Consider the following 57,671-nt stretch of genomic DNA (forward strand, 5'->3'; position numbering starts at 1 on the left):
GGTATACCCTAAATTCAAAGAGTCAATTTTGCCTTGTATCAAGGCCGGAAATGCTTCCGACTGGTCATCTAACCCTAATCCTGCTGTCAAACTATTGCCGAAAAACAGGATGCGCTTGCTGCTTTCTGTTTTGGTCGTATCGAGCGTTGTACTATCAGAAGATGATGGAGATTTCTGCTGTGGGTTGGAGTTATTGCAAGATGCAAGTAAAAAAACAACGGAAACGGCTGATATTATAGATTTGATGTGATTCATAAGGCTAATTTAATTAAAAATAATATATAAATTTATTAGATATGTCATCTACTATGATCCTACAAGTTCAGCATGTCTTCAAGAATTACCAAATTGGAGACCATAAAATCCCAGTCTTAAATGATATCAATTTTGAAATAGAAGAAGGTTCCACCGTTTCTATTGTGGGACCGTCAGGCAGCGGCAAGACCACCTTGTTAGGTTTGTGCGCGGGTCTGGACCAAAGTTCGGAAGGGGATATCCTCCTAAATGGAATAAAATTAACCGGGCTGAGCGAGGATAAATTGGCTCAGGTAAGAAATGAACATGTTGGTTTTGTATTCCAAAATTTCCAATTGTTGCCTACGCTTACAGCATTGGAAAATGTATTGGTTCCGATGGAATTGCGGGGAATGAAGAATAAACAAAAGGATGCTTTGGAACTGTTGGACAAGGTAGGTCTATCTTCTCGTGCAGACCATTACCCTTCCCAGCTATCGGGTGGTGAACAACAACGGGTTTCCTTGGCGCGGGCATTTGCCAATAAACCTAAGATATTATTTGCAGACGAACCCACTGGAAACCTGGATGCAGAAACCAGCGCGATCATTGAAGACATGTTGTTTCAATTGAATAAAGAATCTGGGACTACTTTGGTTATCGTGACCCATGATCTGGACCTAGCGGCCAAAACACAAAAGATAATTCCAATTAAGGGAGGAAGGATCCAATGAATTGGCGCTGGATACTCTTAATGGCATGGCGGGATAGCCGGAAAAATAGATCGCGGTTATTCCTCTTTATATCTTCCATTATATTGGGGATAGCGGCCTTGGTTGCAATGAATTCCTTTAATGAAAATCTGAGGAAGGACATTGATTCGCAAGCTGCGGAATTGATCGGTGCGGATCTGGAACTGGAAAGCCGCAGGGAGCCTTCTTCAGAAGCCATGAAATTTATTGATTCCCTTAAGGGTATGAGTGAGGATTTTGCCAAGGAAGAAAGATTTATGTCCATGATCCGTTTTCCAAAGGCGGAGGGCTCCAGATTGGTGCAAGTACGTGCCATTGAAGGTCATTATCCTTTTTATGGTGAAGTGGAAACTAATCCTTCCGATAGCTATCGGGATTTTGGTACCAAGGCCGGTGTATATGTGGAGAATTCACTTTTGTTGCAATTTAACGCTGTGGTAAATGATTCCGTCCAACTTGGGAACAACAGTTATCCAATCTTAGGGAATGTGCTTTCCCAGCCTGGACAGGCTGCCATAGCAGGAGCCATGGCACCTTCGGTTTTTGTACCGATTGCCCAATTGAAGAATTCGGGCCTGCAACAGCAGGGAAGTCGAATTGAATACCATTATTATTTTAAATTGCCTAAAGGATTTGCTGTTGATAAGGAGGTTGAAAAATTAGATAAAAAGATTGAGGAGCTGCAGTTGAGGGCATCAACCATACAGACTACAAAAGAAAATACCGGTAGGTCTTTTGCCGACATGGCTAGCTTTATGGAATTGGTAGGATTTGTGGCCCTGTTGCTGGGCTGTATTGGCGTATCAAGTTCCGTTCAGATCTATGTTCGCGAAAAACTGCTTTCTGTTGCTGTGTTGAGATGTTTGGGTACAACAGCGAAGCAGGCCTTTTATATCTTTTTGGTTCAATTTGCAGGTATAGGGCTAATCGGAGGTATCATTGGAGCAGTTTTAGGCTCCTTGATCCAATATTTAATTCCCGTGGTCATGCAAGATGTCATACCAGTGAGCTTGACGACTGGTGTGTCCTGGCTTGCCATCTTAGAAGGCATTGGTTTAGGTGTCGTTATAGCAGTTTTATTTGCGCTGTTGCCACTTCTGGCCGTACGAAATATTTCTCCGCTGAACTCTATTCGGATTTCAGATAAAGAGGAAAGCATGTTTAAGGATAAGATGAGCTGGTGGGTGTACCTTTTGATCTTGATCTTTATTACCGGATTTGCCAGGCTTCAAATGGCAGATTGGATACAGACTTTAGTTTTTGTTGCAGGAGTAGGCATTACCTTTTTATTGCTTTACGGTGTAGCAAAGGCTTTCACATATCTTATCAGGAAATTCTTTCCGAAGGGATGGCCTTATCTCTGGCGACAGGGCTTGTCCAATCTTTACCGCCCTAATAACCAAACGGTGATCTTGATGATATCCATCGGTCTGGGAACGGCTCTGATCTCGACCATGTTTTTGGTGCAGGATCTATTGATCAATCGGGTGAAAATCTCTTCAGAACAGAGTCAGGCCAATATGCTGATGTTTGATATTCAGCCTTCGCAGCATGAATCGCTTTCTAAAATGGCGAAAGAGGAGGGCTATCCCATATTAGAAGCAGTACCTGTTGTTACCATGCAATTGCAGAGTGTCAATGGCGTGACTTTAAAGGATGTGGTTGCAGATACCAGCAGTGAAGTTTCTTCAAGAGCGTTTCGCGGGGAAATCCGTGCGACCTATCGCGATTCTTTGACCAAAACGGAAAGCATTACTTCCGGTAAATGGGTAGGGGTTGTGGGAAATAAGGATACCGCCTCGGTTTCTTTGGACCAGAATTATGCCGATAACATCAAGGTAAAGGTTGGAGATAGGTTGTCTTTCAATGTTCAGGGATTGATCATTCCTGCAAAGGTCAGTAGCATCAGACAAGTAGATTGGAATCGCTTCCAATCTAATTTTAGGGTTGTCTTTGCCAAGGGAAGCATCGATCAAGCACCCCAGTTTTATCTGATGATGACTAAGGTGCCTACAGAAATAGAATCCAGTAAATTTCAACAGAAGATCGTCAATAATTTCCCGAATGTTTCCGTAATCGATATGAATGCTGTTTTAACGGTACTGCAGGAAATTCTAGATAAAATTGGGTTTATCATCCAATTTATGGGGGCTTTCAGTATCCTGACAGGAATCATCGTTTTGATATCTTCGGTGCGGATCAGCAAGTTTCAGCGGATTCGCGAAAATGTGCTTTTGCGTACATTAGGCGCAAGCAGAAAGCAGATCTATCTCATTACCATCAGTGAGTACCTGTTTTTAGGATTGCTTTCTGCCTTAACGGGTATAATAATTTCACTTCTAGCGAGTTATTTATTAGCTATTTTTGTTTTTGAAAGTGTATTTGTGCCATCTATTGGTATGATCGCTTTGTTGTTGGTGCTGATTGTGGGATTGACTGTTCTGATCGGATTGATCAACAGCTTGTCAGTCATCAATCGTTCTCCTTTAGAAGCTTTGCGAAAAGAATAAGGTATTTACCGAAAATATTGTAACAATATGTTAAATTTACACACTAACAAATTGAATTTAGATTATGAAAAAATTATTCACAATGCTGTTTGTACTTTTGGGTATGATAAGTACTAAAGCTCAGGTTGCTGGTGATTGGAAGGGAGAACTTGAGGTCCAAGGGGCCAAAATGGAGTTAATCTTTCACATCAGTGACAAAGACGGAAATTTAGCGGCAACCATGGATGTCCCTGCTCAAGGAGCATCAGGATTGCCCATGTCGACCGTAAAGTTCGAGAACAATAAGCTTAATCTGGCGATGGAGCAACCAGCTTTATCCTATGAAGGAGAACTTAAAGGGGAATATCTCGAAGGAATATTTAAGCAATCAGGAATGGAATTTCCATTGAAATTGGCTAAGACCAAGATCAGCAAACCCGGAGATCCAAGTTTAGTTTCAACAGACGCTGAATTGGCGAAATTGATAGAACTGGGGAATGGTAATTACAAGTACAAGGTAGAAGATTATTTTGCCAAACCAAAATCCTCTAGTTTTGCCTTGTCGCCGAATGGAAAATACATCTCTTATCGCGAAAAAGACGCCAACAACAAACGCCATGTAATGGTAAAGGAGGTCGCTACTGGTAAAGTGGTCAGAGCGATAGAAGAGAAAGATGAATTGATCCGTGGTATGGGCTGGGTGAATGATGAACGTTTGGTCTACATTATGGATCAAGGAGGAAATGAGAATTACCATCTGTATGCTGTCAATATTGATGGTACGAAGAATATTGACCTTACACCATTTGAAGGCGTTCAAGCAGGAATCCTGAATATGCTGAAGGAACAAAAGGATGTAATCATTATCCAAATGAACAAGGATAACAAGCAAGTTTTTGAACCGTACAAGGTCAATGTGCAGACCGGTGAAATGGAAAAGCTTTTTACCAATACGGATCCTGAGAATGCTATTGTAGGTTATGAATTTGATAAAGATGGAAACTTACGCGGCTATGCCAAGATGCAAAATGGAGTAAATACCCAATTTTTCTATAAACCTCAGGGAAAAACGGAGTTTGAATTGTTTGGCACAACGAAATGGTATGATACTTTTTCAGTATTGTCATTTAATTATGCCTCTAAAAATCCAGACGAGGCCTATGTGTTAACTAATTTGGATTCGGACAAGGCTAGGATCGTCCTGTATGATCTAGGTCAGAAAAAGTTGATCAAGGAAGTGTATTCCAATCCAGATTATGATGCTACCATACTAGGGCTATCCAGGAATAGAAATTGGGAGTTGGACTATGTGGGTTATGAGGGTGAGAAAGTGGAGATTGAACCCAAGAGTGAAACTTTCAAAGGGATCTATTCCCTGTTCCAGAAGGAATTCCCGAATTATGAATATTCCATAGTTGGGAAGACAGATAAGGAGGATCAATATTTAGTGGTTGTGCAGAGCGATAAGCTGTACGGAAAATACTACCATTTAGATGCTGGAACTAAAAAGATCACTTTACTTTATGATCTGATGCCGCAATTGAAGGAAGCAGATATGGCTGAGATGCGTCCGATTTCTTTTAAATCAAGGGATGGGCTGACATTGCACGGTTATCTAACCTTACCTAAAGAAGCCTTGGATGGAAAGAAAGTTCCATTGATCGTCAATCCACATGGAGGGCCACAAGGAGTTCGTGATAGTTGGGGGTTCAATCCTGAAGCACAATTATTTGCTGCTCATGGATTTGCGACATTGCAAGTCAACTTCCGGGTGTCAGGAGGCTACGGTAAGGATTTTTTAAAGGCCGGTTTCAAGGAAATTGGTAGAAAAGCTATGGATGATGTGGAAGATGGTATTAAATACGTCATTGATCAGGGCCAGATTGATAAGGATAATGTGGCTATCTATGGTGGTTCGCATGGAGGATATGCCGTATTAAGAGGACTGACCAAGACACCGGATCTATATAAAGCGGGAGTTGATTATGTCGGGGTGTCCAATATCTTTACCTTAATGAATTCCATTCCAGAATATTGGAAACCTTATAAAGAAATGCTCTATCAGGTTTGGTATGATCTTGATGATCCAAAAGAAGCGGAAATTGCTAAAGAAGTTTCTCCAATATTCCATGTAGATAAAATAAAGGCCCCATTATTTGTGGTTCAGGGAGCGAATGACCCGAGGGTGAAAATTGCGGAGGCGGATCAAATTGTAAAGGCTTTGCGTGAAAAGGGTGTTGATGTACCTTATATGGTGAAGTATGATGAAGGTCATGGGTTTGGAAAAGAGGAAAATCAGATAGAATTCTATAAAGCCATGATGGGCTTTTTCCACAAACATTTAAATTAATCTGTTGTTATATAAGCGTATAGCTCCTAAATTTAGGAGCTATACTTATTTTATTCGGTTATGAAAATCCTAAACGCTGATCAGTTGAAAATTGTAGACCAGGAAACCATCCAAAATGAAGGGATCAATTCTTGGGAACTCATGGAGCGTGCTTCTAGCATAGTCAGCACGGCAATCTTGGATGATTATTTTGATGTCATCAAGGAACTGCCCATTGCCATCGTTTGTGGAAAGGGCAATAATGGTGGTGATGGATTAGCTATTGCGAGGCAATTGATGGATTCAGGCTACGATGTAGAAGTTCGGTTATTGAAGTCGGATCATTATACGGCCGACAATCAGTTGAACCAAGATAAATTGGACAACATACAGTATTTCGATTTAGATGATGACCTCGATCTTCCCATAGAAGGATTTTTAATAGACTGTTTATTTGGGTATGGATTGAGTGCAACTCTTTCTGATGAATGGCGAGGAGTCATTGAACAGATGAATGATTTTCAAGGCAGGATAATATCGGTTGATATGCCCTCTGGCTTAATGCTGGATGCTGTTGGTCAATTTGAAGACCTTATTGTCCGTGCCAGCAAGGTCTACACCTTCCAGTTTCCTAAATTGGCACTGTTACTTCCTCAGAATTCCATTTTTGTAGGAGAATTCGAAGTCCTGGACATCGGCTTGGATGAGAATTCTATCCTGAAGCAAAGTACATCAAATCGCTATGTTGAAGCAGGAATGCTTGATATCTTATTGCGTTCCAGGTCAAGGTATTCGCATAAGGGTACCTTTGGACATGTAGCAATTGTTGGAGGAAGTTTGGGGAAAATGGGAGCAGTTTTAATGGCTACAAAGGCTGCCCTAAAATCTGGTTGTGGTCTGGTAACTGCTTATATCCCGAAATGTGGCTACAATGTTTTGCAGATCGGTTTTCCAGAAGCTATGGTCTTATTGGATTCATCGGAAGAAAAGTTAGTTGACTTCCAAGTTCAGGGTGAGTTTTCTGCATATGGGGTTGGTATTGGGATGGGAAAGGATGAAGAAACCGTTCGCGGTTTTGGAATATGGTTGCAATCTCTTGCTGAGGACAGTAAAATGGTTTTGGATGCGGATGCCCTAAACATCATCGCTGAAAATGAACATCTGTTGAAGCACCTACCTATTAATACTATTCTGACCCCGCACCCTAAGGAATTAAGACGCTTGATTGGAGAATGGGAGAATGATTTGGAGAAATTGGATAAAGTGAAAGCATTTTGCAGTGAAAACCAAGTGATTTTGGTCATCAAAGGAGCAAACACGGCTATTGTGAATCCTGCTGCTGAGGTTTATTTCAATTCTACCGGTAATCCTGGTATGGCAACTGGAGGAACTGGTGATGTATTGACCGGTATTATCAGTAGTTTGCTTGCCCAAGGTTATAATGCCTTAGATGCAGCTGTTCTCGGGGTTTATATTCATGGTTCTGCAGGTGATTTTGCGAAAGATTGGGTAGGTGAGACCAGTTTGATTGCATCTGATCTGATCGATCATTTGGCCTCTGCCTTTATGAATCTCTTGAATGAAAGTGAGTAAATATGAAATTCAAATGATAGCATTGGACTAGAGGCTAATTTAGGTCCGGTAAAATATCCTTATCTTTATCCAATGCAAGTTCACATCAAAAATATGGTATGTCCTCGCTGCGTTATGGCAGTTGAACAGATCTTGAAAAGGATGGATGTTCCATTTGGTGATGTGAGTATTGGTTCCATTAACTTAAGCAGACCCTTTACAGACGCAGAACGTATTCTATTTGATCAAGAGCTCAAGTTGATTGGATTTGAAGTATTAAAGGATAGGAAACAGATTTTAGTCGAAGAGATAAAAATAGCGCTCTCAGAGATGTTGAAGGCGGAGGAGTCAATGTCAATCAAAACGTCGAGTTATCTATCAGAAAGGTTCAATCTGGAATATTCCTATCTGAGTAGTGCGTTTTCCGAAGTCCAAGGGGAGAGTATCGAAAAATATTTAATCAACCTAAAGGTTGAAAAGGTTAAAGAGCTGTTGAGCTATGATGCCACTTTGGCGGAGATAGCGGCACAACTGCAATACAGCAGTATCGCTCATTTGAGCAACCAATTTAAAAAGACGACCGGGGTTAGCCCTTCTGTTTATAAGAAACAGTTGATCTAATCTTGAAATTTAAATAAAACAGAAAAGCCCGCAAATTGCGGGCTTTCTGTTTTTGTTCAATTGTTATTTAAGGTTATCACGGTAAACTGTAGCTTTTTTAACTTCAGTTTGGATGTCTTTACGAGAAGCATCGTAAGTCAATACTTTCTCATAGTCTGTAATAGCTTTGTTGTACGCGTCAGTAGCTGTTGCTTTATTGTAGTTAGCCGCACCTTTAGTACCTGTAAGGATTCCTAGATCGCGGTAAGCAATAGCACGGTTTTGATATAATTTTGCGTCATTTGCATTGATAGCGATTGCTTTAGTATAGTCAGCTGTAGCAGATTTCAATAAAGCTTCACGTTCTTGGTTGCTCAATTTCAATTCTTTGTTTACTGCCATGTTGTTGTTCGCTTTTGCTTTGTAGTAGTAAGCAGAAGTGTTTTTGGCATCCAAGGAGATTACTTTGTTGAAATTAGCGATAGCTTTTTTGTAATCACCATTTTGGAATTGAGAGTAACCTAATAAATACACAACTTCAGGTTCGTTTCCAGCATTAGGTAATGCCTTTTCGAATTGAGTTGCTGCAGTTTTAAAATCACCGTCCAATAATGCTTTTTCACCAGCACGTACATTTGGATCGCTGTGTTGTTTTTCTTGTGCTTGTGCACCCATTGTAGCTAATGCCAAAGCAACAGTAGCTAACCCAATCTTAATCGTCTTCATCTGTGTATTCAAGTTATTTAATTTCATGTCTGAATTTTTATGTTGTTTTCCCTGTAAATTTCTATACTCCTACTAATAGAGTAAAAATCTGTTAAATAGTTTAACGCCGCAATCAATAGTTATAAACATTTCCACATTTTGTAACTTGCTTCTAAATATTGCAGAAATCTATACACAAAGGTGACAAAGAATGTGCTGATTACTGACGATTTAACAGATACAAATCAATAATAGCATAAAATGTACCAAATTTCGGACTTGGCACTTTGCTTGCACTATATGAGTTCATTAATTTTAAAATAAAAAATAGCTGATCGTCTGACAAGATGTCGGCAAGCTGGACATGTACATATGAACAAATTTGATTCATTCAATTTTAATCAAACGTTACCTATCATAAACGAAGAAACTGAATTCTTTCCCTTATTGACTCAACAAGATGAGGATGAAATGAGGAATGCAGAAATTCCCGATCAACTCCCGATTCTACCCCTTAGGAACACGGTTCTTTTTCCGGGTGTGGTGATCCCTATTACGGTTGGTCGAGATAAGTCTATTAAATTGGTAAAGGATGCCTATAAGGGTGATCGCACTATTGCTGTGGTATCGCAGAAAGATATGACGGTTGAGGATCCTACTTTTGAACAATTGAACAAAGTAGGGACTGTAGCCCATATCATCAAGATCCTTCAGATGCCTGATGGTAACACAACGGTGATCATTCAGGGTAAGCAGCGTGTGAAACTAAAGGAATTGGTTCAGACTGAGCCTTACCTGATCGCTCGTGTAGAGAAATTTCCGGAGGATAAACCAAAAACGAGCAGTAAAGAATTCAAGGCTTTGATCTCTTCTGTGAAGGAAATGGCTTTGCAGATTATTCAACTTTCGCCAAACCTACCAAGTGAAGCAGGAATTGCTATCAAGAATATCGAAAGTCCTACTTTCCTGGTGAACTTTATCTCTTCAAATCTTTCATTGGAGCTGGAGCAGAAACAAGACTTATTGGAAATCAAGGATTTTGTGAAGCGTGCTAAACAATTGTTGGAGCATTTGACGACTGAAATCCAGATGTTGGAGCTGAAGAATCAAATCCAAAATAAGGTGAGGATTGATTTAGACAAGCAGCAACGCGATTATTTCTTGAGCCAACAACTGAAGACCATTCAGGAGGAATTGGGAGGGAATACCCCGGACCTTGAAATCGAAGAACTGAAGAAAAGGGCAAAAGCGAAAAAATGGAGAGAGGATGTGGGCAAACATTTCCAAAAGGAATTGGAGAAATTGGCCCGTATCAATCCCGCTGCTGCTGATTATTCGGTGCAGTTGAACTATTTGGAATTGTTGTTGGATTTGCCATGGGGTGAATTTACCAAGGACAATTTCGATTTGGCTCGAGCAGAAAAGGTTTTGAACAAAGACCATTATGGTCTGGAAAAAGTGAAGCAACGTATCATTGAATATTTGGCTGTCTTGAAGCTGAAAAATGATATGAAAGCTCCAATCTTATGTTTGGTAGGGCCTCCAGGAGTTGGTAAGACTTCGTTGGGGAAATCTATTGCTAAAGCTTTAGGAAGAAAATATACCCGTATGGCCTTGGGAGGTATCCGTGATGAAGCGGAAATCAGGGGGCATCGAAAAACTTATATCGGCGCCATGCCTGGGCGTATCATTCAATCCTTGAAAAAAGCAGGTGCTTCAAACCCTGTGTTTGTTTTGGATGAGATTGATAAAATAGGTTCTGATTTTAAAGGTGATCCTTCTTCAGCTTTGTTGGAGGTTTTGGATCCTGAACAAAATACCCACTTCTACGATCATTATGTGGAAATGGAATATGATCTATCCAAAGTGATGTTCATTGCCACTGCCAATTCATTGAGCGGTGTGCAGCCTGCACTCTTGGACCGTATGGAGATTATTGAAGTCAATGGTTACACCATTGAGGAGAAGATTGAGATCGCCAAGAAACACTTGTTGCCTAAGCAGCGTGAAATGCACGGTATCCAAGCAAAAGACATTGCTCTGAAACCTAAGATGATTGAGAAAATCATTGAAGAATATACCCGTGAATCTGGTGTCCGTGGTCTGGAAAAGAAAATCGGTTCGATCGTACGCGGTATTGCAACGAGGATCGTGATGGAAAAACCGTATGATCATAACCTTTCGGCAGAGGATGTGGAGGAAATCTTAGGTCCACCAATCTTTGACAAGGACCTGTATGAGAACAATGATATCGCTGGGGTTGTAACTGGTTTAGCCTGGACTTCGGTTGGCGGTGATATCCTATTTATTGAATCTAGCTTGAGCCCGGGAAAAGGGAAGCTGAGCTTGACGGGTAACTTAGGTGACGTGATGAAAGAATCTGCTGCCATTGCAATGGCCTACCTACGCTCTCATGCTGATGAGTTTGGAATTGATTTTAAAGTCTTTGATCAATGGGATGTGAATATTCACGTGCCTGCCGGTGCTACACCTAAAGATGGACCATCTGCCGGCATCACCATGTTGACTGCCTTGGCATCCTTGTTTACCCAACATAAGGTAAAACCTAAATTGGCCATGACCGGTGAGATCACTCTTCGTGGCAAGGTATTGCCAGTAGGAGGGATCAAGGAGAAAATATTAGCGGCTAAGCGCGCAAACATCAAGGATATCATCTTGAGTAAGTCCAACCAAAAGGATATTTTGGAGATCAAGGAAGATTATATCAAAGACTTGAATTTCCATTATGTAAGCGAGATGCGTGAAGTGGTTAAATTGGCGCTACTGGATGAAAAAGTTAAGAACGCAAAACAATTAAATCGAGAGAATTACTAATTTATATTGCATAATATCTAAGGCACAATTAATTCAAAATTGTGCCTTTTTTATTGTGTACAACATCTAAAGTTTTCTTGTTAATGACTGATTTCCAAAACGGTTTGTCAGGGTCATTCAATCTTATGAGGTTAATTTTAATTATAATTTAATAAACAGTATTTTTGCGGCAATGAATCTCAACAGTAATACAGCGAGGTTTGTCAAGCGGGTCATTACCTCACCTCTATTAATTTATATCATCCGGTGTCTGATTGGTTTTGTTATTGGATACTTATTGTATCTAAGGTTTAAACAGTTTGAGGTCTTCTGGGCATTATTATCCATTATTTTAGTTATTTCTCCTGAGGAAAAGGATTCGAAAAGGCTTTCAATTGAGCGATTCAAGTCGAATTTTGTAGGGTCGGTCGTAGCCATGGGCTGTGTTTGGCTGTTGCCAAAGTCGGTATATTCTATTATGACAGGTATCGTGCTGACCATTTTCCTATGTTGGGGATTCAAGATCCTGAACATGGCAAGGGTAGCAATCGTGGCCTTATTGATCATAATGATAGAACCTCACCATACACAGATTGCCTATACGCCAATCTATCGTGCACTATCGACGGGTATTGGCTGTATTATAGGGTTGACGATCGTGATTGTATCTTCAGGAGTGATTCAATTCATGCGGGAAAAATACAAGATATTTACGGAGCCTGCCTAACAGCGAGTTACAATATAAATCCATCACTTACAATTAAATCGTTATTTTTACGGCAATGATTGAATTATATACTGACGGCGCATCCAGCGGAAATCCTGGTCCTGGTGGTTATGGAACTATCTTAAGGGCAATTTATCAAGGGGCAAATCCTGAATTTCAAGGTAAACTAATCGAAAAGGAATTTTCTGGAGGCTTTAGGAAAACGACCAATAACCGAATGGAATTATTGGCAGTTATCATTGGTCTAGAAGCCTTGAAGAACCTCAATCAGCAAGTGACCGTATTTTCGGATTCGAAATATGTCATCGATGCCATAGATAAAAAATGGGTATATGGCTGGATTCAGAAAGGATTTCAAGGAAAGAAGAATAAAGACCTTTGGATGCGGTTGATGAATGTGTATAAACTGCATAAGGTCAAGTTGGTATGGGTAAAAGGCCATGCTGGGCATCCGTTAAATGAGCGATGTGACCAATTGGCTGTTAAGGCATCAAAAGATAAGTCCACATGGAAAATAGATTCTGTATTTGAAGCAGAATTGCAAAAAGGCTTAGATATTTAATCTAAGCCTTTTTCATTTATGTTCGAGATGGATTAGATCAATCCAGCACGTTTCAATAGAGGGTCAACGGAAGGTTCTTTTCCACGGAACTGTTTATAGAGTTTCATTGGATGTTCCGTACCGCCTTTTGAAAGAATATTGTCCTTGAATTTTTTTGCAACCTCCCGATTGAAGATACCTTCCTGTTGGAAATAATCGAAAGCATCTGCATCCAGGACCTCTGCCCATTTATAGGAGTAATATCCTGAAGAGTAACCGCCATCAAAGATATGGGAGAAAGATGTTGACATGACATTCTCCTTGACATCGGGATAGATCGCTGTTTCCGCGAACTGTTGAGTTTCAAAATCTTTCACCTTGCTGATAGCACTTGGGTCCTGTCCATGCCAACCCATATCTAAAAGGCCGAAGCTCAACTGTCTGACCGTTGCCAGCCCTTCCAAGAAGGAAGCAGAATCTTTGATTTTTTGGATGTATTCCATGGGAATGGTTTCGCCAGTTTCATAATGCTTGGCAAAAAGTTTTAAAGCTTCCTCTTCATAGCACCAGTTTTCCATAATTTGACTTGGAAGTTCGACGAAGTCCCAAAAAACGGAAGTTCCAGAAAGGGTAGGATAGGTCGTGTCTGCCAACATGCCATGTAAGGCATGGCCAAATTCATGGAACAGGGTGGTAACCTCGTTGAATGTTAATAAAGAGGGCTTACTTGAAGTAGGTCGAGTAAAGTTGCAGACGATCGAAACATGAGGTCTCTCATTGTGATCATCTTTAATATATTGCGATTTGTAGGAGGTCATCCATGCGCCATTCCTCTTGCCCTTACGGGGGAAGAAGTCTGCATAGAAAACCGCGACTAAATCACCCTCATCTGTACTTACCTCATAGGTCTGTACTTCTGGATGATATTTGTCTATATTCTGGATTTCCTTAAAATTCAAGCCATAGAGACGGTGGGCAATTTCAAATACACCATTTAAGACATTGTCTAATTTGAAATATGGCCTTAACTTTTCATCATGCAGATTGAAACGTTCTTGTTTCAGTTTTTCTGAATAATAACTGCCATCCCATTTTTCTAAATGGTCTAAACCATCCTTTTCTTTTGCATATTGGCTCAATTCGGCAAATTCTTTTAATGCTGCTGGTTTGCCTTTTGCAAGGAGGTCATTCAAAAATGAAGTAACGGTATTGGGGTTTTGAGCCATACGTTCTTCTAATTTGAAGTGTGCGTGGGAATCATAACCTAATAATTTAGCCCGTTGATGTCTCAGTTTGGCAATTTTTAGGATTATTTCTTCATTGTTGTTTGCATTGTCCTGAAAGCCTTTTTTACCAGCAGCGATTGCCAATTCTTTTCGCAATTCGCGGTTGTTGGCATAGGTCATAAATGGGATGTAGCTAGGATAGTCTAAGGTGAAAATCCAGCCTTCTTTGCCTTCTTCTTTTGCGAGTTCATGTGCTGCCTCGATCACAGAATCAGGAAGGCCATGAAGCTCCTCTTTTTTCAAGATATGTAATTGATAGGCATTGGTATCCGCCAATACATGTTCTGCGAAGTTTAATTTCAATACCGACATTTCCTGGTCGATTTCCCTGAGTTCTTTTTTCTTTTCGTCCGCTAGCAAGGCGCCATTGCGAACGAAATCTCTATAGTTTTTGGTCAATAAAGTTTCTTGTTCAGGGCTAAGATTTAGGTTGTCTTTTTGATCATATACCTCCTTGATCTTTAGGAATAACTCATAGTTCAAGGTGATGTCGGAGCTTAATTCTGCCAACATGGGAGCTACCTGTACAGCAATCTTTTCTAATTCATCATTCGTTTCTGCAGAATGGAGATTGAAAAATATATTGGAAATCCGATCTAATTGCATTCCAGAGAAGGATAGTGCCTCGATCGTATTTTCAAAGGTTGCTGCTTGAGAGTTTGTTGCAATCTGTTCAATTTCCCCTTTAGTTTCAGCTATTGCTTCCTGAAAGGCTGGAACGTAATCTTCGTTTTTGATTTGGGAAAAGGGAGCTGTATTATAATTCGTCTCGAAAGACTTTGTAAGAATATTCATAGTATATAAAGTTACAAATATAAATCTACTGGAAATGGGTCTGGAATATAGATTTATCAAGATTTTACGGAAACATTACGTATCATTATACGTTATAACAATAAAAAAAGATAAACATGAGAAATATTGCTAAGTCATTATTTGTTGTCCCGGTTTTGGTATTAAGTATGAGTGCTTGTAATAATTCTGGACAGGAGGCTAAAGACAACAAAGAAAATGATGCTGTGGCAGATGAATGGACCGCTTCAGAATTGGCCGGAAAATATGTGTTTGATGAAAATGGAGATACGATTTTATTGGATCTAAAAAGTCAAAACGACTCCCTTATTGGCCCATTAAGCTATAATTTTCAAGAAAAAGACAAGAACCATGGAGAATTCCGAGGAGTAATCAAGGATTCTTTATTGGTGGGTGAATATAGTTTTATGTCAGAAGGGGTAAACTCTGTTAGGGAGACAGTTTTTGGAATTGTTCCAGAAGGGTTGATTGAAGGCTTTGGCGATGTGGAAGAGATCGATTCGAAGTTTGTTTTCAAAAATATGGACAGTTTGAGGTTTGATCATGGGATGATTTTACATAAAAAATAAGCTTCCATTGGGTGTTTAGTTCATTTTCTTTAAAAAGTTTGATCATTTGATTAAAATATTTGTTTAATTCTCTTAAATGTTCTTACCTTTGGGCAATCTCAAGTGAAAAGCCAAAAGATGAATAAGAAGGAAGAGAAGGAATTAGATACATCAACCGAAGACAAAATAAAAGAAGCAGCGCGCATTGTATTTCATAAGAAAGGATATGCAGCGACTAGGACCAGAGATATTGCTGATGAAGCAGGAATCAACCTATCCCTTTTAAATTATTATTTCAGAAGTAAGGAAAAGCTTTTCGAACTCATTATGCTGGAAACACTAGGTGAGTTTATGAAAGGCTTGGTCTTGGTATTAAATGACCATGAGTCTACCTTATTGGAGAAAGTCAGTGCCATTGCTGAGCATTATATCGATTCGATAAAGGATAAACCCGAGATTCCTGGATTTATTGTGAGTGAGATCCGATCCAATGTCAATAATATTCTCGAGAAAATTCCTGTCCGTGAAATCTTAGGAGAATCATTCTTTGTCCAACAATTGGATGAGGAAATAAAGAATGGAACCCTGAAGGAGGTTAGTCCTATTCAATTTATTATGAACGTTTTGGGTATGGTCCTGTTTCCTTTTATTGCTCAACCTATGATCATGAACGGAACGGGGCTCAACAACAATGAATTTTTTGCCTTGATGGAAGAACGTAAGAAGTTGATTCCCATTTGGGTGCAGGCTATGTTTAAAGCATAGTCTATTTTTTTGTCTTTAAATTGGTCAATTGTTTAAATCAATATATTAAAATATATGATTAAGGTAAATATCTTTACGAAAGTTTTAAGTTTTATTCTTTTTATGGGAATAGGGAATAGCTTCGCTATTGCGCAAAGTGAGATAGGGAAACTGAGTTTGGAGGATTGCTACACTTTAGCTCGCTCCAATTACCCACTAATCAAGCAACAAGGTCTCATATCAAGGACGAATGAGTTTTCCTTGGATAATGCTCAAAAGGCTGTCATGCCACAGTTGTCTGTGGCCGGTCAGGCAACACATCAATCTGATGTGACATCGATGCCTATTAAGCTTCCCAATATGGATATCCCAAGCATAAGCAAGAGTCAATATAAGGTTTATGCTGAGCTGACTCAATCCTTGACTGGTCTTTTGAATCTCAAGGACCAAAAGGAAAACCTAAATGCCAGTTCTGCCATCGAAAACCAAAAAGTTGAGGTGGAAATGTACAAGCTGAAAGAAAGGATCAATAACCTTTATTTTGCCGTATTGCTTTTGGATAGACAAAAAGAACAGATTAATCTGAGTGTCCAAGACCTACAGAGCGGCATTGAAAAAATGGAAACTGCGGTTGCCAATGGTGTTGCGCTTAGGAGTTCTGCTAGTAATCTGAAGGCGGAAAAATTGAAAGCTGAGCAAAGAATTACAGAATTGGATTTCAACAAGAAAGCTTATCTGGAAGTTCTAGGTGTAATGATTGGAGAAAAGCTAGGTCCTGACACCAAATTACAGACTCCAGCTGCCTTGCAATGGAATAATGAAATCCATAGGCCGGAACAGACCTTATTTTCTTTACAAAGGAAATCTCTTGATGTTCAGAATAAATTGATTGATAATAAGTCTTTGCCACAATTTAGCCTATTTGTTCAAGGTGGTGTTGGGCAGCCGGCATTGAATATGCTGAATCCCGAAACGCAAGGCTTTTATATTGCCGGATTGCGTTTGGCTTGGAACCTGAACAGTTTCTATACCCAGAAAAATGAAAAGAATATCATAAAGAACAACCAACGGATATTGGAGGTGCAAGAGGAAACTTTCCTATTCAATACAAAAATGAGCCTTTCGCAACAGCAAACAGAACTGTCTAAGTTTCAAGAATTGCTGAAAACCGATCAAGAGATAATCGACCTTCGGGAGCAAGTAAAGAATTCTACATTGAACCAGTTGAATTATGGCACTGCCAGCAGCAACGATTACCTTATTTCGGTGAATGTGGTGGAACAGGCAAAACAGAACCTCGCCTTGCATGAAGTTCAACTCTTAATGGCTCAATATAACTTACAAACAACATCTGGAAAAGCAGAAAACTAATCATAATGAAAAGACTGAAAATATATTTGTTCCTAAGTACTGGAATACTGGCTTTGGGATCCTGTAAAAATGATAAAGATACCTTCGATGCCTCAGGGAGTTTTGAGGCAATAGAGACCATAATTTCTGCTGAGGCGAATGGGACCATCAAAGAGTTTAATCTAGAAGAAGGGGACCAGTTAGCTGTGGGGCAACAAATTGGCTATATAGATACGGTGCAGACCTATCTAAAGAAACGCCAATTAGAGGCTCAGGTTGGTGCTGGATTAAGTAGGAAACCGAATATACCTGTCCAGCTATCTGCCATTAAAGAACAAATCCAGCACTTAGAAAGGGAGAGAATTAGGACCCAAAACCTGATCGCTGGTGACGCAGCGACCCCTAAGCAGTTAGATGATATCAATGCGCAGATAAAATTGCTCAATAGACAGTTAGAAGCCCAACAATCCAGCCTTTCGATTTCAAATCAAAGTATAGGGAAGGAAGTCGTGCCTTTGGAAGTGCAGATCTATCAATTGGAAGATCAATTAAAGAAATCTAAAATCGTAAATCCTGTCCAGGGGACGGTCTTGACTAAATATGCCGAAGTGAACGAATCTGCAGGCATGGGAAAACCACTCTATAAGATTGCCGACCTGTCCAGCATGATATTGAGGGCATATATTACCGGCAATCAGCTTCCAAATGTCAAGTTGAACCAAAAGGTTCAGGTGTTGACTGATGATGGAAACGGTGGATACCATACTTCTGAGGGGATCATCACTTGGATTAACAGTAAAGCAGAGTTTACTCCGAAGACTATACAGACCAAAGACGAAAGGGCTAATCAGGTCTATGCGATCAAAGTCAAGGTAAAGAATGATGGAAGGTATAAGATTGGCATGTATGCTGAAATAAAGTTTATCTGATATGGATATGGTGCAAGTAGTTGATCTGGTAAAAACCTACAATAAAGGTGCACTCACCGCTGTGGATCATGTGGATATTTCTGTGAAAAAGGGTGAGCTATTTGGTCTAATTGGTCCGGACGGAGCAGGAAAGACAAGTATTTTCAGGATTTTGACTACCCTTCTGTTGCCTACAGTAGGTACTGCAAGTGTAGCAGGTTTAGATGTTGTCAAAGACTATAAACAGATCAGGAAGCTAGTTGGCTATATGCCCGGTAAATTTTCACTGTACCAAGACCTAACCATTGAGGAGAACCTTAATTTCTTCGCGTCAGTTTTTGGAACTACGGTTGAAGAAAACTATGATCTGATCAAGGATATTTATGTGCAGATCGAACCATTCAAGGATAGACGGGCAGGCAAATTGTCCGGGGGAATGAAACAAAAACTAGCCTTGTGCTGCGCCCTGATCCATAAGCCCGAGGTTTTATTCTTAGATGAACCGACAACAGGAGTTGATGTGGTGTCGAGGAAAGAGTTTTGGGACATGTTGGCTAGACTAAAAGATCAAGGGATTACGATCTTGGTTTCAACCCCATACATGGACGAGGCTACCCTTTGCGAGCGTATTGCCTTGATACAAAATGGCAAGATTCTAAGCGTTGAGTCTCCAGATGAAATCATAAAGCAGTATCCAGATCCTTTGTATGCCATCAAAGCTAATAATATGGGCAAACTATTGGTTGATCTCAGAAATAATCCCAATATCAAAACCTGCAATGCCTTTGGTGAGTACCATCATATCAGTTTTAAAGAAGATAGCGATCATGCAGAAGAAATGCTGCTGAAATCACTTGGAAACCAAAACCATCTGGGATTGGATATCAAGATAATCAAACCCAATATTGAGGATTGTTTCATTAACCTAATGAACTAACATGACAGACGAAGTTGTAATAAAGACTGATAAGCTCACTAAGAAATTTGGCGATTTCATTGCGACCAACTCCATCAGTTTTGAGGTCTATAAAGGTGAAATCTTTGGTTTCTTGGGTGCCAACGGTGCAGGCAAAACCACCGCCATGAAAATGCTCTGCGGTCTTTCAAAACCAAGTTCTGGAAATGCCAATATTGCTGGTTTCGATATCTATAAACAGACGGAGGAAATCAAGAAAAATATAGGCTACATGAGCCAGAAGTTTTCGCTCTATGAGGACTTGACGGTTAATGAAAACATTGATTTTTTCGGAGGTATCTATGGCCTCAATTACAAGCAGCTGAAAGATAAACGGACCGAACTGTTAAGGACCTTAGGTCTGGAAAATGAAGCCAAGAAATTGGTAGCCTCCTTGCCCTTAGGATGGAAGCAAAAGTTGGCCTTCTCCGTTGCTGTCATCCACGATCCAAAGATTGTTTTCTTGGATGAACCGACCGGGGGAGTGGATCCCGTTACCCGAAGGCAGTTTTGGGACCTGATATATGCTGCTGCAGCACGTGGGATAACCATTTTTGTCACTACCCACTATATGGACGAAGCGGAATACTGTAACCGGATTTCGATGATGGTGGATGGAGAGATAAAAGCTTTGGATAGCCCCCTAAACCTTAAAAGAACATATAAAGCGGAAACCATGGATGACGTGTTTTATGAACTGGCTCGCGCCGCTAAAAGGAAGGGAGATTAGATGAAACAGTTTATGTCCTTTGTTCGTAAGGAATTCTACCATGTGTTCAGGGATAGAAAGACTTTACTGATGTTGTTTGGATTACCGATCGTGCAGATCGTATTGTTCGGATTCGCCCTGACCAACGAGGTTAAGAATGCAAAAATCGTGATCTGTGACTATTCCCAAGATATAGCCACTCAGGAAATAACGAGAAAGTTTGAAGCCAATCGGAATTTCCAAGTCACGAAATCCTTGATGAGCTATAAAGATATTGAGGACTCCTTTCAAAAGGAAAATATTAAGCTTGCTGTGGTGTTCCCAGCAAAGTTTAATGAGGATTTAATGCACCTGAAAAAAGCCCAAATCCAGGTGATCTCGGATGGTTCTGACCCGAATACGGCCAGTACCCTTCAGAACTATGCAAATGCTGTCATCATGGATTATCAGATGGATCTGATGCAGGGACAGGAAATGCCTTATTCCATCAACATCGAATTGAGGATGCTCTACAATCCCGAGCTAAAAGGAGCGATGAACTTTGTTCCGGGTATTATGGCATTGGTGCTTATGTTGATCTGTGTGCTGATGACAGCTGTTTCTATCGTGAAGGAAAAAGAAATGGGCAATATGGAGATCTTGCTGGTTTCGCCTTTTAATCCATTTCTGGTAATAGTTTCTAAGGCACTGCCATATTTTATGTTGTCATTGATCAACTTGGCAGTTATCCTGATCATGGCCGTGACGCTCATGGGCATGCCAATTCATGGAAGTCTTATTTTGTTGGTCGCTGAGAGTGCGCTGTTGATCATCTGTGCCTTGTCAGTAGGGCTTTTGATTTCCAATTTGACGAACTCCCAACAGGCAGCAATGCTGATCTCCATGATGGGGATGATGCTGCCGATCCTGTTGTTTACCGGTTTTATGTTTCCTATCGAAAACATGCCCATGCCATTGCAGCTGATATCCAATTTGGTTCCATCAAAGTGGTATTATATCATCGTAAAATCCATTATGCTGAAAGGTCTTGGGATTGCTGCCATATGGAAGGAAACCTTGATTTTGATAGGGATGACAGTTATCCTTTTGGTATTAAGTTTGAAAAATTTTAAAACAAGGTTAGAATGAGATCATTGTTGTTTTTGTTGAGAAAAGAGTTTAAGCAGATCTTTAGAAATAAAGCGTTGCTCCCTTTGATATTTGTTGCACCTATCATGCAATTGATCATTCTACCTTTTGCAGCGGATTACGAGGTGAAAAACATCAATGTTTCTATCGTAGACCATGACCATTCTCCGGCTTCACAGCAATTGATTGCTAAGATGACAGCCTCTGGATATTTTAGGTTGACCGATTATGGGCAATCCTTTAAAGAATCGCTGAAGCAGATCGAAAGTGAAAAGGCGGATTTAATACTTGAAATTCCGACAAACTTTGAAAAAGATCTGATAAAAGAGAAGTCTGCAGAGCTGTTTATTGCCGCTAATGCCATCAACGGAGTAAAAGCTGGATTGGGATCAAGCTATCTCAGTAGGATCATAATGGATTTCAATGAAGATATCCGGACCAAATGGGTCAATCAAAATGGAGTTTCTGCCAATTCACTGATAGATGTCACCTCTTCCAATTGGTTCAATCCCTATCTGATTTACAATAAGTTTATGGTACCAGGGATTCTGGTCGCTTTAGTGACCATGGTCTGTTCGTATATGTGCGCCCTGAATATCGTAAAGGAAAAAGAAGTTGGAACCATTGAACAGATCAATGTAACCCCAATCAAGAAATATCAATTCATCCTCGGTAAGCTGATTCCATTTTGGATCATCGGAATGTTTGTCTTTACGGTTGGGTTATTTGTGGTCGGCAGATTTATATATGGATTAGTGCCAGTAGGCAATATGTTTTGGTTGTATGGATACCTGTCCATTTACCTTATTGCGATTTTAGGTTTAGGATTGTTGATTTCTACGATCTCCGAAACCCAGCAACAGGCGATGTCGGTCGCATTCTTTTTCATCATGATTTTTATGATGATGAGCGGCCTGTTCACTTCCATTGACAGCATGCCTCAATGGGCTTATGTGGTGACGAAAATGATCCCTGTAACATACTTCATTGAAGTGGTCCGTATGATTGTATTAAAGGGAAGTGACTTTCAGGATATCCAGCATCATTTCTTGATCATTATAGGATTTGCCATTTTGCTGAATGGCCTTGCCATTTGGAACTATAGAAAAACATCATAGGGGTTTATTCAACCCCTATCCACCATTCTTTGGTGTCATTATCTTTATCTAAGTAAATAAGCTGTCCCATTTTTGGAGTCCAAATGGGAACATTTTTATTTTTAGCTTCTTTGCTAATTCGGATCATAGGATCATCCCAAGCATGGTTGGCAAGTGGGAATTTAGAATTATGAACAGGAATGATTCTTTTCGCCAGTAAATCCTGGGCAGCTGTAACAGCTTCCTCAGGCATTAGGTGGATGTATTTCCATAATTCATTGTATTGTCCATTTTCAAGGATTGCAACATCAAAAGGACCATATTGCTCACCAATTTCCTTAAAATGTTTGCCATAGCCAGAATCTCCACCTACAAATATCTTCAACGAATCGGATTGAACGACAAAAGAAGACCATAAGCTGGTATTTCTCTTTAACCAACGGCCTGAAAAGTGTCTTGCTGGCGCAGCAGTGAATTGCAAGCTGTCTAGTGTTAACTTTTCACCCCAATATAACTCATGGATCCGTTCAGTAGGATAGCCCCATTTTTCAAAATGGGCTCCAACACCTAAACTTGTCACGACATCCTTGACCTTGCTTTTCAGTTGCAATATGGAAGGATAATCCAAATGGTCGTAGTGATCATGGGTAAGGATAAGGATATCGATTTCAGGAAAATCCTCCGCCTTGTATTTATGGGTCATTTTGAATGCTTTCACGCTGCATGGAATCGGTGAAGCATTCCCATTCAATACGGGATCCACTAATATTCTTTTTCCATCCAATTGCATGTAATAGGAGGAATGACCAAACCACACGTAGACATTCTGGTCCAAGGGGATATTTTTTAAATCAGTAATCTCTACCGGTAATGGTTTTGAAGGAATATTCCTTTTATCCTTTTCAAAGAAAAAAGACTTGAATACAGCGACTTGGCTTACACCTTCCTTGATTGCTGGTGTTTTTTCTAGATTGTCATATACCCCATCTTTAAAGGTGGCGGTATGCTCCATTCTTTTCAATCGATCCGCAGAAGCCAAAGCGCCCATTTGATCCGACCGGCTCAATAAATATACTGCCACAGCGATGATCAAGACTAAGGCAAGAATGATATACATAAGTATCTTAAATATTTTTTTCATGTTAATGCGGCACAATTTACAGTATTATCTGTAATCTGATTGCAATAAATGAATTAGTTAAAGTATCCTAGTCTTAATATCAATAATTATGTAAAAGTTAATCAATAAATAATAAAATATTTAACGAATAGTTAAATATCATTTATAATTTTACATTATTTCTTTAACATAAACAGTAAGTCATGTATTTAATTGAAGATTCTTCGATCCAGTCGTTTTTTAAAACAATTAATGATTTGGACAAGAAGTATCAAGAGTACCTCGCTAATGATGGAAAGTGGTTAGGCGGGGGATTTCAAAATTTGTTTTGGGTCTTACCAATTGCAGGCTCAAAAAACCTAAAACTAAATTTAAAACCTGAGGTATTTATGCAATTGCCTCGACCGTTACGAAAAGAGATCAGTGGGCTAATGTTGCTGGATGGATGAAAGGGAGCATGTTTTAGCGATAAAACAAAAAAGCAAGTTAATGTATGTTAACTTGCTTTTTTTATTTCAAAGTCTTCTTGCTTATTGGTAACCCAATAATTTCATGACTTGTTTTGAGTTTTGCTCTTCGCCAAACACCTCATAGTTAAATGTCTCATCTCTATTTCTGCGGATTAAAACATGCTTTGGTGATGGCAGTAAACAGTGGTGGATACCTCCGTAACCGCTCAATACTTCTTGATAAGCTCCCGTATGGAAGAATCCAAGGTATTGTACTTTTCTTGTTTTCGGCATAAATACGGAGTTCATATGTGCTTCCTGGTTATAGTAATCTTGGCCATCACAGGTGATACCACCAAGGTTAACACGCTCATATTCTGAATCCCAATTGTTGATCGGTAACAAAATATACTTCTGGTTCAAAGCCCAAACATCAGGAAGATTGGTGATAAACGAACCATCCAACATCAACCATTTCTCACGGTCGTTCTGTTGTTTTCTGCCCAATACCTTATAAAGGATACCTGAAGCCTCCGCAACGGTGTATTTACCAAATTCTGTAATGATATCTGGTTCTACCACCTCATGGTGCGCACAGATCTGCTTGATGCGGTTTACAATTTCATTGACCATGTATTCATAATCGAAATCATGAACCAATGAGTCTTTAAATGGCATACCTCCACCAATATCCAAGGTATCCAGATCAGGATTGATCTTTTTGAACTTACAGTAAAGGGTCACATATTTCTCCAACTCATTCCAGTAATATGGTGTGTCAGAAATACCCGAATTGATAAAGAAGTGTAATAACTTCACTTTAAAGTGCGGGTTATCTACGATCTTGCTGTTGTAGAAGTCGATAACGTCTTCCATACGGATCCCTAATCTGGAAGTATAGAATTGTGAATCTGGCTGTTCTTCCGCTGCAATACGGATACCTAAGTTGCAAGGTTCAGAAAGCTCAACTTCATCATCATACATGTTGAATTCCTCTTTATTGTCCAAAACTGGAATGATATTGTGGTATCCATCATGCAACATATCGACGATATATTGTTTGTACTGGTAGGTTTTAAAACCATTACAAATTACTGTAATGTCCTTGGTGACTTTTCCTTGTCTCTCCAGCGCATCAATCATTGGCATATCAAAAGCCGAAGAGGTCTCCAAATGGATGTCATTCTTCAATGCCTCTTCAACGATGTGTTTGAAATGCGATGATTTAGTACAATAACAGTATTTATATGATCCGCGATAATTATATTTCAACATGGCTGTTTGAAATAAGATCTTCGCTTGTTGTATCTTTTTGCTGATAATGGGTAAATAGGTAAAACGTAGGGGAGTACCGTACGTTTCTATCATTTCCATCAAATTCAAATCGTGGAAGTACAATTCGTCATCGATGATATCGAATCCGTCTTGCGGAAAACCAACACTTAAGTCAAGAAATTCCTGATAGCTCTGCATTTTTTATTATTTTTGGCAAAGATATGCTTTCACGATGAATACCTAAATAATCAATGCGTTATTTTTTAAATTCATTATCAGAAAGTTACGAATATTACGAAATATTTACATGGCAAAATCAATCCAAGAGCTGCTTATTGAGAAGACAGTTGAAGCGGTAAATGCATTGTATGGAGCGGAAATCCCTGCTTCTCAACTCGCATTACAAGAGACTAGAAAAGAGTTTGAAGGTCAAATCACTTTAGTTGTATTTCCGGTTACCCGATTTTCTAAAAAATCTCCGGAAGTTACTGGAAATGAAATAGGTACTTATCTAAAAGAAAACATTCAAGAGATCAGCGACTTCAATGTGATCAAAGGTTTCTTGAACCTCAGTTTCTCTGATGAATACTGGATAGAACTGTTGAACAAAACCATCCTCCCTGATTCATTCGGAAAATACCCTCAAAACGGTAAAAAACTGATGGTGGAATATTCTTCCCCAAATACCAACAAACCTTTGCACCTAGGTCACATTCGTAACAACTTATTGGGCTATTCCGTGGCTGAAATCCTTAAAGCTTACGGTTATGAGGTGATAAAAGCCAACTTAGTCAATGACCGAGGGATACATATCTGTAAATCCATGCTTGCTTGGCAAAAGTTCGGTAACGGTGAAACACCTGAATCCGCTGGTTTAAAGGGCGACCATTTAGTGGGTAAATATTATGTGGTATTCGATAAAGAATACAAAAAGGAAATTGACCAGCTGAAACAAGATGGCCAAACCGAAGATGAAGCTAAAAAGAATGCTCCATTGATGAAAGAAGCACAAGTGATGCTCCAAAAATGGGAGGCAAACGATGCAGAGGTCATCAACCTTTGGAAAACCATGAATGGCTGGGTATATGCTGGATTTGATAAAACCTACAAACAGCTGGGTGTAGATTTCGATAAATTCTATTATGAATCTGAAACTTACCTGTTAGGTAAAGACATCATACAAGAAGGTCTTGAAAAAGGTGTTTTCTTCAAAAAAGAAGACAACTCTGTTTGGATCGATCTAACCGATGAAGGCCTTGACCAAAAGCTGGTGCTTAGAGGTGATGGTACTTCGGTATATATCACTCAGGACTTAGGTACTGCGCAATTGAAATATGATGAATTCAACATGGATGAATCCATCTATGTTGTAGGAAATGAGCAAGATTACCATTTCAAGGTGTTGTTCGCCATCTTGAAAAAACTAGGCAAGGAATGGGCAAATGGCCTTTACCATTTATCCTATGGCATGGTGGACCTTCCTTCCGGCAAGATGAAATCCAGAGAAGGAACAGTCGTAGATGCCGATGATCTAATGGCTGAAATGATAGAAACGGCCAAGGAAAGAACAGAGGAATTAGGTAAGACCGAAGGCTTTAATGAAGAAGAAAAAACTTCGCTTTACCAAACCATCGGTATGGGGGCCCTTAAATATTTCTTGTTAAAGGTAGACCCTAAAAAACGCTTGCTTTTTGATCCAAATGAATCCGTGGATTTCCAAGGTCATACCGGCCCATTTGTACAATATACCCATGCAAGGATTAAATCAGTGCTTCGCAAAGCGGAATATACTGGCACCGATGTGAAAACACCTGCATCCATTTCAACTTATGAGCGCGACTTGATCCAGGCATTGGCAAATTATCCTGCTATCATCGAAGCTTCTGCGCAAGAATTCAGTCCTGCGCAATTGGCTAACTATGCTTATGATCTAGCAAAACTTTATAATAAATTTTATCACGAGGAAACGATCCTTAAAGCTGAAGACGAAAATGTCAAAGGTTTCCGTCTGCAAATGTCTGCTTCGGCAGCAAGGATTATTGCGGAAAGCATGAACATGCTAGGGATCCAAGTACCGGAAAGAATGTAACTATGAAAAATCTTAAAGTCGGATTAATCGGATTTTCAATAGGGGGGCATGTTTTTCATGCCCCATTTATTGATGGCAACCCTGATCTAGAATTATACAAAGTCACCGCACGCAAACCGGAACAACAGAAAATGTTGGCCGAGCGCTATCCCAATGCTATCGGAGTATTGTCGGCAGATGATATCATCAATGATCCTGAAGTGGATATCGTTGCGATCGCTACATCCAATGATGTGCATTACAGTTTAGCGAAAGCTGCTCTTGAAGCAGGTAAGCATGTGATCGTTGAAAAACCATTTACTAATTATAGTTCTGAAGCTGATGAATTGATTGCATTGGCAAAAGAAAAGGGACTTCTACTTTCCGTACATCACAATGCACGTTATCATTCAGACTTCAAAACCGTTAAAAAAGTAATTGAATCTGGAAGATTGGGTCGGGTAGTGAATTATGAAGCGCGTTACGACCGTTTCAGGAACTTCTTGAGAGCTGGAGCTTGGCGTGAGGAGAACCTTCCGGGGTCAGGAATACACTATGACCTAGGTGCTCATTTGATCGATCAAGCATTGCAGGTCTTTGGAAAACCAGAATCCATTTTCGCTGACCTCCGTGTTCAGCGCGATGGGGCCAAGGCTATTGATGATTTCGAATTTATCCTGTCATTTCCAGGAATTAAGGTGTCCCTTAAAGGACAGATGCTAGCTAAGATCTCTACTGCCAGATATGCGGTCTATGGTATGAACGGCTGTTTTGTGAAATGGGGCGTAGATGCTCAGGAAGCTTTATTGCGTGATGGAGCGGTTCCCGCAAAAATCCAAGACTGGGGTATGGAAGATCCAGCTTTTCAGGGTACCCTTTCCATTCTGGAAAATGGAAAAGATGTGGAAGAGAAAATTGAAAGCGAATATGGGTCAGGACAAGATTTCTATAAGAATATTGTCGCTACCATCAAAGGTGAGGAAGACTTGTTTATCAAACCTGAGCAAGCGCGCGATGTCATTCGCATATTGGAGCTCGCAGAAAAATCTTGGGCGGAACAAAGAACCATTTCTTTGGAAGGAGAGCTGATTTCCTAATGAAAGATTATGACGCGATAATCATTGGAGCTGGTGCCTGCGGACTGATGTGCGCAGTACAGGCAGGATTGCTGGGAAAAAGGACTTTGTTGATTGAACGCAATGAAAAACCTGGTGCCAAGATCCTGATCTCTGGTGGTGGTCGATGTAACTTTACAAACCTATATACCTCAACAGATAATTTCGTTTCAGAAAATCCGAAATTCCTTAATGCTGTGTTTTCCCAATGGACGGTGGAAGATACCATTACCTTCTTTGAACAATTTGGGAATATTGAAGGCCATGAAAAGACCTTAGGTCAATTATTTCCAGTCTCGAATAAAGCCAAGGATATTGTCGCTGTATTTACCAAGTTGATGTATGATACAGGGCAGGATATCTGGTTAGATACCTTAGTGACTGATGTGCAGAAAACAGATGCCGGATTCGAAATCAGCTATGAGAAAAACGGTAAAAAAGCTAAAATATCTGCACCTAAAGTCGTTTTAACTACCGGAGGTTTACCTGTTGCCAAATTAGGGGCATCCGATTTTGCCATCAAGCTGGCGCGTAAGTTTGACCATAGGATAGTAGAGACTGCACCTGCTTTGGTCCCTTTGACGATTACTGGTAAAGATGCAAATTGGTATGCCTCGCTTGCGGGAAATTCCGTGTTCTCCAGAGTCTATAACGATAAAATCTCCTTTGAAGAAAATATACTCTTTACCCATTGGGGACTAAGTGGTCCAGCAATCCTACAGATTTCTTCCTATTGGAAACCTGGAGAACAGTTTACCATTGATCTCTTGCCGAAATTCAATTTGGAAAACCTGATCAAGGAAGAAAGAAACAATGCTGGAAAAAGGACTATTGGGCAGTTATTGAACGACCATTTTACTAAAAAGATGGTAGATGCCTTAGGGGAGTTCCTGCCTATTCAGCTAAAAATAGCCTCCCTGAGTAAGGCTGATGCCAAATTGGTATCAGAGAGCATCCATAAGTTTAAAGTTAAACCTGCCGGAGATAAGGGTTATGATAAGGCTGAGGTTATGCGAGGAGGGATAGCCACTGATGAATTGAGCCCAAGAACCTTGGAAAGTAAAAAGCAGGAAGGGCTTTATTTTGGAGGGGAAGCAGTGGATGTCACCGGTTGGTTAGGTGGTTACAATTTCCAATGGGCATGGGCCGCTGGCTTTGCTATCGCACAAGATATTTAAGAGAAACTTGCTGACAATAAAAAAGGCTGTAACTTTTAGGTACAGCCTTGGTAATTATTTTGGAAAAAGTAGTTTCTTGTTCTTGGGTTTATATGATTAAAACTTGTGCTCTAAAAGACCTTCTTTTTTAATGTCAGTAATGTTAGCCTCTATTTTTTTTACTGATTTGTTGTCAACCAAAATTTCTAGGTTCACTTTTCCTGGTTTGTCTACTGTAGTTTTGATTTTCAATGCAGCGTTCTTAGCTGGAGCCGGTCTTCTCAATCTGATTTCTCTTGGAAGTTTGTCTGTGTCTTTAACTGCGATAGTTGAATCTTGACCTTTGTATCCAGTTACCACTAAAGATTTTAACTTCAAATCTTTTACCTGAGAGTTAATTCTGTAGACCACATTTACTATCTTGGTCTTTTTCTTTGTTGGTTTTGGATCCTCCTTTTTCGTGCAAGAAATAGTTGTCAATGCGCCTGCCATTGCTGTAACAGCTAATAATGTCCTTAAAAATGTAGTAGTTTTCATGTTAAGTTATAAATAATGTTTAATAAATAATTAAAAAGAACATCTTGTCGACTTATGTTTTATCATATAACGACAATAAAATTTAGCTCGCTACAGGCGAAATGAAAAATATTTACTTTTCTTGTTAATTATTTTTCAATTCTATCAAAAATGTATGTTTAGCCTTATTCCATTGAATTTTTCGTAGTTTTGCACATTGAAGCAAACTGGTTCTATCGCTGCATGTTACATGGAGAGGAAAGTCCGGGCAACATAGGGCGATACGCTTCCTAACGGGAAGGCTGATTTTTTATCAGACAGCAAGTGCCACAGAAAATATACCGCCCCTCGGGGTAAGGGTGAAAACGTGAGGTAAGAGCTCACGGATTTGTATGGCGACATACATCTCGGTAAACCTCGTATGTTGAAAGACCAAATAGGTTGCAAGATCAGGAAGCGGCTCGTTTTCTGCCTTCGGGCACTTGCAATGGGTAGGTTGATGGAGTCTGTGTGTGAATGCAGACCTAGATAAATGATAGAAATTCTTATTTTAGAATACAGAACCCGGCTTACAAGGTTTGCTTCTTTTTTTTAATTATTGTACATTTTCTATTGCCTATAAACAAGTGTGTTAAGTTATGACAACAATTTTAATTATAGATGATGAGCGCCCAATCCGTAGCTCGTTACGTGATATCTTGGAATATGAAGACTACAAAGTCCTCGATGTCGACAACGGTGAGGACGGTCTGAAGATCTTGCAGAAAGAAAAAATCGACTTGGTATTATGTGATATCAAGATGAACAAAATGGACGGTATGGAAGTACTGACCGCTGCTAAAGAATTTTCCGACATCCCGTTCATCATGATCTCAGGTCATGGTACCATCGAAACAGCTGTTGAAGCTGCTCGTAAAGGTGCTTTCGACTTCCTGGAAAAACCTCTTGACCTCAACAGGTTATTGATAACCGTAAGGAATGCCCTGGAAAAAGGCTCCTTGGTCAAGGAAACAAAAGTCCTTAAGCGTAAAATCTCCAAAACTAAAGAAATCCTTGGTGACTCCTCGGGTATCAATTTGATCAAAGATACCATTGACAAAGTTGCCCCAACAGAAGCCCGCGTATTGATCACTGGGGCCAATGGTGCCGGAAAAGAATTGGTCGCGCGTTGGCTGCACGAGAAATCCTCTCGCTCTAGCTCAACCTTGGTCGAAGTTAACTGTGCCGCAATCCCTTCTGAATTGATCGAATCTGAATTGTTCGGCCATGAAAAAGGATCCTTTACCTCAGCGGTAAAACAGCGAATCGGAAAATTCGAACAAGCTAACAATGGTACCCTTTTCTTGGATGAGATCGGTGATATGAGCCTTTCTGCTCAAGCAAAGGTATTGAGGGCATTACAGGAAAATAAAATTACTAGGGTAGGTGGCGAAAAAGAAATCGATGTCAACGTGCGTGTGATTGCTGCAACCAACAAAGATCTTTTGAAAGAGATTGAAGAGGGCAACTTCCGTATGGACTTGTACCACCGTCTTAGTGTTATCTTGATCCATGTGCCTTCTTTGGCCGAACGTAAGGATGATATCCCAACTTTAGCCAATGCCTTCTGCGAAGAAGTGTGTGCAGAGTATAGCATGCCTGTCAAAGCTTTTACACCAGATGCCATGAAAGCCCTTCAATCTTTGCCTTGGAGCGGTAACATCCGTGAGCTAAGGAACATGATCGAACGCTTGATCATCTTGTGTGATAAGAAAATCACCGAAGAAGATGTATTGAAATTTGCCAACCCAGGCGGTCCGATCACTGCAAATAGCCTTGCCGGAAACCATACGAGCAATGGATTTGATATGGAGCAATTTACCTCTTTCCAAGACTTTAAAGACTTCTCTGAATGCGAATTCATTAAATACAAATTGGAAAGAAACAATTGGAATGTCTCCAAGACAGCTGATGACCTTGATATACAAAGAAGTCACCTGTACAGTAAGATCGAAAAATTCGGACTGAAAAGAGACTAAGCTTAATATCTTGAAATATTATACAAACACAATACAACGAAAAAGGCCTGATCTAATCAGGCCTTTTTTTATTATACGTATATTTTAATACGTTGTTAATCGTTGAATTTCCGTTTTTGTCGACTATATAACATATATATAGCAACGGTCAAAACTATAATTCCGATTATTAAATACGGTAATGCAGATCCCTCACTCGTGCTAGCGTTGGTGTTGTCCTGTGCAAACAAACCAATAGATACTGCATTTAGTAGTACTAACACATTCCACTTTCTCATGATCAATTTGTTTTTTTAAGTTTATATAATAATATACGAATAATATAACGCAAAAACCATGACAAAGCAAATGTATTAACAATTATTTAACCTATTAAATGCCAAAATCCGCCATTGTAATGATAATGTTACCCTGAAAACGTTATTGTCATCCATTTAGTTGTTTTTTTATTTCAAAAAACAAAAATTTTCAAATGAAATAGAAGGATATCTGATTGTATTTCAACCTCTTTATGGCCTAAATAGAAATCGTTCTAAAACAAAAAAAGTGTTAATCCTTTTCAGGAAAAACACTTTCTATCTTAATTTAAAATGGAATTAAATGATTTCAGCTAAAAAATTACCCTGCTGATGGATAATTTCGCGCTTGGCGATAATTTCTTGAAGATTAATGGTTCCAATCACATATTTATGATCATCGCTAAAGAACCGCTCAGAAATACTGATAAAATCAATGTTTTCCAAAACATCCTCATCTTCATATCGGAAATAAACTTTTAGAGCATAGTCAGTTGAATATTCCACCTGTTGTGCCTCTAAATGTTTTTTGTACTCGTATTTGTAATCATATCTTAATGCAGCAATATCTGAAAGTACTGCAGAACCTGTAGGGTGGCCACCGGCTCCTTTGCCATAGAAAAATTGCTCATCGGCAAACGCAGCTTTAACCAATACCCCATTGTATTCGTTTTCTACATTCTGCAAGATATTGCCTTTGGAGATAAATTTAGGGAGAACATAAAGAACGACCTTGTTATTTGTTATCTCCTTGGCCAAAGGGATCAATTTAATTTTATAGTTTTTCTCTCTGGCATATCTGATATCGGCATTGCCCAATGTGTCGATCCCTAAATTCAGGATTTCGTCCGGGTTGATGTAGATGCCATAGGCATGAGATGCTACAATGGCCAATTTGTATTTGGGATCATATCCACCAACATCCAATGTCGGATCAGTTTCTGCAAATCCTAATTCCTGGGCTCTTTTCAATGCCTCATCATAGCTTTGGTTATCATTGAAGATCTTGGAAAGGATGTAGTTGGAAGAACCATTGAAGATACCGCTTACAGAGTGTAAAAGCTCGTTGTCATAGTATTCTTCTAGGTTTCTGATGATAGGGATACTACCGCAGACTGCTCCTTCATATAATAGGGAAGTACCATGTTGATTTTGGATCTCGGTCAATTCCTCTAGATGGGTAGCGATCATTTTTTTATTGGCAGAAACAACGTTCTTTCCAGTTGTCAATGCTCTTTTTGTAATCTCAAAAGCAGCTTCGGCATCATCGATCAATTCAACAACGGTATTGATCTCTGGGTCTTCCAGAATAGCATTGGCATCTGTGGTAAACAATTCCTCAGGCAAGGTCCTTTTTTTATCCGCGTTCTTGATAACAAATTTCTTGATCTCTAAGTTTAGGTTCTTTGTTTTTATGATATCGTATAAACCTTGTCCCACCACACCAAATCCAAACATCCCGATGGTAAGTTTCTTACTCATTATTCTTTAATTAAATTTAAGTGATTTTCTGCTTTTGTATTATGTTTCTCAAGAAAGTTGCCTATGACTTGAGTCAGGGTTTTTGTTTCAATCAAGAAGCCATCATGTCCAAAAAAGGAATGCAGCTCATAGTATTCCGCATTTGGAATATGTTTCGCGATGAATTCCTGTTCTTGTGGAGGGAATAGCACATCCGAAGGAATACCTATGATCAGGGCATTGACGCCCTCAATTGAGCTTAATACTTGCTCCACCTGTCCACGTCCTCTGCCTAGATGATGGCTATCCATGGCTTTGGTCAAATACCAATAGGAAAATGCATTGAATCTCTTGACTAATTTATCCCCTTGATAGGCTTGGTAGGAGGATGCTTTGTAAGCGTCTGTTTTGTCATGGTCCGATTCCACTTGGGTCGTTCCATAGGCATTGTATGTCCTATACGACAATAATGCCATGCTGCGGGCCGCCTTTAATCCGTTCAATCCAGCATCATCCCTTTGCTCTTTAAAGCTGGAATCTGCTTCGATCGCAAGCCTTTGGCTTTCATTGAATGCGATTCCCCACGGTGAGAAAAACGCATTTGTTCCGATAGCAATCAGATTATGGATCTTTATGGTTTTGGATACCGTCCATTCCAAAGCTTGTTGACCGCCTAGAGATCCTCCAATCAAGGTGTTGATTTCTTGGATCCCTAGATGATCAGCTAATAGTCCATGTGCTTTAACAATATCTCTGATCGTGAACTGAGGAAAGTCCGAATAATAGGGTAGGTTGGTGTCAGGGTCAATGGATAGGGGATTCGTCGTCCCATAATGTGAGCCCAGTACATTGGCACAGATAATGAAATAATCCTTATCGTTGAATAACTCATTTTCGCCAAATAATCCTGGCCACCAGTCAAAAACATCTGAATTTGCAGTCAATGCATGACATACCCAAATTACATTGGATTTATCCTCATTTAGCTTTCCATAGCTATGGTAGGCTATCTGTAGGTTTGCCAGTTTTTTACCACTCTCTAATTCGAAGTCTTGGCTATATCCGAAAGTCTTTACACTCATTCTCTTTAATTATCTTCCTCCTAAAAAATCAGTTAAGCCCCCACTTACTTGATTTTGTCAAATGCTTGTGTTAAGTCTGCTTTAATATCGTCGATGTGCTCGATACCCACCGAAAGTCTCAATTGACCTGGAGCAACTCCAGCTGCTTTCTGCGCCTCTGCACTCAATTGTTGGTGTGTCGTTGCAGCAGGATGGATAATCAGGGATTTCGCATCTCCTACGTTCGCCAAATGGCTGATCAATTCCAAAGAGTCAATGAACTCATTCGCCTTATCAACTCCACCTTTGATGGTAAAGGATAATACCGCACCATATCCGTTTTTCAGATATTTTTGTGCATTCTGATGGTATGGGTGGTTTTTCAATCCTGGGTAGCTTACTTGCTCTACTTGTGGATGTGCTTCCAACCATTGTGCGATTTCCAAGGTATTGTCAACATGGCGTTGAACACGAAGAGACAAGGTCTCCAGACCTTGTACCAAAAGCCATGAATTGAATGGAGATAGGGCAGGGCCGAAATCTCTTAATCCTTCAACGCGAGCGCGGATAGCAAATTGAATGTTCCCAAACGGTCCGCCTTCACCGAATACATCCGAGAATACTAAACCATGGTAACCTTCAGAAGGCTCTGAGAATTGTTTGAATTTACCATTTCCCCAGTTGTAGTTACCGCCATCGATAATCACACCACCAATACTCGTTCCGTGACCACCGATCCATTTTGTTGCCGATTCTACAACCACATTGGCGCCATGCTCCAATGGTTTGAACAGATAACCGCCAGCACCAAAAGTGTTGTCCACGATCAATGGTAGGTCATGTTTCTTGGCAACCGATGCGATACGCTCGAAATCAGGAATATTGTAACTCGGATTCCCAATCGTTTCTACATAGATCGCTTTAGTTTTATCGTCGATCAAGGCTTCAATTTTATCTGCATCCGAATCTTCAGCAAATCTTGCCTCAATGCCTAATCGCTTAAAAGAAACCTTGAACTGGTTATAGGTACCTCCGTAAAGATTTGATCCTGAAACAAAGTTTTCACCTGCCTCGAGGATATTGGTCAAGGCCAAGAATTGTGCTGCCTGACCAGAAGACACAGCTACAGCTGCCACACCACCTTCTAATGCCGCGATACGTTTTTCAAAAACATCCGTAGTTGGATTCATGATCCGCGTATAGATATTTCCAAATTGCTTAAGGGCAAATAAATTCGCGCCATGTTCCGCATTTTCGAAAACATAGGAGGTAGTCTGATATATAGGTAATGCTCTGGATCCAGTTGTAGGGTCTACATCTTGACCTGCGTGCACTTGTAGTGTTTCAAATTTAAGATTTTTGTTGTCTGCCATTTTTATGTTGATTATTGATGTTAGTAAATTGAATATATGATTTCCTTTCTTGCTATGCTATTGGTCGTCTGTACTCTATTATTTTTGCACTTTTTCCTCGTGCTCAAACATAGTGACGACTATCGCATTCGGGTAATGCAAATAATACAGCTGGAAATAAATTGAATGTTGAGATCTGTTGCTGGTTTTCCAACAAGATACACTAATTCCGATTTTGAAAATTTTGAAGTCATAGTCTATTTCATTTATATGCTCCTGGGCTTTATTGCCTCGGACAGGAATTGGCACCTTTTCAATCCTTATTGAAGGTTGCCAGTGGGTCATTGAGCCAGTCTCTCGCCACTTCTTTATAAATCAAGACCATCTTTTTAGAGAGGTAATGATTAGCGTACCACTATCGAAGTACTCCGCAAATATAGTTCACGAAATTTAATTTTGCAATCTTTTTCTGAAAAGTTTATTCTTTGGCAGATCCCATTACCACTTTTCCCTATAAAGACCAGGGCTTCAACCTTTGTTAGTCCCTTCTCTAACGTCGGTTGAAGCCCCAATATTTTTCTGATATATATTTCCGATCAACTAAAAGGTAGTTGTCTTCGCATCACGCATTTGAATGATTTTGTCTACCACGTAGCGTGTATTCCCACGCCATGGTAATACGCCATGATATTCCTTATAATGAAGGTCAAAGGCTTTCCCGCTATTTAGTTCCAAGATATGGAAAACTGAGTCGTTTTCAATGGAGAATTCAAATTCATTGCTCGAAAGACCGGTCCCGGTCTTTTGCGAACGGATCCCCTCTTGGATCAGCTTTCCTTCGTAGGTCTTAAATAAATTTCCCTTTTTTACCGCATAATTCAAAACGCCAGATTTAACGCCTTCTCCAAATACAAAATAATATTTGAAATAAACAAATCCAGCAAAAGCCAGAAATAGAATAAGTAAAAACCAGCTGATGAATTTCTTGAACTTTGAACCTTTAGTGCTAGGTTGTGGGTTAGTTGTTTCCATTTTTTTTGATTCAGTTTCTATTTGGTAACAAAAAGAATACCTAAAAATAAAAAAGGTTGGCGAATTTCCATTGCCAACCTTATATTTTTTTTAACCTAGTAGCTGCATCTCTGCATCGATTGCTTCCTTGGTCTTGTCACTTACCGGAACCAATGGAAGCCTAACATGGTCTTTGCCAATCCCTTTCTTTTCTAGGATATATTTGACACCAGCAGGATTTCCCTCAATAAAACAAAGGTCAATGATCTTCAATAATTCCAAGTGAATGGCCCTTGCTTCCACATAGTTTCCTTCGCGACATAGATGTGCCAAGGCTGAAACTTTGGTAGGGTAGGCATTGCCGACAACCGAAATGATTCCGGCCGCACCCATCGCCATCATAGGCAATGTAACGGGGTCATCCCCAGAAATCAGGAGAAAGTCCTTTGGTTTATCTCGAAGGATCTCACTGAACTGTGCAAAATTCCCCGATGCTTCCTTGGTCGCTACAATATTTTTAAAATCCTTGGCCAAACGAACGGTAGTCGCTGGACTTATATTGCTGCCCGTCCTTCCTGGTACATTATAAAGGATAATAGGAAGTTTAGATGCCTCCGCGATTGCTTTGTAATGCTGATAGATGCCTTCTTGTGTTGGTTTGTTATAGTATGGAGAAACCGAAAGGATCGCAGCATAGTCAAGGATCTCAAAGTTCTTGATCTGTTCCACGATTTCATAGCTGTTGTTTCCACCAATTCCAGCTACCAATGGAATACGCTTATTAACGTGCTTCGAAGTAAATTGCCACAGCTTCTTTCGTTCATCTTGGGTTAGGGTAGCTGTTTCTCCAGTGGTACCCAATGAAACCAAATAATCAATGCCACCTTCAATCTGAAAATCTATCAGATTGCCGAGGCTTTCGTAATCTACTGTGCCGTCTGCGTGAAATGGAGTGACTAATGCCACTCCCGCACCTTGAAGCTCGTTCATCGTTTATGTATATTTATTTATTTTATTCTTATTTATTGATCATCGCCAGCAGCTGAACATCCGAGATCATCGGAACCTGAAGTTTTTCTGCCTTCGCTAATTTCGATGGTCCCATTTTGTCTCCTGCCACCAGATAGTTCAGTTTTGAAGAAATACTGCTCAACATCTTTCCGCCATGCGACTCAATCAGTTCTGTCAATTCTTCCCGCGAATGGTCCGCAAATACGCCCGATATCAAAAAGGTTTTGCCCAAGAGACTATCGCTAGCTAATAACACTTCCTTTTCTTCAATCTCAAACTGTAAACCCATGGCCTTTAGTTTTTCGATCTCTTCCCAATGCTCTGGATTAACCAGATAGGCATTGATGCTTTCGGCTATGCGCAAGCCTATATCCTGAACAGAAAGAATTTCATCTACGGTAGCAGCACGGATCGCATCGATGTTTTTGAAATGCTGCGCCAATTTCTTGGCTACGGTCTCACCGATATGTCGGATGCCCAAACCAAATAATACTTTCTCAAAGGGCTTATTCTTCGATTGCTCGATACCTTTCAGCATATTGTCTATGGACTTTTGCCCGAATCTTTCTATGCCGACCAGTTCAGGCTCCCTATCTTTTAGGGTATAGATGTCCGAAATTTTTCGGATCAATCCTAGCTTGAAGAACGTTTCGATGGTTTCATCGCCTAAGCCTTGTATATCCATCATCTTTCTGCCGATGAAATGTTGCAGCTTTCCTACAATCTGCGGTTTACAGCCATCCTCATTCGGGCAATAATGAACTGCTTCGCCTTCTTCCCTGATCAAGGTTGTGCCACATTCTGGACATTGAGTAGGGTATTCAAATGGTTTAGCTCCGTCGTGACGCTTTTCAACGTTTGCTGAAATAATCTTTGGAATGATCTCGCCGCCCTTTTCTACAAAGACCGTATCATGCTCGTGCAAGCCCAGTCGCTCGATTTCATTGGCATTGTGCAGTGAAGCCCGCTTTACTGTTGTTCCAGCCAACAGGACTGGTTTCAGGTTCGCTACGGGAGTCACCGCCCCTGTACGCCCAACTTGATAGCTAATGCTGTTCAAGATCGTTTCAACCCGCTCCGCTTTAAATTTATAGGAAATTGCCCAACGCGGAGATTTTGCCGTAAAGCCCAATTCTTCCTGTTGTGCAAAGTCATTTACTTTGATCACGATTCCGTCGATCTCATAGGAAAGTTGGTGTCTGGCTTCATCCCAATGATGGATAAATTCCAGTACTTCCTCGATGGAATTGCACAGTCTACTATGTTCGCAAACTGGAAATCCCCATGATTTCACTTCCTCAATGCTATGCCAGTGGTCGTGGAATAATTTGTTTCTGTTATCACAGTACAGAAAATAAAGGAAACAGTCCAATGGTCTTTTTGCAACCTCCGAGGAGTCCTGTAACTTGATGGTTCCAGAAGCAAAGTTCCTTGGATTGGCATAGGTCTGCTCTCCATTTTCTTCCCTTTCTTTGTTCAACCTCAAAAAGGCCGATTTATGCATAAAGATCTCCCCACGGATATCGAAGCTTTCAGGATAGTCGCCTTTCCTCAGTTGATGCGGTATGCTGCGGATGGTCTTCACATTGTTGGTCACATCATCACCTTGGGTTCCATCCCCGCGGGTGACAGCCTGGACCAATTTTCCATTTTCATATGAAATAGAAATGGAAAGACCATCAAATTTCAATTCAGCAACGTATTGAACCTGATCACCAACTACCTTCCTGACCCTGTTGTCAAAGTCTTTTAACTCCTGTTCGTTATAGGTATTGCCCAATGACATCATTGGCCATTTATGACGAACCGTTTGGAATCTTTGTGTGATATCTCCGCCAACTTTTAGGGTAGGGGAGTTCGGATCTCTGAATTCAGGATATTGGAGTTCCAACGCTTCCAGTTCCTTTAATTTATGGTCAAAATCGTAATCGGAAATGGAGGGTTGCGCTAAAACATAATATTGATAATTATATTCGTTCAGCTCACGTGTAAGTTCTGTTATCTTCGCTTGAATATCAATTGACATAGACCACGAAAATACAAAATATATTAAGGGTAAAATAATTTAAAACAAAATTTGGCTACTCCCGTAATGTGTTGCTAAACAATGAAAATTATATGGGAAAAGATAATTCAGGACTTTCGCGATTAATGGAAATTATTTTCATGAAGGTCGCTGTATTTATGGATTTTATTCATGTAATAATCCCAAATAATGGAGTTCTTATATTGTCCTTTTTTGTTCTCTTTTTGTGCATATTTCTTTCTTTTCTTTGCTGTTTTGAAGAAATTCTTGAAAAAATACTGATGACCACGGCTGACAGCCCAAGCATCCGCCGTTTTTCCATCAAAAAGAAACTTGATTAAAGCAAAAAGATCCCACCATAATCGCAAGGATATTTTCCAAATCCCAGCAGCAACCGATAGGTTCTTTTGCATCATGACCAAATTGTTCCGGAAGTTGAGATAGGTCTTCTGCGGATTGCTGGTTTTTAAGGTTCCTCCGCCCACATGGTAGACAATGGAATCTGGACAATAGCCCACCTTGTAGCCCATTCGCTTTAATCTCCAGCAAAGATCGATTTCTTCAAAATGTGCAAAGAAATCAGCATCAAATCCTTCTGCTTCTTTCCAAGCCTTGGATTTAATGAACAGTGCGGCACCTGTCGCCCAGAACACCTCTTGGGCATCATTATATTGGCCTTGGTCTTTTTCAACTTTATCCAAGATCCGCCCTCGACAGAATGGAAATCCAAAATAATCAATATAGCCTCCGGCAGCGCCTGCATGCTCAAATTCCCCCTTGCTATGATATGCCTGAATCTTAGGTTGACAGGCTACCAATAATGGGTCTTGCTCCATATATGCGATGACTGGTTCAACCCAGTTCTCTGAAACCTCTACATCTGAATTCAATAGGATGTAATAATCCGCTTCCACTTGCTTCAAGATTTCATTGTATCCGCCAGCAAAACCTAAGTTCTCGCTGTTGCGAATGATCTTGAACATGGGGAAGTTCTCCTCCACATAACTAATGGAATCATCGGTCGATCCATTGTCGCCGATAATAAACTCTATATTTGGGTATGTACTATTAAATACCGAAGGAAGGAATTTCTCCAAGAAATACTTCCCGTTCCAATTTAATATGACAACGGCAACTTTCGGGTAATTTGACATTTAATTTCTTCTTTTACGCTTCCATCTACGATGGGACCATAACCAATAGGCAGGTTCGGAACGGATGATTTCTTCCGTAAACCTATTATGGATATGGGTAATCTCATGTTCTGGATAGGCATCTGGATTTTCCACCAAGGTGGTAAACTTACAGCTGTAATATCCTCTTTTCTTCTTTCTCCTGACCTCACAGAAAACCACCGGAAACTTCGTCAATCGTGAAATACGCTCGGCACCTGTATAAACCAAGGTGTCTTGGTTCAAAAATTCCATGAAATAATCAGAATCCTGATAGGTAGGTGTCTGGTCCGCTACAAACATACTAATATGCGGAACATTTTTCAACTTTATAATATGTCTTAAGATCTGTTTCATGGGAACCATTTCTGCTCCAAACCGTGAACGGATCTGATTATGAATCTTATTGAAGACTTTATTGTTTAAAGGTTTGTAGACAATCAGCTCGGGTACATCCATCATCAACGACAAACGGTGGATCGATAACTCCCAGTTCCCATAATGTGAGGTCACCCCGATCACCCCTTTCCCTTGGTCCGTATATTGATATACCTCCTCAGGATTCAATAATTCGATGCGCTTGATGACTTCTTCGGGCCTGATGGTCGCCATTTTTACCGATTCCACCAATAGATCGGGAAAATAACGGTAAAATTTATAGGCTATTTGTTTGATCTCTTCCTCGGGTTTCTCTGGAAATGCATTCCTCAGGTTCTCAAAGACCACTTTCTTACGATAGCCAAATACATAGTAAATCAGGACGAAAAGGAAGTCGGAGATCAGGTAAAGGCACCAAAAGGGCAGAAGTGATAGCAAATACAATGTCCCGTAAATCAGTTTTTCCTTCATGCCAATTTTAAAGTACTTTACAAATATCCCCAAATAAAGTTATTTTTGCGGACAAATTGAAGTGAATATTCGTTTATGTCAACAGGAATTCTTTTACCGGCACTCTACCTGCCTAATATCAGTTATTTACAAACCATAAAAAATAACGATGGTCCCATTATCGTGGAACAGTTTGAAAACTTTCCCAAACAGACCTTCCGTACCCGAACCCAAATTGCTACAGCAAATGGGGTGTTGGATTTGTTAGTGCCTATACAGCACGGTAAAAAACAGAGACAGGTCATGAAGGATGTTTTGATCAATTACGACCATCCTTGGCAAAGGCTGCATTGGTTAAGTATTCAGACAGCTTACCGTAGCTCGGCCTATTTTGAATACTATGAGGACGATTTCCGTGAATTTTACGAAAAGGAATATAGCCATCTCCTGGAGTTTAATGTGGATCAATTGAAGCTGATCCTTAAATTACTAAAGATCAACCGTGAAATTGTGCTCAGTGAAAAATATGAGGCAGAATCGCCTAACGAAATAGATTTTCGGAAAGCAATCCATCCTAAATTGCCTTCCCTAATACAGCAACAAAAGCCATATTATCAGTTGTTTGAAGATAAGAATGGGTTTCTCCCTAATTTGAGTAGCATAGACCTTTTGTTCAGTCAAGGACCCCAGTCGAAAAACTATTTCTAATCAGTTTTTATTTTCTTCTTGAAACAATTTCTTTATGTTTAGCGTTCTGTTTTTAAACCGTCTATTTCATGAAGAAAATTGTATTGATCTGCTTTTGCTTTTTTATGGCGATTTCAGCATTTGCACAAACAGGTGCTGATACCCTACATTACCGTAAAGTGTACTATTTTGGAGGAACGGGCCTTTCATTTCCTTTGGGGAAAACCAAGAACGTCCTCACCACAAAGCTATTTACGGGAAGTATGGGTCTGGATATCTCCTTGAAAAATCCAAAATATTACCTGCAACCCACCCTGTACATGTTGAGTTTCGGCTACGATCAACTATTGGATGATTCAGAATACAACCGGGTCTTAAAGAATGCAAGGTCTACGATGTATGTATTGAGTTTGGCAGGAGGGATGCGTAAGCAATGGGAACGCTTGAATACCTATGCTTATTTAGGTCCTTCCGGAGCGCTTAATATGGAACCGCGTTCTGAAGATAAAGGGGACGGTACGGTAGAACTTAATTATGAGTACAGTATATCCCCGGCCATAAAAATGGGGGTAGGGTCGGACTATAAGTTCAAGGGATTCTTCTTGGGCATGGAAGTAGGTTACCTGCACAATTTTAGGAAAATGCAGGGAAATCCGGTTAATGTGCTTTCAATAATGGTCGGTCTGAAGTCCGATATTACTAAATTAAGTGATAAAGTTGTAGAAGTTATTTCAAAATAATATAAAACTATTTTCTTGATAATCAATGTGATATGTATATTCTTCAAAAAAAGCGGTCTTTTTTTTATGATTTCGCACAATATGGCAAGGTATATGTCGTTAATACACTATCTAGATAAATAGAAAATATTTAGGTTAATAATTGGTTTGGTAAAATACCTGGAGTTCTCCGCTCCGGGTATTTTTGTTTTTAGACCTTCCAGGAAAAATAAAAAAATATTCAATCGCTTATAATAAAGCGATTTAGTTACCGTTTAGATAGTAAATTCATAATTTCATAATTTAGGTTAATAATTGGTTTGGAAAAATACCTGAGATCCCCAATCTCAGGTATTTTTATTTTTTGGATTCCTGTGATGACAAGTTTTTAACTTATAGTGACACCTGGGGGTGAAACGAAGGGTCTCGGAACTATCCAATCTTCATTTGAAATAGTTTTTCTTCGTTACTTTTGGAGCCCAAAAGTAACCAAAACCGACGAAGGAGCTCACGGATACCAAAAAACATCTCGAATCCGTAACGCTTCGGCCCATTTAAGATGGCTTTTCGCACCAGCCACTACACATGAAAAGAATGCCTTGATGTCGGGAATATCTTTCAAAAGATCACCCATTCTTTCCATTTTTCCGCCATTGGAAATGAGCCGGAGGGCTAAAGGACTTCCTTCGGAAGGTGAAATGTTTGTTTGGAGAAACCCCTAGAGGGGTGGAATCTTTATAATGGATGACGGGTAATAAGAGCCAAGCCCCAGAGGGGGTGAAAAATTTTTCTATACTTTTTTGTGTCACCCTGAGGGTGCGCCCGAAGGGTCTCGGAACTATCAAATCTTTACTTGAAATAGTTTCAGCAACTTACGATTTCGGAAATGCACCGATCCTTAAAAAAAATCAAAATAGATTTTTCGTTTCACTCTGAATCTCTCTTTAGCACTCCTCCGATTCTGAACGATCAGTGAAGAATCTGTACGGTTCTTATAAAAATATGCTTGTCATCCTTTACCGAAGGTAAAGGACCTGTTCGCCAATACAGCAATGAATGTATTTCTTTTTGAAGGTTCGAATTTCTCCGAGATGCTTCGTTCCTCAGCATGACACAAAAAATCCAAATATACTGGCATTGCCCGCTGGGGTTCTAGCTTCATAATGTTTTTACTCTTCCTCAAAATTATATTTCAAGTCCCTAAAGTAATATACCTTATCCCTGATATTGATCTCCCGCAATACCCGACAAGGATTTCCTGCCGCAACTACATTTTCGGGAATGTCCTTGGTTACGACAGAACCAGAGCCAATGACCGTATTGCTGCCGATTTTTACTCCTGGATTGATTACGGTGTTTCCCCCGATCCAGACATTGTCACCAATTTCAATGGGTAGGGCATATTCCCAACCTTCAACCCGCAATACAGGATCAACGGGATGTCCAGCGGTGAACAGGCTTACATTTGGAGCGATCATCACATTATCCCCGATCTTTACCTTGGCACAGTCCAAAATGGTCAGGTTATAGTTGGAATAGAAATTATCACCGATTTCAATATTGTATCCATAATCACAATAGAATGGTGGCTCAATAAAGAATCGGCTTGTGGTCTTCCCAAACAATTGTTTGATGATCTGGTTTCTCGCCTTGATCTTTGTAGGGTCCATTAGATTGAACTTCTGTAATTCCACTTTGGCATGTTGCCTTTCCTTAAATAGTTCATCTCCCGAAGCGATATAGGGTTCGCCAGCGATCATCTTTTCTTTTGAGCTTTTATTCATCTGTTTTGTCTTGTTGATTACTGATTTAATATACAAAAAATGGCTGGTTCGAGGCAAAATTAGCGGCATAACTTGTCGCATTTTCTTTGTTGTGGATAAGATTTTGGCTAAGAATAAGCTTCGGGAGAAGCTTTACCCTTATTCGAGCCATATTCGGAAAATTCGAAATATGTCTCGAATAAGGGTAAAGTTTGAATGGGTAAATTGGCTAAAAAACTTTCTTCTGAAGCCTTGGCTTTGCCCTTAAAAATTGGAGGCCTTTTCGGTCGTCTGATCGAGTTCGGAATAAAGGTATGCAAAAGAGGCCACGAATCTATCAAGGCCTCTTCAAATATGTTGGGTGAAATTTTAGTTTTTGCTGATCACGAAGTTCTCTTTGGTAATCCTCACTTTCTTCAAGTTTACCAACCAATCTTTTGATTCGTCGCGGTGACCTAAAGCCAAGATGGTTACAGAACGTAAACCTATTTCATTAAGTCCTAGGAATTGGTCCAGGGCTTGGCTGTTAAAACCTTCCATCGGAGTGGCATCAACACGTTGTTCAGCAGCAGCGGCAATCGCGATACCAAAACCAATGTAGGCCTGGCGTGCAGCGTGTTCAAAATGCTGGTCTTTCGTCTGACTATTGAACCTGGTCATCAAGTTATTCTTATAGTCATTTGCGAAGCCAGCAGGCAATCCGCGTTCTTGCTCCTGTTGTAAGAACACTGAATCCACGCGCTCTTGGGTGTATTCATCGAATGCCGCAAAGATCAACAGGTGTGAAGAGTCAACGATCTGCGATTGGTTATATGCTAAAGGGAGAATCTGTTCTTTGATCTCTTGGTTGCTGATTTCGATTACCTTGAAAGGGTGTAGGCCAGAAGAAGTGGGGGCAAGCCTAGCAGCCTCGGTTATGTAATCAATTTTCTCTTGTTCTACAGCCGCTCCTGTCATTTTTTTAGTAGCGTATCTCCATTATAAATCTTGTAGTAAGCTCATTCTCTTGAAATTTATGATAGTATTTTACGTTAAATCAATATGGATTTGATATAGCCATCAATGGCGTCCGCAAGGACAGCCGATGGACAGATGTTTTCCTTGCTGCTCAGGTCTAGCAAGTCCATGGCGACAATGCCATGCAGGATAGACCAAAGGGTCTTCAGTTTGAGGTATCGGTCAAGGTCCTTCTTTCCGCTGGCCTTGATCGCTTCATCGATCAGGGATACCATCAGGTTAGATACCCTTTTTATCTCTTCCGATTCGTTGGTTTTTTCGCAGGTTGGGATTCCCAGGCCAAACATGATCTCATAATGTTTGGGGTATTTTGCGGCGAACAACCAATATCCAACTGAAAGCTGTTTGATCTTTGTTGCGATGTTTTCTTGAGGGTCTATCTCCTGATTGATGGAATCCAGTAATTGGATAAATCCTTCCTTTACGAAATAAGCAGAAATAGCCTCCTTGTTTTCAAAATGCTTGTAGATCACAGGGACAGAATACTCGATGGCATCTGCAATCTTTCGAATGGAAAGCGACGCCCAACCTTCTTTTTCGACGATTTCTCGGGAGCAGACGATGATCTGTTCCTTAAGTTCTTGCTGTTGTCTGAGTTTTCTTTCTGTAAGTCCCATGCTGTATTTAGTTAACAGTGTTAGCAAAAGTAACAATGATATTTATATGTTGCAAACATCTATTAAAAACATACATCAAAATGACAATGAGCTTCGAGAAATAAATTCTAACTTTAAGGATGAACTTCTTAAAAAGTAAACGCAAGGTATCATTGGTCTTAGGCAGCGGCGGAGCTCGTGGACTGGTTCAAATTGGGGTAATTCGTAGTTTAGAGGAGAAAGGATATGAAATTGATGAGGTGGTAGGATGTTCGATCGGTTCTTTGATTGGAGCGGCCTATGTCGAAGGGAAAATGGGGAAACTGGAAGAATGGATGCGGTCCATTACCCGAAGGCAGGTCTTTAAACTGATGGATTTTACCAATCCAAAGTTTGGGCTGCTCAAAGGCGAGAGGGTCTTTGAATCCCTGAAAGAAATCTTCCCGGATAAGAACATCGAGGATATGGATATTCCATTTCGGGCCATCGCGACCGATATGGTAAGCGAAAAAGAAGTTGTGTTTGATAAAGGGAGCGTTTACAAAGCTATTCGGGCTTCCATTGCCATTCCAGCTGTTTTTACCAGTATAGAAAGCGAGGACTGGAACCTGGTGGATGGAGGGGTCATCAATCCATTGCCCATCAATTACGTCAGGAGGAAGCGAAGGAACATCATTATTGCGGTCAATCTCGATGGCAAACCGGATGCTGAATATGGGCCATACAATGGTGCAAAAGGACTGAATGCCATATCCATGCTTCAGGAGTCCTATTTTATGATGCGTAGACGATTGAGCCAACTATCGGTTGAACTGTACAAGCCCGATTACGTGATCAATATTCCCCATAATATCGCAGGGATTTGGGACTATGACAAAGCATCTTTTATGATCGAGAAAGGGAAGGAGCTAACGGACAAAGTGGTTCCTGATGTACCGATAAAAAAGAAGGAGACCAAGAAAAACAACAAAACTCCTAAAGAAAAAGAGAAAGAAAAAGAGGTCGTTTAATCGACCTCTAGCAATAATTTATTCATGTGGAGATTAAACTCCTCAGGATGTTCCAGGTTTGGAAGGTGCCCGCAATCTTCCATTTCAATATATTTTGAACCCTTGATTCCTTTTGACAGTTCTTCCATGAGATTGGCGGGGGTGATCTTGTCTTCTTTTCCGCGAACCACTAAAGTGGGAACATTGATCTTTGGAAGGACTTCCGTAGTGTCCGTTCGGGCTGCCAGTGCCAGCAAGGTTGCACAGATGGATTCGATGCTGTTCCTTCGGATACTGCTCTTGATCAATTCGATGGCATCGGGATTGGAATCAATGCTTTTTTTCGAGAACAGGTTGGCAATAAATCCAATGGCATAAGGTCTGCGACCATATTGCAATACTGCCTGTATGGCATCAAAACGCTTCTGTTTACCTGCATTTTCATCGGGTTTGCTGTGCGTATCGGAGAGGATCAGTCCAGAAATCCGATCTGGATACAATTCATAGGCCCTTAGGGCTATATAGCCTCCCATGGAAACCCCACAGAGGACAGCTTTGTCAATTTCAAGTTTGCGCATGAATACGCCGAGGTCTTTAGCAAATACATCGATGGAAAAAAATCCATGACCTTTTGTTGTATTTCCATGTCCGCGAATATCGACTGCAATACCAGTAATGTTATCTTCTAAACTTTCGAGCTGATCTCGCCACATTTTTTTATTGAAGGGAAAACCATGTAGGAAAATGATCGTTTTTTCAGGTTGTTCGCTGGCCTTTTTGATATAATAGGAGATACTGATATCTCCAATCCGGATCTTGTTGCTTTTAATTATACGTTCCGCCATAATTTTAAATATATAAATATCAACACGATAAGCAAAATATAGTTTGAAAATGATCAAAAAAGGGAAAAAGGATTTGGAAAATCTAAAAAAGTACCGATATTTGCGCCACCTCAAAGGACAATTTGTCCTTTAAAGAATGCGCTCATAGCTTAATTGGATAGAGCATCTGACTACGGATCAGAAGGTTAGGGGTTCGACTCCCTTTGAGCGCACTTTCTTTTATAAACACAGCCATAACATCTTCCTTTAAAAATTGAATTCCCGTAGCGAAAAGGGGAAAAATAAGTCATTGAGGCTGAAAGGAATTGGTTTTAAATGTGAAAAAAAATTTTGCTGAGGATATTATTTCCTTATATTTGCATCACCAAAACAGAAAGGGCGTCAGTCGTATAGTATTGGTTGCCGCGCTCATAGCTTAATTGGATAGAGCATCTGACTACGGATCAGAAGGTTAGGGGTTCGACTCCCTTTGAGCGCACTTGGAAAGAGCCTAATTCTTATACGGGATTAGGCTTTTGTTTTTTTACATCTAAAAAAATAACAACACATTATGCTAAACCTAGTTTTATTCGGACCTCCGGGGGCAGGTAAGGGGACCCAATCGGCTAAATTGATCGATAAATATGCCTTGCACCATATTTCTACTGGAGATATGTTCAGAGGGCACATCAAAAATCAGACTCCACTGGGCAAAGAAGTGAGTCAGATCATTGCTGATGGTAATTTGGTTCCTGACTCGATTACAATTTCTATGTTGGAAGAGGAGTTGAAAAACAATCCTGAAGCAAAAGGGTTTATTTTTGATGGATTCCCACGTACAGTAGCTCAAGCAGAGGCATTGGATAAATTTTTGGAAGCGAACAATACGTCGATCACTGGAGTGATTGCATTGGATGTGGATGAAAATGAACTTACCCAGCGTATCGCTAAGCGTCAGGAGATTTCAGGACGTGCGGATGATGCAGCTGACAAATTGAAAAAACGTATCGAAGAATACTTCGGAAAGACCATTCATGTGTTGCCTTACTACGAAAATCAAGGTAAGTTGACAAAAGTGAACGGTATCGGTGAAATCGAAACGATTTTTGCCGACCTTTCAAACGTTATCGATAATTATTAATAAAAATATTCTGAATAGGGAGAGATATGGCTCAGGGGTCAAATTTTGTTGATTATGTAAAAGTATGTTGCCGTTCTGGACACGGAGGTGCCGGATCAGCCCATTTGCACCGTGATAAACACACGGCAAAAGGGGGACCTGACGGTGGTGATGGTGGTCGCGGTGGACATATTATCCTGAAAGGGTCGCATCAGCACTGGACTTTATTGCACCTGAAATTCAGAAAACATATTATTGCTGAACCCGGTGAATCTGGGGGAAGTGCTTTGCGTACCGGTGCAAACGGAAAGGATGAAATCCTGGAGGTGCCGCTGGGTACCGTTGCCAAGAATGCCGAAACTGGAGAGGTCCTATTCGAAATCACCGAAGATGGAGAAACCAAGATTTTGACAGCAGGAGGAAAAGGTGGACTGGGTAACTGGCACTTTAAATCCTCTACCGTTCAAACACCAAGGTTCGCTCAACCGGGATTACCGGGTAAAGAGGAGTGGATGATCTTGGAATTGAAGGTATTGGCAGATGTTGGTTTGGTGGGTTTCCCAAATGCGGGTAAATCGACCTTACTATCTGTGGTATCGGCAGCAAAACCTGAAATTGCAGATTACCCCTTTACGACCTTGGTGCCAAATCTAGGGATCGTAAGTTACCGTGATGGGAAGTCATTTGTAATGGCCGATATCCCCGGAATTATCGAAGGGGCATCTGAAGGTAAAGGCTTAGGACACCGTTTCCTGAGACATATCGAAAGAAATTCGGTACTGCTTTTCTTGGTGCCTGCAGATACTGACCGTACCATCGCTGAAGAATACGAGATCCTATTGAATGAATTGACCGCCTATAATCCGGAATTATTGGATAAGCCAAAGCTTTTGGCAATCAGTAAATCTGATATGCTGGATGAAGAACTGGAAAAGGAAATGGCCCTTCAAGTACCGAAAGGAATTCCTTACCTATTTATTTCTTCCGTTACCGGAAAAAATATCCAGCAACTGAAGGACATGATCTGGAAAGAAATCAATTCTTAATGATATATGAAAGCCATCGAAAGATGGCTTTTTTTTGAACCAGGATTCAAGAGATTCGAGGATAGACCAAGATTATGGCAGACATTCCGCTGGAAATCTTTATTTTTTCTGTCGTGTTGAGGAACGAAACATCTCGGAACAATCCAAACTTCCAATAATAATTCCATCATTTATTTTGTCACATACAGTTTCTTAGCCCTCGGTTATAGCTGCGATTGGCGTACAGTTCCTTGACCTTCGGTCAAGGATGACAGGGTCGGTGGGAGGAGAACCGTATAGATTCTTCGCGTTTCTCAGAATGCTCTTTAGCACATTTCCAATTCTGAACGAAAAGTGAAGAATCTGTAAGTAAATGTCCAAATACCTGCTGTCATCCCCATCGAATCATAAAGTGGCTGTAAGCGATACGCTCCTATCAAATATGCCGAACATATACGGGAATTTTGATCTTGGTCCATCCTCCCATCCATTGAATCCTGGTTCATGCCCAAATCTTGGTCCATCCTCCCATCCCTTCAATCCTGGTTCAAACTCTCCCTCAAAACTCCTGTCTTTTTTCCTTATTTTCGCAACAATGGATTTATCATTAAAGGAATTTTTGGACCGTAAAGTGGAGGAATTCAACCAACCGAATTTTATTCCTAATGACCCCATCAGTATTCCGCATCAATTTTCATTAAAGCAGGATATTGAAATCATGGGGTTCTTTGCGAGCATATTGGCTTGGGGACAACGGAAAACCATTATCAATAAATGTAATGAGCTTATCCAACGTATGGATGGCAGTCCCTATGATTTTATGCTGAACCATCAGGGGCATGATCTGAAAAATATGTTAGGTTTCAAACATAGGACCTTCAATGATACCGATCTCCTTTACTTCATCAGTTTTTTCCATTACCATTACCAGCATTTCGACAGCTTGGAAGATGCCTTTTTGCAGATTGAGGAAGGAGAGGAGTTTACTGTGGAGCAATCCTTAAATGGTTTCAAATCCTATTTTTTCTCTTTGGCGGATTTTCCGGAAAGGACCCGGAAGCATGTGAGTTCGCCAATGCAGAAATCAAGTTGCAAGCGTTTGAATATGTTTCTGCGCTGGATGGTAAGGAAAGATGATAAGGGCGTGGATTTCGGGATCTGGAACAGGATTGATGCCAAAGATCTGATCTGTCCTTGCGATGTGCATGTGGAAAGGGTAGGCCGGAAGTTCGGGTTGATCCAATCGGATAAGGTAAATTGGAAAACAGCCTTGGAACTGACCGAGAATCTGCGGACCTTGGATCCCAAGGATCCTGTTAAATATGATTTTGCTCTGTTTGGACTGGGAGTTGCAGGCGAGTTATAGGCACTTAGTAAAAGGGGATATACATTTCCTTGTGTTTACCCGCATCCTTATATTCGAATTCATCAGAAATAAATTCAAAGCCCATATCCAAATAAAAAGGGTATGCTATTTCTCGGGCAATGCACCATAGATAATCTCCATGTAACTGGGATTTGATATGGTCGATTGCTGCTCCTAATAATTCTTTTGCATAGCCTTTTCTTCTGGCTTCGGGGGCAGTTGCCATTCCCCGCAAACGGTACCCTTCATGTGGAAGCTTGGGATTGTTGGTTCTGTGAACGGTCAGAACACATTGTAGTTGGTTTTCATCGTCATACAGCCCTAAGTGGAAGCTGTCTGGCCTTAAATCTTCGGGGTTGACACAAAGCTCCAGAGCCTTGCCTTTTTGCAATACAGCGCTTCTTAACGGCAAAGTATCTTCTACTTTGATAAATCGGATCATCGGCTTGCCAGTTTCTGTAGGATATCGACCAATCTATTGGAATAACCAAACTCATTGTCATACCAGCCTACAACTTTGACCAAGCCTCCCACAATACTGGTCAGTTCCGAATCAAAGACGCATGAATAGGGATTATTGATGATATCCACGGATACGATGGGGTCTTCGGTATAGTATAGTACATCCTTTAATTCACCTTCTGCAGCTTCCTTAAATTTTTGGTTGATTTCTTCCACCGTTGTTTTTTTTGCCAGGTTGCAGGTGAAGTCCGTTAGAGAGCCATTTAGGACAGGCACCCTGATTCCGGCGCCTCCAAGTTTGCCATCCAGATGTTTGAAGACATTGGTGATGGCTTTTGCAGCTCCGGTAGTTGTCGGTATGATGGATGCAGATGCCGCCCTTGACCTTCGGAGGTCACGATGGGGTGCATCATGTAGATTTTGATCGCCGGTCATGGAATGTACCGTTGTGATATAGCCATCCACTATTTCCCAGTTTTCATCCAAGATCTTGATCAGTGGCGCGACATTGTTGGTCGTACAGGATGCATTGGAGAAGATTGGGCTGTTCCAATCAAAATCCTTATCGTTGATGCCTAATACTACGGTCGGGATCTCTTTGTCAGGGGAAGGGGCAGAGATGACCACCTGTTTTGCTCCAGCATCCAGATGTTTTGCTGCCAATTCTGCCTTGACGAAGAAGCCTGTGGATTCCACGACCACGTCAATATCCAGATCTTTCCAAGGCAGGTCCCCTGGATTTTTCTGGTTTAATATCAGGATGGATCTGCCATCAATGATCAAATGATTTCCATCAAAATCTACCGTTCGATTCAATGGTCCATGGACCGAATCGTATTTGAATAAATGTGCCAATGTCTTTGCATCTGCAAGGTCATTAATGGCAACAACCTCCATCTGGTCGAGGTTTCTGCTCAGTAGATTTCTGAGGGTATGGCGGCCAACACGGCCAAAACCATTGATGGCAATTCTCATTATTTGTTAAATTCAGCGATTACTTCATTGATGTTTTTTTCACCTTCCCAATAAGTTTTCAATTGGCCGTCTGGACCATAAACATAATTGGCAGGGAACATATTCGGGATATGGAACTTTTGAACAAACTCTTGGTTTCTATCCCACAGCATCTGAACATTTGGTTTTCCGTCAAGTTCTTTTCCGAAGGTTGTGAAGAACTGCGCCATCAGAGCAGGGTCATTCATGGATACATAGATCACATTGATGTCCTTGATCTTATCGTAATTTTTAGCTAAACCTTTGGTTTCATTTTGACAGTGGCTACATCCTGGATCGAACAGTACGAATACGGTATTCTTTCCAGCAGGCAGGTCAGCCTTGGTAAAAGAGATCCCAGATTTTACTTTATAAAAATTGAACTCAGGGATACTCAAAGCTGCAGCTTTTGTTGTTTGGGGAGCAGCAGGAGCAGGGTTGCTTGATTGTGCCGTATGCTCGTGAGCAGAGTGGTCATGGGCAGCATGGTCATGGCCGGCATGTTCATCATGTGCTTCCGTATTTTCTGTTTTCTGCGGTTGGTTATTGCATCCCACAGCTAATACACCTAAAGAAAGGCAAAGAGAGGATAGGATTAATTTATTTCTCATGTCTTGTGTTTAAGATTCAAAACTAATAAAAAATATAGAGTATGCCGGCTGCGATGCTAGAATAAACATTATTTTGACATAATAAAGCCGATCTGTCCCCGAGTAATTAGGATAGTACAAAAAAAAGGCCCTGAATTTTCAGGGCCTTCTATTTTTCAGGTAGATTCCAAGTATTATGGAGTTACTACTTTAGCTTGTTTTTTGTCTTTTTCTTTTGCTGAGTCTGCTAAGTGTTTACCAGCACTTAGGTCATAAATAGCAGGAGCTGCCAAGAAGATAGAAGAGTAAGTAGCTACTACGATACCCACAAGGATAGCGAATGAGAAACCACGGATAACCTCGCCACCAAAGACGAACAATACAGCTAACACGAAGATTACAGTCAATGATGTAATTACGGTACGGCTCAATGTAGAATTGATCGCTTTGTTGATGGTAGTTCCCATGTCTTCATGGTGTGCATTTGGTTTCTTCAAGTATTCACGAAGACGGTCAAATACCACCACCGTATCGTTCACCGAGTAACCTAATACGGTTAGGATCGCTGCAACGAAGTGTTGGTCAATATCCAATGAGAACGGTACGATACCATCTAAGATCGAGAATAGACCCAATAGGATAATCGCATCGTGAACTGTTGCAATCGCTGCTCCAGCCGAATACTGCCATTTGTGGAAACGAATCAAGATATATGCTGCAATTACGATAATCGATAAGATTGACGCATAGATAGCACGGTCGCGGATGTCACTAGCAATGGTTGGTCCTACTTTTTGTTGAGATAGGATTTCGTATTTGTTTCCTTGAATTTTCGAAAGACCTTCATTCAATTTACTTAATACTTCCTTGTCAGCTTCATCGCTTGTTTCTTCAATATGATAAGAAGTCGTGATACGCATTTGGTTTTCACTACCGAAAGTCTTAACCTCTGTTGTAGTACCAAAGATATTGTCTAGGTTCTCACGAATAACTTCAGGAGCAACGTTTTGATCATAACGTACGGTATATGTACGACCACCTTGGAAGTCTACTCCATAAGAGAAACCTTTGACCATGATGGCAGCAAATGATAGGATCACCGCAATAACTGAAATTCCGTATGCAATTTTTCTTTTCTTGATGAATTGGAAGTTTGCATTTTTCAAGGTATGGTTTGACCAAGGGAATGACAAAGTGATTTTCATGTCTTTGCTCAACATGTATTCGAAAATCAAACGTGTGATGAAGATCGCTGTGAACAAAGAGGTAATAATACCGATCATTAACGTTGTTGCAAAACCTTGGATAGGACCAGAACCTGTAAAGAATAGGATCAAACCTACCAAGAATGTCGTAATCTGCGAGTCAAGGATCGAAGGCATGGCATGTTTATAACCATCGGCAACAATCTGACGAGGTGATTTACCCAAAGCCTGTTCCTCACGCATACGCTCATAGATCAGTACGTTTGCATCCACCGCGGTACCCATCGTCAAAACGATACCTGCGATACCAGGTAGGGTCAGTACAGCATTCAAGGAAGCAAGAACTCCCATTAAGAAGAATACATTGAAGATTACAGCAATATTTGCAGCAATACCTGCACGGTTGTAATAAGCGATCATGAACGCCATAACAACGATGATACCGATAACTGCTGAGTTTACACCTGAATCAATCGCCACTTGACCTAATGAAGGACCTACGATAGCTTCTTCAACGATCTTAGCAGTTGTTGGAAGCCTACCAGCTTTCAATACGTTAGCTAAGTCTTTGGTGTCTTCAATAGTGAAGTTACCTGAGATTTGAGAATTACCGTTAGGGATTTCTTCGTTTACTCCAGGAGCAGAATACACGACACCATCCAATACGATAGCGATAGCGTCTCTGTTTTGTGCCGCTTGGGCAGTTACACGTTTCCATTGACGAGCACCATCAGCGTTCATTTCCATAGAAACGATAGGGCTGTTTTGTTGGTCGAATCCGTCACGAGCATCGGTAATAACCTCGCCCGTCATTACAGGACCGTTTTCAGCACCAGTAGTTTTGATCGCATATAACGAAAGGAAATCCTTTGCATTGTTTTCAGGTTTTACAGCCCATAACAATTTCAAGTTAGCAGGGATAATCGATTTTACCTCTGGACGAGCAAGCAAAGCATTTACTTTAGCAGTGTCTTTCAAGTTAGCATATCCTACCACAGCACCTGGAGCCAATTGTTGTTGGCCGTTTTGGCTAAAAGTAGAAGGAGATAATACGGCAAATAGAGGGTTGTCTGCTAGAGCAGCTGCATTAGGTTGAGCTGAAGAATCAGCTGTTGCAGAGTCAGAAGACTTTTGGTTAGCCCCTAATTTTGCCAATAAGTTATCTTCTTTCTTAGTGCTGTCTGCAGCTGTAGTAGCAGCAGTAGAATCAGAAGCAACGTTTGCAGCTGGTTTATCAGCTTTCAAGGTAGTTGCCAATGTTCTGTTCACATTTTCTAATAAAGAATATACTTGTGGGTTTTGATAAGTTTCGTAGAATTCCAACTTCGCAGAACCTTGTAAAAGCTTACGAACACGTTCTTCATCGTTTACACCAGGCAATTCGATCAAGATACGGTTGGTTCCTTGTTGGATTTGGATATTTGGAGAAGCTACACCGAATTTATCGATACGCGTACGTAAAACTTTATAAGAGTTTTGGATGGCGTTGTCAGCTTCTTTGTCCAAGAAATTACGGACATCCGATTCAGAGCTGTTACCAGAGATTACAGCGGAGTTATCTTTTGTAGCAAAGAAAGAAGCAATCGGCGTACTTGCACCGGTCGCTTTATATTCATTTAAAAATAAATCAATCAACGAAGTGTTGGTCGTTTTACTTTTTTTCACTGCATTTTCTAATGCTTTGTTGAAGTTTGCGTCCTTAGGATTATCTGCTAAATTGGCAATCAATTCGTTCAATGAAATTTCCATTGTAACGTTCATACCACCTTTTAGGTCCAAGCCTAGCGCAATTTCATTGGATTTTGCTTCGCGATAAGTGAATTTAGCAATACCTATATTATATACTTCCTCACCAGCAATGGAATCTAGGTAGGCTTTTTCTTTAGCCATGTCGCCTTTGGCGTATTCCGCTGCGTCTTTCTCAACTTTTCTAGTTACAAAAGTGAATGATAAGGAGTAGAGGCACGCTAAGGAAACCACTATCACCAAAAATTTAATCAGCCCTTTACTCATTGTCTAATCGTAATAAATTATGGTTTTTTATGTTTTTTTTAAGCTTAATAATATTTTACCAAGAT

Annotated in this window: 48 protein-coding genes, 2 tRNA genes, 1 other RNA gene, 1 pseudogene and 1 riboswitch (1 of these 53 running past the window's edge); of the genes and pseudogenes, 30 read left to right on the forward strand and 22 right to left on the reverse strand. The window is 40.4% G+C overall.

Annotation, left to right across the window (positions count from 1 at the left end; translation table 11 throughout):
• Window positions 1-255, reverse strand: partial view of an arylesterase gene (locus ACWICE_RS07935; protein ID WP_254528304.1) — the beginning only. Its footprint begins 432 nt before the window's first position; the window shows 255 of its 687 coding nt (coding positions 1-255); it begins with the start codon at window positions 253-255; its stop codon lies off the left edge, out of view.
• A 41-nt stretch (window positions 256-296) separates the two neighbouring features.
• On the opposite strand from ACWICE_RS07935, the gene ACWICE_RS07940 reads away from it, so the two are divergent.
• The 5 genes from ACWICE_RS07940 (at window position 297) to ACWICE_RS07960 (ending at window position 7,997) form a co-directional block, all read left to right on the forward strand.
• Window positions 297-968, forward strand: coding sequence for an ABC transporter ATP-binding protein (locus tag ACWICE_RS07940; protein WP_185213618.1), 672 nt, complete (start codon window positions 297-299; stop codon window positions 966-968).
• Entirely contained in the window at window positions 965-3,496 is a 2,532-nt protein-coding gene (locus ACWICE_RS07945; protein WP_454298039.1) for an ABC transporter permease, read from the forward strand. The genes ACWICE_RS07940 and ACWICE_RS07945 overlap by 4 nt, the downstream gene beginning before the upstream one ends.
• A 64-nt stretch (window positions 3,497-3,560) precedes the next feature.
• Entirely contained in the window at window positions 3,561-5,825 is a 2,265-nt protein-coding gene (locus ACWICE_RS07950) for a prolyl oligopeptidase family serine peptidase (protein ID WP_454298040.1), read from the forward strand.
• A 60-nt stretch (window positions 5,826-5,885) separates the two neighbouring features.
• Window positions 5,886-7,397 carry an NAD(P)H-hydrate dehydratase gene (locus tag ACWICE_RS07955; RefSeq protein ID WP_454298041.1) on the forward strand — a complete coding sequence of 504 codons (1,512 nt, stop codon included), beginning with the start codon at window positions 5,886-5,888 and terminating at the stop codon, window positions 7,395-7,397.
• 72 nt (window positions 7,398-7,469) lie between these two features.
• On the forward strand, window positions 7,470-7,997 hold the full coding sequence (locus ACWICE_RS07960; protein WP_185213622.1) for a helix-turn-helix domain-containing protein: 528 nt from the start codon (window positions 7,470-7,472) through the stop codon (window positions 7,995-7,997).
• Between the two features lie 63 nt (window positions 7,998-8,060).
• Here ACWICE_RS07960 and ACWICE_RS07965 read toward each other — a convergent pair whose 3' ends face one another.
• Complete coding sequence (locus ACWICE_RS07965) at window positions 8,061-8,729, reverse strand: tetratricopeptide repeat protein (RefSeq protein ID WP_093095065.1); 669 nt, start codon at window positions 8,727-8,729, stop codon at window positions 8,061-8,063.
• A 324-nt stretch (window positions 8,730-9,053) separates the two neighbouring features.
• On the opposite strand from ACWICE_RS07965, the gene lon reads away from it, so the two are divergent.
• The 3 genes from lon (at window position 9,054) to rnhA (ending at window position 12,784) form a co-directional block, all read left to right on the forward strand.
• On the forward strand, window positions 9,054-11,516 hold the full coding sequence (gene lon, locus ACWICE_RS07970; protein ID WP_185213624.1) for an endopeptidase La: 2,463 nt from the start codon (window positions 9,054-9,056) through the stop codon (window positions 11,514-11,516).
• A 172-nt stretch (window positions 11,517-11,688) separates the two neighbouring features.
• Window positions 11,689-12,222 carry an FUSC family protein gene (locus ACWICE_RS07975; RefSeq protein ID WP_185213625.1) on the forward strand — a complete coding sequence of 178 codons (534 nt, stop codon included), beginning with the start codon at window positions 11,689-11,691 and terminating at the stop codon, window positions 12,220-12,222.
• Between the two features lie 55 nt (window positions 12,223-12,277).
• Complete coding sequence (gene rnhA, locus ACWICE_RS07980; protein ID WP_185217237.1) at window positions 12,278-12,784, forward strand: ribonuclease HI; 507 nt, start codon at window positions 12,278-12,280, stop codon at window positions 12,782-12,784.
• Between the two features lie 32 nt (window positions 12,785-12,816).
• Here the strand turns inward: rnhA and ACWICE_RS07985 are convergent, their stop codons facing one another.
• Window positions 12,817-14,844, reverse strand: coding sequence for a M3 family metallopeptidase (locus tag ACWICE_RS07985; protein WP_454298042.1), 2,028 nt, complete (start codon window positions 14,842-14,844; stop codon window positions 12,817-12,819).
• 116 nt (window positions 14,845-14,960) lie between these two features.
• Between ACWICE_RS07985 and ACWICE_RS07990 the strand changes: the two genes are divergently transcribed.
• From ACWICE_RS07990 to ACWICE_RS08025, 8 genes are all read left to right on the forward strand, one after another.
• Window positions 14,961-15,431, forward strand: coding sequence for a hypothetical protein (locus ACWICE_RS07990; protein WP_185217235.1), 471 nt, complete (start codon window positions 14,961-14,963; stop codon window positions 15,429-15,431).
• Window positions 15,432-15,548: 117 nt separating this feature from the next.
• Window positions 15,549-16,175, forward strand: a complete 627-nt coding sequence (locus tag ACWICE_RS07995) for a TetR/AcrR family transcriptional regulator (protein ID WP_185213629.1) — start codon at window positions 15,549-15,551, stop codon at window positions 16,173-16,175.
• 54 nt (window positions 16,176-16,229) lie between these two features.
• Window positions 16,230-17,525: a TolC family protein gene (locus ACWICE_RS08000; RefSeq protein WP_454298043.1), complete on the forward strand. Its 1,296-nt coding sequence runs from the start codon at window positions 16,230-16,232 to the stop codon at window positions 17,523-17,525.
• A gap of 5 nt (window positions 17,526-17,530) precedes the next feature.
• The gene (locus ACWICE_RS08005) at window positions 17,531-18,433 is read left to right on the forward strand and encodes an HlyD family secretion protein (protein WP_254528327.1); all 903 of its coding nucleotides are present in this window, start codon (window positions 17,531-17,533) and stop codon (window positions 18,431-18,433) included.
• 7 nt (window positions 18,434-18,440) lie between these two features.
• Window positions 18,441-19,349, forward strand: a complete 909-nt coding sequence (locus ACWICE_RS08010; RefSeq protein WP_454298044.1) for an ABC transporter ATP-binding protein — start codon at window positions 18,441-18,443, stop codon at window positions 19,347-19,349.
• Between the two features lies 1 nt (window position 19,350).
• Complete coding sequence (locus ACWICE_RS08015) at window positions 19,351-20,097, forward strand: ABC transporter ATP-binding protein (protein WP_254528331.1); 747 nt, start codon at window positions 19,351-19,353, stop codon at window positions 20,095-20,097.
• A complete protein-coding gene (locus tag ACWICE_RS08020) occupies window positions 20,098-21,204 on the forward strand; it encodes an ABC transporter permease (RefSeq protein ID WP_454298045.1) in 1,107 nt (368 codons plus the stop codon).
• Window positions 21,201-22,322: an ABC transporter permease gene (locus ACWICE_RS08025; RefSeq protein ID WP_185217230.1), complete on the forward strand. Its 1,122-nt coding sequence runs from the start codon at window positions 21,201-21,203 to the stop codon at window positions 22,320-22,322. The genes ACWICE_RS08020 and ACWICE_RS08025 overlap by 4 nt, the downstream gene beginning before the upstream one ends.
• Before the next feature lie 4 nt (window positions 22,323-22,326).
• On the opposite strand, the gene ACWICE_RS08030 is transcribed toward ACWICE_RS08025, so the two are convergent.
• A complete protein-coding gene (locus ACWICE_RS08030) occupies window positions 22,327-23,442 on the reverse strand; it encodes an MBL fold metallo-hydrolase (RefSeq protein WP_454298046.1) in 1,116 nt (371 codons plus the stop codon).
• Window positions 23,443-23,624: 182 nt separating this feature from the next.
• Between ACWICE_RS08030 and ACWICE_RS08035 the strand changes: the two genes are divergently transcribed.
• Window positions 23,625-23,870 carry a hypothetical protein gene (locus ACWICE_RS08035; protein WP_185213636.1) on the forward strand — a complete coding sequence of 82 codons (246 nt, stop codon included), beginning with the start codon at window positions 23,625-23,627 and terminating at the stop codon, window positions 23,868-23,870.
• An 81-nt stretch (window positions 23,871-23,951) separates the two neighbouring features.
• Here the strand turns inward: ACWICE_RS08035 and ACWICE_RS08040 are convergent, their stop codons facing one another.
• Complete coding sequence (locus tag ACWICE_RS08040) at window positions 23,952-25,343, reverse strand: arginine decarboxylase (protein WP_185213637.1); 1,392 nt, start codon at window positions 25,341-25,343, stop codon at window positions 23,952-23,954.
• A 109-nt stretch (window positions 25,344-25,452) separates the two neighbouring features.
• On the opposite strand from ACWICE_RS08040, the gene argS reads away from it, so the two are divergent.
• From argS to ACWICE_RS08055, 3 genes are read left to right on the forward strand one after another with little or no spacing between them, the layout of a single operon-like run.
• On the forward strand, window positions 25,453-27,234 hold the full coding sequence (gene argS / locus ACWICE_RS08045) for an arginine--tRNA ligase (RefSeq protein ID WP_454298047.1): 1,782 nt from the start codon (window positions 25,453-25,455) through the stop codon (window positions 27,232-27,234).
• A gap of 2 nt (window positions 27,235-27,236) precedes the next feature.
• Window positions 27,237-28,310, forward strand: coding sequence for a Gfo/Idh/MocA family oxidoreductase (locus tag ACWICE_RS08050; RefSeq protein ID WP_454298048.1), 1,074 nt, complete (start codon window positions 27,237-27,239; stop codon window positions 28,308-28,310).
• Complete coding sequence (locus tag ACWICE_RS08055; protein WP_185213651.1) at window positions 28,310-29,506, forward strand: BaiN/RdsA family NAD(P)/FAD-dependent oxidoreductase; 1,197 nt, start codon at window positions 28,310-28,312, stop codon at window positions 29,504-29,506. The genes ACWICE_RS08050 and ACWICE_RS08055 overlap by 1 nt, the downstream gene beginning before the upstream one ends.
• 96 nt (window positions 29,507-29,602) lie before the next feature.
• Here the strand turns inward: ACWICE_RS08055 and ACWICE_RS08060 are convergent, their stop codons facing one another.
• Window positions 29,603-30,022 carry a hypothetical protein gene (locus ACWICE_RS08060; protein WP_185217227.1) on the reverse strand — a complete coding sequence of 140 codons (420 nt, stop codon included), beginning with the start codon at window positions 30,020-30,022 and terminating at the stop codon, window positions 29,603-29,605.
• Between the two features lie 199 nt (window positions 30,023-30,221).
• On the opposite strand from ACWICE_RS08060, the gene rnpB reads away from it, so the two are divergent.
• Together rnpB and ACWICE_RS08070 are read left to right on the forward strand one after the other, a co-directional pair.
• Window positions 30,222-30,589: RNase P RNA component class A (rnpB, locus tag ACWICE_RS08065), an RNA gene on the forward strand.
• A gap of 50 nt (window positions 30,590-30,639) precedes the next feature.
• On the forward strand, window positions 30,640-32,019 hold the full coding sequence (locus ACWICE_RS08070) for a sigma-54-dependent transcriptional regulator (RefSeq protein ID WP_185213641.1): 1,380 nt from the start codon (window positions 30,640-30,642) through the stop codon (window positions 32,017-32,019).
• Window positions 32,020-32,615: 596 nt separating this feature from the next.
• Here the strand turns inward: ACWICE_RS08070 and ACWICE_RS08075 are convergent.
• From ACWICE_RS08075 to ACWICE_RS08110, 8 genes are all read right to left on the reverse strand, one after another.
• Window positions 32,616-33,797, reverse strand: coding sequence for a homoserine dehydrogenase (locus tag ACWICE_RS08075; protein ID WP_454298049.1), 1,182 nt, complete (start codon window positions 33,795-33,797; stop codon window positions 32,616-32,618).
• Window positions 33,797-34,858 (reverse strand): homoserine O-acetyltransferase family protein, encoded by a 1,062-nt coding sequence (locus tag ACWICE_RS08080; RefSeq protein WP_185211466.1) that lies wholly within the window; start codon window positions 34,856-34,858, stop codon window positions 33,797-33,799. The genes ACWICE_RS08075 and ACWICE_RS08080 overlap by 1 nt, the downstream gene beginning before the upstream one ends.
• 44 nt (window positions 34,859-34,902) lie before the next feature.
• A complete protein-coding gene (locus ACWICE_RS08085) occupies window positions 34,903-36,210 on the reverse strand; it encodes an O-acetylhomoserine aminocarboxypropyltransferase/cysteine synthase family protein (protein WP_185211467.1) in 1,308 nt (435 codons plus the stop codon).
• 242 nt (window positions 36,211-36,452) lie between these two features.
• A riboswitch (SAM riboswitch) is annotated at window positions 36,453-36,566 on the reverse strand.
• A gap of 223 nt (window positions 36,567-36,789) precedes the next feature.
• Window positions 36,790-37,221, reverse strand: a complete 432-nt coding sequence (locus ACWICE_RS08090) for a hypothetical protein (protein WP_185211468.1) — start codon at window positions 37,219-37,221, stop codon at window positions 36,790-36,792.
• A gap of 90 nt (window positions 37,222-37,311) precedes the next feature.
• Window positions 37,312-38,190, reverse strand: a complete 879-nt coding sequence (dapA, locus tag ACWICE_RS08095; RefSeq protein WP_185211469.1) for a 4-hydroxy-tetrahydrodipicolinate synthase — start codon at window positions 38,188-38,190, stop codon at window positions 37,312-37,314.
• Window positions 38,191-38,218: 28 nt separating this feature from the next.
• Window positions 38,219-40,237 carry an NAD-dependent DNA ligase LigA gene (gene ligA / locus ACWICE_RS08100; RefSeq protein ID WP_185217224.1) on the reverse strand — a complete coding sequence of 673 codons (2,019 nt, stop codon included), beginning with the start codon at window positions 40,235-40,237 and terminating at the stop codon, window positions 38,219-38,221.
• Window positions 40,238-40,359: 122 nt separating this feature from the next.
• A complete protein-coding gene (locus ACWICE_RS08105) occupies window positions 40,360-41,391 on the reverse strand; it encodes a glycosyltransferase family 2 protein (RefSeq protein WP_185211471.1) in 1,032 nt (343 codons plus the stop codon).
• Window positions 41,392-42,258, reverse strand: a complete 867-nt coding sequence (locus ACWICE_RS08110; RefSeq protein WP_454298050.1) for a lysophospholipid acyltransferase family protein — start codon at window positions 42,256-42,258, stop codon at window positions 41,392-41,394.
• Between the two features lie 75 nt (window positions 42,259-42,333).
• On the opposite strand from ACWICE_RS08110, the gene ACWICE_RS08115 reads away from it, so the two are divergent.
• Both ACWICE_RS08115 and ACWICE_RS08120 read left to right on the forward strand, forming a co-directional pair.
• Window positions 42,334-42,945: a WbqC family protein gene (locus tag ACWICE_RS08115; RefSeq protein WP_185211473.1), complete on the forward strand. Its 612-nt coding sequence runs from the start codon at window positions 42,334-42,336 to the stop codon at window positions 42,943-42,945.
• A gap of 68 nt (window positions 42,946-43,013) precedes the next feature.
• Window positions 43,014-43,664 (forward strand): hypothetical protein, encoded by a 651-nt coding sequence (locus ACWICE_RS08120; RefSeq protein WP_185211474.1) that lies wholly within the window; start codon window positions 43,014-43,016, stop codon window positions 43,662-43,664.
• Between the two features lie 1,148 nt (window positions 43,665-44,812).
• Here ACWICE_RS08120 and ACWICE_RS08125 read toward each other — a convergent pair.
• The 3 genes and pseudogenes from ACWICE_RS08125 to ACWICE_RS08135 all read right to left on the reverse strand — a co-directional run bounded on the left by ACWICE_RS08125 (window position 44,813) and on the right by ACWICE_RS08135 (window position 47,040).
• Window positions 44,813-45,427, reverse strand: coding sequence for a sugar O-acetyltransferase (locus ACWICE_RS08125; protein ID WP_313258855.1), 615 nt, complete (start codon window positions 45,425-45,427; stop codon window positions 44,813-44,815).
• 348 nt (window positions 45,428-45,775) lie between these two features.
• A pseudogene (locus ACWICE_RS08130) lies at window positions 45,776-46,372 on the reverse strand (nitroreductase family protein); the annotation flags it as partial.
• A gap of 65 nt (window positions 46,373-46,437) precedes the next feature.
• Window positions 46,438-47,040, reverse strand: a complete 603-nt coding sequence (locus ACWICE_RS08135) for a TetR/AcrR family transcriptional regulator (RefSeq protein ID WP_454298051.1) — start codon at window positions 47,038-47,040, stop codon at window positions 46,438-46,440.
• A gap of 119 nt (window positions 47,041-47,159) precedes the next feature.
• On the opposite strand from ACWICE_RS08135, the gene ACWICE_RS08140 reads away from it, so the two are divergent.
• Window positions 47,160-48,029: a patatin-like phospholipase family protein gene (locus ACWICE_RS08140; RefSeq protein WP_454291062.1), complete on the forward strand. Its 870-nt coding sequence runs from the start codon at window positions 47,160-47,162 to the stop codon at window positions 48,027-48,029.
• Here the strand turns inward: ACWICE_RS08140 and ACWICE_RS08145 are convergent.
• Complete coding sequence (locus ACWICE_RS08145; protein WP_313258848.1) at window positions 48,026-48,853, reverse strand: alpha/beta fold hydrolase; 828 nt, start codon at window positions 48,851-48,853, stop codon at window positions 48,026-48,028. The two genes, ACWICE_RS08140 and ACWICE_RS08145, sit on opposite strands and share 4 nt — an antisense overlap.
• Window positions 48,854-48,991: 138 nt before the next feature.
• Between ACWICE_RS08145 and ACWICE_RS08150 the strand changes: the two genes are divergently transcribed.
• The 5 genes from ACWICE_RS08150 (at window position 48,992) to ACWICE_RS08170 (ending at window position 52,343) form a co-directional block, all read left to right on the forward strand.
• Window positions 48,992-49,065, forward strand: a tRNA-Arg gene (locus ACWICE_RS08150).
• A 192-nt stretch (window positions 49,066-49,257) separates the two neighbouring features.
• Window positions 49,258-49,331, forward strand: a tRNA-Arg gene (locus tag ACWICE_RS08155).
• Window positions 49,332-49,403: 72 nt separating this feature from the next.
• A complete protein-coding gene (locus ACWICE_RS08160) occupies window positions 49,404-49,973 on the forward strand; it encodes an adenylate kinase (RefSeq protein WP_185211480.1) in 570 nt (189 codons plus the stop codon).
• A 26-nt stretch (window positions 49,974-49,999) separates the two neighbouring features.
• Window positions 50,000-50,998 carry a GTPase ObgE gene (gene obgE / locus ACWICE_RS08165; protein ID WP_454298052.1) on the forward strand — a complete coding sequence of 333 codons (999 nt, stop codon included), beginning with the start codon at window positions 50,000-50,002 and terminating at the stop codon, window positions 50,996-50,998.
• 574 nt (window positions 50,999-51,572) lie between these two features.
• Complete coding sequence (locus ACWICE_RS08170; RefSeq protein WP_313258845.1) at window positions 51,573-52,343, forward strand: TIGR02757 family protein; 771 nt, start codon at window positions 51,573-51,575, stop codon at window positions 52,341-52,343.
• 4 nt (window positions 52,344-52,347) lie between these two features.
• On the opposite strand, the gene ACWICE_RS08175 is transcribed toward ACWICE_RS08170, so the two are convergent.
• The 4 genes from ACWICE_RS08175 to secDF all read right to left on the reverse strand — a co-directional run bounded on the left by ACWICE_RS08175 (window position 52,348) and on the right by secDF (window position 57,606).
• Window positions 52,348-52,785 carry a GNAT family N-acetyltransferase gene (locus ACWICE_RS08175; protein WP_454291064.1) on the reverse strand — a complete coding sequence of 146 codons (438 nt, stop codon included), beginning with the start codon at window positions 52,783-52,785 and terminating at the stop codon, window positions 52,348-52,350.
• Entirely contained in the window at window positions 52,782-53,780 is a 999-nt protein-coding gene (gap, locus tag ACWICE_RS08180) for a type I glyceraldehyde-3-phosphate dehydrogenase (protein WP_454298053.1), read from the reverse strand. Before gap ends, ACWICE_RS08175 begins: the two co-directional genes overlap by 4 nt.
• On the reverse strand, window positions 53,780-54,409 hold the full coding sequence (locus tag ACWICE_RS08185; protein ID WP_313258839.1) for a peroxiredoxin family protein: 630 nt from the start codon (window positions 54,407-54,409) through the stop codon (window positions 53,780-53,782). The genes gap and ACWICE_RS08185 overlap by 1 nt, the downstream gene beginning before the upstream one ends.
• 173 nt (window positions 54,410-54,582) lie before the next feature.
• Window positions 54,583-57,606, reverse strand: a complete 3,024-nt coding sequence (secDF, locus tag ACWICE_RS08190) for a protein translocase subunit SecDF (protein WP_454298054.1) — start codon at window positions 57,604-57,606, stop codon at window positions 54,583-54,585.
• Window positions 57,607-57,671 lie beyond the last annotated feature (65 nt).

The sequence above is a fragment of the Sphingobacterium sp. NPDC055346 genome (assembly GCF_053645235.1).

What these genes read in the sequence shown, in the direction of transcription:
- ligA (WP_185217224.1), bottom strand. Translation starts at nt 40,237, where the DNA reads ATGTCAATTGATATTCAAGCGAAGATAACAGAACTTACACGTGAGCTG.
- ACWICE_RS08010 (WP_454298044.1), top strand. Translation starts at nt 18,441, where the DNA reads ATGGTGCAAGTAGTTGATCTGGTAAAAACCTACAATAAAGGTGCACTC.
- ACWICE_RS08085 (WP_185211467.1), bottom strand. Translation starts at nt 36,210, where the DNA reads ATGGCAGACAACAAAAATCTTAAATTTGAAACACTACAAGTGCACGCA.
- ACWICE_RS07945 (WP_454298039.1), top strand. Translation starts at nt 965, where the DNA reads ATGAATTGGCGCTGGATACTCTTAATGGCATGGCGGGATAGCCGGAAA.
- ACWICE_RS08140 (WP_454291062.1), top strand. Translation starts at nt 47,160, where the DNA reads ATGAACTTCTTAAAAAGTAAACGCAAGGTATCATTGGTCTTAGGCAGC.
- ACWICE_RS08185 (WP_313258839.1), bottom strand. Translation starts at nt 54,409, where the DNA reads ATGAGAAATAAATTAATCCTATCCTCTCTTTGCCTTTCTTTAGGTGTA.
- ACWICE_RS07985 (WP_454298042.1), bottom strand. Translation starts at nt 14,844, where the DNA reads ATGAATATTCTTACAAAGTCTTTCGAGACGAATTATAATACAGCTCCC.
- ACWICE_RS07955 (WP_454298041.1), top strand. Translation starts at nt 5,886, where the DNA reads ATGAAAATCCTAAACGCTGATCAGTTGAAAATTGTAGACCAGGAAACC.
- gap (WP_454298053.1), bottom strand. Translation starts at nt 53,780, where the DNA reads ATGAGAATTGCCATCAATGGTTTTGGCCGTGTTGGCCGCCATACCCTC.
- ACWICE_RS08020 (WP_454298045.1), top strand. Translation starts at nt 20,098, where the DNA reads ATGAAACAGTTTATGTCCTTTGTTCGTAAGGAATTCTACCATGTGTTC.
- ACWICE_RS08070 (WP_185213641.1), top strand. Translation starts at nt 30,640, where the DNA reads ATGACAACAATTTTAATTATAGATGATGAGCGCCCAATCCGTAGCTCG.
- ACWICE_RS08035 (WP_185213636.1), top strand. Translation starts at nt 23,625, where the DNA reads ATGTATTTAATTGAAGATTCTTCGATCCAGTCGTTTTTTAAAACAATT.
- ACWICE_RS08025 (WP_185217230.1), top strand. Translation starts at nt 21,201, where the DNA reads ATGAGATCATTGTTGTTTTTGTTGAGAAAAGAGTTTAAGCAGATCTTT.
- argS (WP_454298047.1), top strand. Translation starts at nt 25,453, where the DNA reads ATGGCAAAATCAATCCAAGAGCTGCTTATTGAGAAGACAGTTGAAGCG.
- ACWICE_RS07950 (WP_454298040.1), top strand. Translation starts at nt 3,561, where the DNA reads ATGAAAAAATTATTCACAATGCTGTTTGTACTTTTGGGTATGATAAGT.
- ACWICE_RS08000 (WP_454298043.1), top strand. Translation starts at nt 16,230, where the DNA reads ATGATTAAGGTAAATATCTTTACGAAAGTTTTAAGTTTTATTCTTTTT.
- ACWICE_RS07940 (WP_185213618.1), top strand. Translation starts at nt 297, where the DNA reads ATGTCATCTACTATGATCCTACAAGTTCAGCATGTCTTCAAGAATTAC.
- ACWICE_RS07965 (WP_093095065.1), bottom strand. Translation starts at nt 8,729, where the DNA reads ATGAAATTAAATAACTTGAATACACAGATGAAGACGATTAAGATTGGG.
- ACWICE_RS08135 (WP_454298051.1), bottom strand. Translation starts at nt 47,040, where the DNA reads ATGGGACTTACAGAAAGAAAACTCAGACAACAGCAAGAACTTAAGGAA.
- ACWICE_RS07995 (WP_185213629.1), top strand. Translation starts at nt 15,549, where the DNA reads ATGAATAAGAAGGAAGAGAAGGAATTAGATACATCAACCGAAGACAAA.
- secDF (WP_454298054.1), bottom strand. Translation starts at nt 57,606, where the DNA reads ATGAGTAAAGGGCTGATTAAATTTTTGGTGATAGTGGTTTCCTTAGCG.
- ACWICE_RS08055 (WP_185213651.1), top strand. Translation starts at nt 28,310, where the DNA reads ATGAAAGATTATGACGCGATAATCATTGGAGCTGGTGCCTGCGGACTG.
- ACWICE_RS07960 (WP_185213622.1), top strand. Translation starts at nt 7,470, where the DNA reads ATGCAAGTTCACATCAAAAATATGGTATGTCCTCGCTGCGTTATGGCA.
- ACWICE_RS08060 (WP_185217227.1), bottom strand. Translation starts at nt 30,022, where the DNA reads ATGAAAACTACTACATTTTTAAGGACATTATTAGCTGTTACAGCAATG.
- ACWICE_RS08110 (WP_454298050.1), bottom strand. Translation starts at nt 42,258, where the DNA reads ATGAAGGAAAAACTGATTTACGGGACATTGTATTTGCTATCACTTCTG.
- ACWICE_RS08075 (WP_454298049.1), bottom strand. Translation starts at nt 33,797, where the DNA reads ATGAGTAAGAAACTTACCATCGGGATGTTTGGATTTGGTGTGGTGGGA.
- ACWICE_RS08105 (WP_185211471.1), bottom strand. Translation starts at nt 41,391, where the DNA reads ATGTCAAATTACCCGAAAGTTGCCGTTGTCATATTAAATTGGAACGGG.
- obgE (WP_454298052.1), top strand. Translation starts at nt 50,000, where the DNA reads ATGGCTCAGGGGTCAAATTTTGTTGATTATGTAAAAGTATGTTGCCGT.
- ACWICE_RS08030 (WP_454298046.1), bottom strand. Translation starts at nt 23,442, where the DNA reads ATGAAAAAAATATTTAAGATACTTATGTATATCATTCTTGCCTTAGTC.
- ACWICE_RS08160 (WP_185211480.1), top strand. Translation starts at nt 49,404, where the DNA reads ATGCTAAACCTAGTTTTATTCGGACCTCCGGGGGCAGGTAAGGGGACC.
- ACWICE_RS07990 (WP_185217235.1), top strand. Translation starts at nt 14,961, where the DNA reads ATGAGAAATATTGCTAAGTCATTATTTGTTGTCCCGGTTTTGGTATTA.
- ACWICE_RS07975 (WP_185213625.1), top strand. Translation starts at nt 11,689, where the DNA reads ATGAATCTCAACAGTAATACAGCGAGGTTTGTCAAGCGGGTCATTACC.
- ACWICE_RS08040 (WP_185213637.1), bottom strand. Translation starts at nt 25,343, where the DNA reads ATGCAGAGCTATCAGGAATTTCTTGACTTAAGTGTTGGTTTTCCGCAA.
- ACWICE_RS08080 (WP_185211466.1), bottom strand. Translation starts at nt 34,858, where the DNA reads ATGAGTGTAAAGACTTTCGGATATAGCCAAGACTTCGAATTAGAGAGT.
- ACWICE_RS08090 (WP_185211468.1), bottom strand. Translation starts at nt 37,221, where the DNA reads ATGGAAACAACTAACCCACAACCTAGCACTAAAGGTTCAAAGTTCAAG.
- ACWICE_RS08005 (WP_254528327.1), top strand. Translation starts at nt 17,531, where the DNA reads ATGAAAAGACTGAAAATATATTTGTTCCTAAGTACTGGAATACTGGCT.
- ACWICE_RS08050 (WP_454298048.1), top strand. Translation starts at nt 27,237, where the DNA reads ATGAAAAATCTTAAAGTCGGATTAATCGGATTTTCAATAGGGGGGCAT.
- ACWICE_RS08145 (WP_313258848.1), bottom strand. Translation starts at nt 48,853, where the DNA reads ATGGCGGAACGTATAATTAAAAGCAACAAGATCCGGATTGGAGATATC.
- ACWICE_RS08170 (WP_313258845.1), top strand. Translation starts at nt 51,573, where the DNA reads ATGGATTTATCATTAAAGGAATTTTTGGACCGTAAAGTGGAGGAATTC.
- ACWICE_RS08175 (WP_454291064.1), bottom strand. Translation starts at nt 52,785, where the DNA reads ATGATCCGATTTATCAAAGTAGAAGATACTTTGCCGTTAAGAAGCGCT.
- ACWICE_RS08015 (WP_254528331.1), top strand. Translation starts at nt 19,351, where the DNA reads ATGACAGACGAAGTTGTAATAAAGACTGATAAGCTCACTAAGAAATTT.
- ACWICE_RS08120 (WP_185211474.1), top strand. Translation starts at nt 43,014, where the DNA reads ATGAAGAAAATTGTATTGATCTGCTTTTGCTTTTTTATGGCGATTTCA.
- rnhA (WP_185217237.1), top strand. Translation starts at nt 12,278, where the DNA reads ATGATTGAATTATATACTGACGGCGCATCCAGCGGAAATCCTGGTCCT.
- ACWICE_RS08125 (WP_313258855.1), bottom strand. Translation starts at nt 45,427, where the DNA reads ATGAATAAAAGCTCAAAAGAAAAGATGATCGCTGGCGAACCCTATATC.
- dapA (WP_185211469.1), bottom strand. Translation starts at nt 38,190, where the DNA reads ATGAACGAGCTTCAAGGTGCGGGAGTGGCATTAGTCACTCCATTTCAC.
- lon (WP_185213624.1), top strand. Translation starts at nt 9,054, where the DNA reads ATGAACAAATTTGATTCATTCAATTTTAATCAAACGTTACCTATCATA.
- ACWICE_RS08115 (WP_185211473.1), top strand. Translation starts at nt 42,334, where the DNA reads ATGTCAACAGGAATTCTTTTACCGGCACTCTACCTGCCTAATATCAGT.